The 55,851-nt window shown below is 70.9% G+C and carries 58 protein-coding genes and 1 tRNA gene (2 of these 59 only partly in view); 44 read left to right on the forward strand and 15 right to left on the reverse strand.

Translation table 11 applies throughout. The annotated features are described in order from the left end of the window. The 16 genes from mraY to JI751_RS07990 all read left to right on the forward strand — a co-directional run. Window positions 1–25, forward strand: the end of a protein-coding gene (gene mraY, locus JI751_RS07915; protein WP_201935309.1) for a phospho-N-acetylmuramoyl-pentapeptide-transferase. Its footprint begins 1,088 nt before the window's first position; the window shows 25 of its 1,113 coding nt (coding positions 1,089–1,113); its start codon lies off the left edge, out of view; the stop codon is at window positions 23–25. A 60-nt stretch (window positions 26–85) separates the two neighbouring features. Next, window positions 86–1,549 carry a UDP-N-acetylmuramoyl-L-alanine--D-glutamate ligase gene (gene murD / locus JI751_RS07920; RefSeq protein ID WP_201935310.1) on the forward strand — a complete coding sequence of 488 codons (1,464 nt, stop codon included), beginning with the start codon at window positions 86–88 and terminating at the stop codon, window positions 1,547–1,549. Window positions 1,550–1,582: 33 nt separating this feature from the next. Then, the gene (ftsW, locus tag JI751_RS07925; protein ID WP_201935312.1) at window positions 1,583–2,854 is read left to right on the forward strand and encodes a putative lipid II flippase FtsW; all 1,272 of its coding nucleotides are present in this window, start codon (window positions 1,583–1,585) and stop codon (window positions 2,852–2,854) included. A gap of 11 nt (window positions 2,855–2,865) precedes the next feature. Next, a complete protein-coding gene (gene murG / locus JI751_RS07930; RefSeq protein ID WP_201935314.1) occupies window positions 2,866–3,945 on the forward strand; it encodes an undecaprenyldiphospho-muramoylpentapeptide beta-N-acetylglucosaminyltransferase in 1,080 nt (359 codons plus the stop codon). Then, the gene (murC, locus tag JI751_RS07935; protein ID WP_201935315.1) at window positions 3,942–5,360 is read left to right on the forward strand and encodes a UDP-N-acetylmuramate--L-alanine ligase; all 1,419 of its coding nucleotides are present in this window, start codon (window positions 3,942–3,944) and stop codon (window positions 5,358–5,360) included. Before murG ends, murC begins: the two co-directional genes overlap by 4 nt. Then, window positions 5,361–6,107 (forward strand): cell division protein FtsQ/DivIB, encoded by a 747-nt coding sequence (locus JI751_RS07940; protein WP_201935316.1) that lies wholly within the window; start codon window positions 5,361–5,363, stop codon window positions 6,105–6,107. It begins immediately after the preceding gene. Window positions 6,108–6,420: 313 nt separating this feature from the next. After that, window positions 6,421–7,677 (forward strand): cell division protein FtsZ, encoded by a 1,257-nt coding sequence (gene ftsZ, locus JI751_RS07945; protein ID WP_236665836.1) that lies wholly within the window; start codon window positions 6,421–6,423, stop codon window positions 7,675–7,677. Between the two features lie 4 nt (window positions 7,678–7,681). Continuing rightward, window positions 7,682–8,377, forward strand: coding sequence for a purine nucleoside phosphorylase YfiH/LACC1 family protein (locus JI751_RS07950; protein WP_201935318.1), 696 nt, complete (start codon window positions 7,682–7,684; stop codon window positions 8,375–8,377). Further along, on the forward strand, window positions 8,374–9,075 hold the full coding sequence (locus JI751_RS07955) for a YggS family pyridoxal phosphate-dependent enzyme (RefSeq protein ID WP_201935319.1): 702 nt from the start codon (window positions 8,374–8,376) through the stop codon (window positions 9,073–9,075). The genes JI751_RS07950 and JI751_RS07955 overlap by 4 nt, the downstream gene beginning before the upstream one ends. Window positions 9,076–9,136: 61 nt before the next feature. Next, window positions 9,137–9,622, forward strand: coding sequence for a cell division protein SepF (locus JI751_RS07960; protein ID WP_201935320.1), 486 nt, complete (start codon window positions 9,137–9,139; stop codon window positions 9,620–9,622). Between the two features lie 14 nt (window positions 9,623–9,636). Continuing rightward, the gene (locus tag JI751_RS07965) at window positions 9,637–9,933 is read left to right on the forward strand and encodes a YggT family protein (RefSeq protein WP_201935321.1); all 297 of its coding nucleotides are present in this window, start codon (window positions 9,637–9,639) and stop codon (window positions 9,931–9,933) included. Between the two features lie 136 nt (window positions 9,934–10,069). After that, complete coding sequence (locus tag JI751_RS07970; protein WP_201935323.1) at window positions 10,070–10,810, forward strand: DivIVA domain-containing protein; 741 nt, start codon at window positions 10,070–10,072, stop codon at window positions 10,808–10,810. A 166-nt stretch (window positions 10,811–10,976) separates the two neighbouring features. After that, window positions 10,977–12,047 (forward strand): TraR/DksA family transcriptional regulator, encoded by a 1,071-nt coding sequence (locus JI751_RS20920; protein ID WP_236665837.1) that lies wholly within the window; start codon window positions 10,977–10,979, stop codon window positions 12,045–12,047. A 56-nt stretch (window positions 12,048–12,103) separates the two neighbouring features. Next, complete coding sequence (gene lspA / locus JI751_RS07980; RefSeq protein ID WP_307813996.1) at window positions 12,104–12,601, forward strand: signal peptidase II; 498 nt, start codon at window positions 12,104–12,106, stop codon at window positions 12,599–12,601. A gap of 10 nt (window positions 12,602–12,611) precedes the next feature. Further along, window positions 12,612–13,550 carry an RluA family pseudouridine synthase gene (locus tag JI751_RS07985; RefSeq protein WP_201935328.1) on the forward strand — a complete coding sequence of 313 codons (939 nt, stop codon included), beginning with the start codon at window positions 12,612–12,614 and terminating at the stop codon, window positions 13,548–13,550. Window positions 13,551–13,554: 4 nt separating this feature from the next. Continuing rightward, the gene (locus tag JI751_RS07990) at window positions 13,555–14,265 is read left to right on the forward strand and encodes a GNAT family N-acetyltransferase (protein WP_201935329.1); all 711 of its coding nucleotides are present in this window, start codon (window positions 13,555–13,557) and stop codon (window positions 14,263–14,265) included. A 54-nt stretch (window positions 14,266–14,319) separates the two neighbouring features. Here the strand turns inward: JI751_RS07990 and JI751_RS07995 are convergent, their stop codons facing one another. After that, window positions 14,320–15,462, reverse strand: a complete 1,143-nt coding sequence (locus tag JI751_RS07995; RefSeq protein ID WP_201935330.1) for a ThuA domain-containing protein — start codon at window positions 15,460–15,462, stop codon at window positions 14,320–14,322. Between the two features lie 105 nt (window positions 15,463–15,567). On the opposite strand from JI751_RS07995, the gene JI751_RS08000 reads away from it, so the two are divergent. The 6 genes from JI751_RS08000 to JI751_RS08025 all read left to right on the forward strand — a co-directional run bounded on the left by JI751_RS08000 (window position 15,568) and on the right by JI751_RS08025 (window position 24,351). After that, window positions 15,568–16,725, forward strand: coding sequence for an ROK family transcriptional regulator (locus JI751_RS08000; protein WP_201935331.1), 1,158 nt, complete (start codon window positions 15,568–15,570; stop codon window positions 16,723–16,725). After that, window positions 16,722–17,249 carry a DUF6886 family protein gene (locus tag JI751_RS08005; RefSeq protein ID WP_201935332.1) on the forward strand — a complete coding sequence of 176 codons (528 nt, stop codon included), beginning with the start codon at window positions 16,722–16,724 and terminating at the stop codon, window positions 17,247–17,249. The genes JI751_RS08000 and JI751_RS08005 overlap by 4 nt, the downstream gene beginning before the upstream one ends. 128 nt (window positions 17,250–17,377) lie before the next feature. Continuing rightward, window positions 17,378–18,340, forward strand: coding sequence for a DUF2332 domain-containing protein (locus JI751_RS08010; protein WP_201935333.1), 963 nt, complete (start codon window positions 17,378–17,380; stop codon window positions 18,338–18,340). Window positions 18,341–18,535: 195 nt separating this feature from the next. Then, the gene (gene dnaE, locus JI751_RS08015; RefSeq protein ID WP_201935334.1) at window positions 18,536–22,093 is read left to right on the forward strand and encodes a DNA polymerase III subunit alpha; all 3,558 of its coding nucleotides are present in this window, start codon (window positions 18,536–18,538) and stop codon (window positions 22,091–22,093) included. Further along, window positions 22,090–22,620, forward strand: coding sequence for a hypothetical protein (locus JI751_RS08020; protein WP_201935335.1), 531 nt, complete (start codon window positions 22,090–22,092; stop codon window positions 22,618–22,620). The genes dnaE and JI751_RS08020 overlap by 4 nt, the downstream gene beginning before the upstream one ends. A 69-nt stretch (window positions 22,621–22,689) precedes the next feature. Continuing rightward, window positions 22,690–24,351 (forward strand): DUF3352 domain-containing protein, encoded by a 1,662-nt coding sequence (locus JI751_RS08025; RefSeq protein ID WP_201935336.1) that lies wholly within the window; start codon window positions 22,690–22,692, stop codon window positions 24,349–24,351. Between the two features lie 76 nt (window positions 24,352–24,427). Here JI751_RS08025 and ybaK read toward each other — a convergent pair whose 3' ends face one another. Both ybaK and JI751_RS08035 read right to left on the reverse strand, forming a co-directional pair. Then, window positions 24,428–24,958 carry a Cys-tRNA(Pro) deacylase gene (gene ybaK, locus JI751_RS08030; RefSeq protein ID WP_201935337.1) on the reverse strand — a complete coding sequence of 177 codons (531 nt, stop codon included), beginning with the start codon at window positions 24,956–24,958 and terminating at the stop codon, window positions 24,428–24,430. 13 nt (window positions 24,959–24,971) lie between these two features. Beyond that, complete coding sequence (locus tag JI751_RS08035; RefSeq protein ID WP_201935339.1) at window positions 24,972–25,637, reverse strand: LON peptidase substrate-binding domain-containing protein; 666 nt, start codon at window positions 25,635–25,637, stop codon at window positions 24,972–24,974. 83 nt (window positions 25,638–25,720) lie between these two features. Here JI751_RS08035 and hisD point away from each other — a divergent pair, with 83 nt between their 5' ends. The 5 genes from hisD to JI751_RS08060 are packed head-to-tail and all read left to right on the forward strand — an operon-like array spanning window position 25,721 to window position 30,066. Next, complete coding sequence (gene hisD, locus JI751_RS08040) at window positions 25,721–27,022, forward strand: histidinol dehydrogenase (RefSeq protein WP_201935858.1); 1,302 nt, start codon at window positions 25,721–25,723, stop codon at window positions 27,020–27,022. Then, window positions 27,019–28,164 carry a histidinol-phosphate transaminase gene (locus tag JI751_RS08045; RefSeq protein WP_201935340.1) on the forward strand — a complete coding sequence of 382 codons (1,146 nt, stop codon included), beginning with the start codon at window positions 27,019–27,021 and terminating at the stop codon, window positions 28,162–28,164. Before hisD ends, JI751_RS08045 begins: the two co-directional genes overlap by 4 nt. Beyond that, window positions 28,161–28,769 carry an imidazoleglycerol-phosphate dehydratase HisB gene (gene hisB, locus JI751_RS08050; protein ID WP_201935341.1) on the forward strand — a complete coding sequence of 203 codons (609 nt, stop codon included), beginning with the start codon at window positions 28,161–28,163 and terminating at the stop codon, window positions 28,767–28,769. Before JI751_RS08045 ends, hisB begins: the two co-directional genes overlap by 4 nt. Beyond that, window positions 28,766–29,416, forward strand: coding sequence for an imidazole glycerol phosphate synthase subunit HisH (gene hisH / locus JI751_RS08055; RefSeq protein ID WP_201935342.1), 651 nt, complete (start codon window positions 28,766–28,768; stop codon window positions 29,414–29,416). The genes hisB and hisH overlap by 4 nt, the downstream gene beginning before the upstream one ends. A gap of 35 nt (window positions 29,417–29,451) precedes the next feature. Next, entirely contained in the window at window positions 29,452–30,066 is a 615-nt protein-coding gene (locus JI751_RS08060; protein WP_201935343.1) for a hemerythrin domain-containing protein, read from the forward strand. On the opposite strand, the gene JI751_RS08065 is transcribed toward JI751_RS08060, so the two are convergent. Both JI751_RS08065 and JI751_RS08070 read right to left on the reverse strand, forming a co-directional pair. Then, window positions 30,067–30,321: a hypothetical protein gene (locus tag JI751_RS08065; protein WP_201935344.1), complete on the reverse strand. Its 255-nt coding sequence runs from the start codon at window positions 30,319–30,321 to the stop codon at window positions 30,067–30,069. Between the two features lie 105 nt (window positions 30,322–30,426). Then, on the reverse strand, window positions 30,427–30,957 hold the full coding sequence (locus tag JI751_RS08070) for an SRPBCC family protein (RefSeq protein ID WP_201935346.1): 531 nt from the start codon (window positions 30,955–30,957) through the stop codon (window positions 30,427–30,429). A gap of 92 nt (window positions 30,958–31,049) precedes the next feature. Between JI751_RS08070 and JI751_RS08075 the strand changes: the two genes are divergently transcribed. From JI751_RS08075 to JI751_RS08115, 9 genes are all read left to right on the forward strand, one after another. Continuing rightward, complete coding sequence (locus JI751_RS08075) at window positions 31,050–31,589, forward strand: GNAT family N-acetyltransferase (protein WP_201935347.1); 540 nt, start codon at window positions 31,050–31,052, stop codon at window positions 31,587–31,589. 67 nt (window positions 31,590–31,656) lie between these two features. Then, the gene (gene priA, locus JI751_RS08080; protein ID WP_201935348.1) at window positions 31,657–32,403 is read left to right on the forward strand and encodes a bifunctional 1-(5-phosphoribosyl)-5-((5-phosphoribosylamino)methylideneamino)imidazole-4-carboxamide isomerase/phosphoribosylanthranilate isomerase PriA; all 747 of its coding nucleotides are present in this window, start codon (window positions 31,657–31,659) and stop codon (window positions 32,401–32,403) included. A gap of 3 nt (window positions 32,404–32,406) precedes the next feature. Further along, window positions 32,407–32,853: an NUDIX hydrolase gene (locus tag JI751_RS08085; RefSeq protein ID WP_201935349.1), complete on the forward strand. Its 447-nt coding sequence runs from the start codon at window positions 32,407–32,409 to the stop codon at window positions 32,851–32,853. Continuing rightward, window positions 32,850–33,623 carry an imidazole glycerol phosphate synthase subunit HisF gene (gene hisF / locus JI751_RS08090; RefSeq protein WP_201935350.1) on the forward strand — a complete coding sequence of 258 codons (774 nt, stop codon included), beginning with the start codon at window positions 32,850–32,852 and terminating at the stop codon, window positions 33,621–33,623. The genes JI751_RS08085 and hisF overlap by 4 nt, the downstream gene beginning before the upstream one ends. A 27-nt stretch (window positions 33,624–33,650) precedes the next feature. Then, window positions 33,651–34,565 (forward strand): ABC transporter substrate-binding protein, encoded by a 915-nt coding sequence (locus JI751_RS08095; RefSeq protein ID WP_201935351.1) that lies wholly within the window; start codon window positions 33,651–33,653, stop codon window positions 34,563–34,565. Beyond that, window positions 34,565–35,437, forward strand: coding sequence for an amino acid ABC transporter permease (locus JI751_RS08100; RefSeq protein WP_201935352.1), 873 nt, complete (start codon window positions 34,565–34,567; stop codon window positions 35,435–35,437). Before JI751_RS08095 ends, JI751_RS08100 begins: the two co-directional genes overlap by 1 nt. A gap of 26 nt (window positions 35,438–35,463) precedes the next feature. Then, a complete protein-coding gene (locus tag JI751_RS08105; protein ID WP_372440557.1) occupies window positions 35,464–36,234 on the forward strand; it encodes an amino acid ABC transporter ATP-binding protein in 771 nt (256 codons plus the stop codon). A 134-nt stretch (window positions 36,235–36,368) separates the two neighbouring features. Beyond that, window positions 36,369–38,207, forward strand: coding sequence for an ABC transporter ATP-binding protein (locus JI751_RS08110; RefSeq protein ID WP_307814001.1), 1,839 nt, complete (start codon window positions 36,369–36,371; stop codon window positions 38,205–38,207). Beyond that, window positions 38,204–40,012 (forward strand): ABC transporter ATP-binding protein, encoded by a 1,809-nt coding sequence (locus tag JI751_RS08115; protein WP_201935353.1) that lies wholly within the window; start codon window positions 38,204–38,206, stop codon window positions 40,010–40,012. The genes JI751_RS08110 and JI751_RS08115 overlap by 4 nt, the downstream gene beginning before the upstream one ends. 32 nt (window positions 40,013–40,044) lie before the next feature. Here JI751_RS08115 and JI751_RS08120 read toward each other — a convergent pair whose 3' ends face one another. Next, entirely contained in the window at window positions 40,045–40,479 is a 435-nt protein-coding gene (locus JI751_RS08120) for an SsgA family sporulation/cell division regulator (RefSeq protein ID WP_201935355.1), read from the reverse strand. A gap of 208 nt (window positions 40,480–40,687) precedes the next feature. On the opposite strand from JI751_RS08120, the gene JI751_RS08125 reads away from it, so the two are divergent. Next, window positions 40,688–41,161, forward strand: coding sequence for a PGPGW domain-containing protein (locus JI751_RS08125; protein ID WP_201935357.1), 474 nt, complete (start codon window positions 40,688–40,690; stop codon window positions 41,159–41,161). Window positions 41,162–41,209: 48 nt separating this feature from the next. Further along, window positions 41,210–41,281, forward strand: a tRNA-Val gene (locus tag JI751_RS08130). Between the two features lie 465 nt (window positions 41,282–41,746). Here JI751_RS08130 and JI751_RS21760 read toward each other — a convergent pair. The 5 genes from JI751_RS21760 to JI751_RS08155 form a co-directional block, all read right to left on the reverse strand. Beyond that, on the reverse strand, window positions 41,747–42,307 hold the full coding sequence (locus JI751_RS21760) for a helix-turn-helix domain-containing protein (RefSeq protein WP_307814004.1): 561 nt from the start codon (window positions 42,305–42,307) through the stop codon (window positions 41,747–41,749). Beyond that, on the reverse strand, window positions 42,265–42,873 hold the full coding sequence (locus JI751_RS08140) for a hypothetical protein (protein WP_201935361.1): 609 nt from the start codon (window positions 42,871–42,873) through the stop codon (window positions 42,265–42,267). Before JI751_RS08140 ends, JI751_RS21760 begins: the two co-directional genes overlap by 43 nt. A 179-nt stretch (window positions 42,874–43,052) precedes the next feature. Then, on the reverse strand, window positions 43,053–43,205 hold the full coding sequence (locus JI751_RS08145) for a hypothetical protein (protein ID WP_201935363.1): 153 nt from the start codon (window positions 43,203–43,205) through the stop codon (window positions 43,053–43,055). A gap of 221 nt (window positions 43,206–43,426) precedes the next feature. After that, window positions 43,427–44,443 (reverse strand): SDR family oxidoreductase, encoded by a 1,017-nt coding sequence (locus JI751_RS08150; protein WP_201935365.1) that lies wholly within the window; start codon window positions 44,441–44,443, stop codon window positions 43,427–43,429. Between the two features lie 50 nt (window positions 44,444–44,493). After that, window positions 44,494–46,278 (reverse strand): glycoside hydrolase family 15 protein, encoded by a 1,785-nt coding sequence (locus tag JI751_RS08155; protein ID WP_201935367.1) that lies wholly within the window; start codon window positions 46,276–46,278, stop codon window positions 44,494–44,496. Between the two features lie 436 nt (window positions 46,279–46,714). Between JI751_RS08155 and JI751_RS08160 the strand changes: the two genes are divergently transcribed. The 4 genes from JI751_RS08160 (at window position 46,715) to JI751_RS08175 (ending at window position 49,258) form a co-directional block, all read left to right on the forward strand. Further along, window positions 46,715–47,467, forward strand: coding sequence for a ZIP family metal transporter (locus JI751_RS08160; protein WP_201935369.1), 753 nt, complete (start codon window positions 46,715–46,717; stop codon window positions 47,465–47,467). 122 nt (window positions 47,468–47,589) lie between these two features. Next, window positions 47,590–47,877: a hypothetical protein gene (locus tag JI751_RS08165; RefSeq protein ID WP_201935371.1), complete on the forward strand. Its 288-nt coding sequence runs from the start codon at window positions 47,590–47,592 to the stop codon at window positions 47,875–47,877. Window positions 47,878–48,036: 159 nt separating this feature from the next. After that, window positions 48,037–48,702 carry a hypothetical protein gene (locus tag JI751_RS08170; protein WP_236665839.1) on the forward strand — a complete coding sequence of 222 codons (666 nt, stop codon included), beginning with the start codon at window positions 48,037–48,039 and terminating at the stop codon, window positions 48,700–48,702. A gap of 139 nt (window positions 48,703–48,841) precedes the next feature. Beyond that, window positions 48,842–49,258 (forward strand): hypothetical protein, encoded by a 417-nt coding sequence (locus JI751_RS08175; protein ID WP_201935375.1) that lies wholly within the window; start codon window positions 48,842–48,844, stop codon window positions 49,256–49,258. Between the two features lie 162 nt (window positions 49,259–49,420). On the opposite strand, the gene JI751_RS08180 is transcribed toward JI751_RS08175, so the two are convergent. The 3 genes from JI751_RS08180 to JI751_RS08190 are packed head-to-tail and all read right to left on the reverse strand — an operon-like array spanning window position 49,421 to window position 51,638. Then, a complete protein-coding gene (locus tag JI751_RS08180) occupies window positions 49,421–50,107 on the reverse strand; it encodes a ZIP family metal transporter (RefSeq protein ID WP_201935376.1) in 687 nt (228 codons plus the stop codon). Then, a complete protein-coding gene (locus JI751_RS08185) occupies window positions 50,107–51,168 on the reverse strand; it encodes a glucose 1-dehydrogenase (protein WP_201935377.1) in 1,062 nt (353 codons plus the stop codon). The genes JI751_RS08180 and JI751_RS08185 overlap by 1 nt, the downstream gene beginning before the upstream one ends. Next, window positions 51,165–51,638 carry a MarR family winged helix-turn-helix transcriptional regulator gene (locus tag JI751_RS08190; RefSeq protein WP_201935378.1) on the reverse strand — a complete coding sequence of 158 codons (474 nt, stop codon included), beginning with the start codon at window positions 51,636–51,638 and terminating at the stop codon, window positions 51,165–51,167. The genes JI751_RS08185 and JI751_RS08190 overlap by 4 nt, the downstream gene beginning before the upstream one ends. 146 nt (window positions 51,639–51,784) lie before the next feature. On the opposite strand from JI751_RS08190, the gene JI751_RS08195 reads away from it, so the two are divergent. Then, window positions 51,785–54,301, forward strand: coding sequence for a molybdopterin oxidoreductase family protein (locus tag JI751_RS08195; RefSeq protein WP_307814008.1), 2,517 nt, complete (start codon window positions 51,785–51,787; stop codon window positions 54,299–54,301). Beyond that, a complete protein-coding gene (locus JI751_RS08200) occupies window positions 54,301–54,762 on the forward strand; it encodes a hypothetical protein (protein WP_201935380.1) in 462 nt (153 codons plus the stop codon). Before JI751_RS08195 ends, JI751_RS08200 begins: the two co-directional genes overlap by 1 nt. Window positions 54,763–55,413: 651 nt before the next feature. Here the strand turns inward: JI751_RS08200 and JI751_RS08205 are convergent. Further along, window positions 55,414–55,851, reverse strand: partial view of a tyrosine-type recombinase/integrase gene (locus JI751_RS08205; protein ID WP_201935382.1) — the 3' portion only. The gene runs 663 nt beyond the window's last position; only the last 438 of its 1,101 coding nucleotides appear in the window; its start codon lies beyond the right edge, outside the window — the gene reads right to left on this strand; its stop codon occupies window positions 55,414–55,416.

Raw genomic sequence — 55,851 nt, forward strand, 5'->3', positions numbered from 1 at the left:
CGAATGGGTCGCCGGCGTTGGATGACCACCCCACGACGTCCTTTTCCTCCGCTCCGCTCCTCCGGACGACGCCGCGGGGACCCCGATGACTCCTGATGTTCCGTCCCTGACCCGTACGAGCGACTGGTCGGGCGTCCGCGTCGTCGTGGCGGGCTTCGGCGTCTCCGGCTACGCAGCCGCCGACAACCTGCTGTTCCTCGGGGCGCAGGTGACCGCGCTCGACGAGGCCACCAGCGAGGCGCGGGCGGAGAAGGCCGAGCTGCTCGTGACCCTCGGCGCGACCGTACGCCTCGAGGCCGGGGCCACGTCCGTGCTGCCCGACGACGTCGACCTCGTCGTCACCTCCCCGGGCTGGAAGCCCTCCTCGCCCCTGCTCGCCCAGGCCGCCGAGCGCGGCGTGCCCGTCTGGGGCGAGGTCGAGCTCGCCTGGCGGCTGCGCGATCCCGAGCACGCCGCCCCGTGGCTGGCGGTGACCGGCACCAACGGCAAGACCACGACCGTCCAGATGCTCCAGTCGATCCTGCTCGCCGCCGGGCTCCGGGCAGCCGCGGTCGGCAACGTGGGCCTGCCGATCGTCGAGGCGGTCATGGACCCCGAGCCCTACGACGTGCTGGCCGTCGAGCTCTCCAGCTTCCAGCTCCACTACACGCACTCGATGTCCGCCGAGTCGGCCGCCGTGCTCAACCTCGCCGAGGACCACCTCGACTGGTACGACGGCGTGGACGGCATGCGCGACTACGCGGCCGACAAGGCCCGGATCTTCGAGCGCGTGCAGCGTGCGTGCGTCTACAACCTGGCCGACGCGGCCACCGAGGAGATGGTCCGCGAGGCCGATGTGGTCGAGGGCGCCCGCGCCGTCGGCTTCACCCTCGGCGCGCCGTCCAGCGGCGACGTCGGCATCGTCGAGGACCTGCTCGTGGACCGCGCGTTCATCGAGGACCGCGCGACGAGCGCCGCCGAGCTCTGCACCCTGGACGAGCTCGCCTCGCAGGCACCGCACTTCGTCGCCAACGCCCTCGCCGCCGCCGCGCTGGCTCGCGCCCACGGCGTCAGCCAGCAGGCCGTGCGCGACGGGCTGCGCTCCTTCCGTCCCGACGGCCACCGCATCGCGCTCGTCGCCGAGCACGACGGGATCGCCTGGGTCGACGACTCCAAGGCGACCAACCCGCATGCCGCGCAGTCCTCGCTCGGTGCGTACGACGCCGTGGTGTGGGTCGCCGGTGGGCTGGCCAAGGGTGCCCGCTTCGACGACCTCGTCGTCGCGGCCCGCGACCGGCTCCGGGGCGTCGTGCTGCTGGGCCGCGACCGCCAGGTCGTCGCCGACGCTCTTTCGCGACACGCGCCCGATGTGCCCGTCATCGATGTGGGTGCCGACGAGACTGGTGACCCGATGGAGCGGGTGGTCGACGCTGCTGCCGGACTCGCCAGGTCCGGTGACACGGTGCTGCTGGCACCGGGCTGCGCCTCCATGGACATGTTCGCCGACTACGCCCACCGCGGCGACGAGTTCGCGAACGCCGTACGCCGCAGGATCGCCCGACACGACTGAGACCCAGCCCATCCGAAGAGGGGAGCGCGAGCAGTGACCACCGCGAACCCCGAGGACGTCGGCCCGTCGGGCTGGCGCTCCCTCCGCGACAGGGCGGCCGGACTGCTCGCCCCCTACGTGTCGGGGTGGGGCTCGGTGCGCGGCGCGCTCGACAAGCCCCTCGCCTCCTACTACCTCCTGCTCGGCGCCTCGGCGCTGCTGCTCACCATCGGCGTGATCATGGTCCTCAGCGCGTCGAGCGTGCGGTCCTACGTCATCTACGACGACTCCTACGCCGTGGTGAAGAAGCAGCTGCTCTGGGTCGTGGTCGGCGTGCCCTGCGCCTGGGTCGCGTCACGCCTCCCGATCAAGCACATCCGCCGCCTCGCCTACCCGGGCTTCCTCTTCGCCCTCGTGCTGCTCGGTCTCGTCGCGCGGTTCGGCGTCTACGTCAACGGCAACAAGAACTGGCTGGCGGTCGGGCCGTTCACCGTGCAGCCCGCCGAGATCGCCAAGCTCGCGATCGTGCTGTGGGCCGCCAACATCTACGCCCACAAGGAGCGACGCCTGCGCGAGCTCCACCACCTGCTGGTGCCCGTCGTCCCCGGCCTGTTCGCCGTCATCGGGCTCGTGCTCGTCGGACGCGACCTCGGCACGGCGATGGTGCTCGCCGCGATCCTGCTCGGGATGCTGTGGGTCGTCGGAGCGCCCATGCGGTTGTTCGGGCTCAGCCTCTCGGTCCTCGGCGTCGCCGCCGTGGCCCTGGCAGCGACCGACCCCGAGCGGCTCAACCGCATCACGCACTTCAGCGACCCGTTCAAGGACTACACCGACGCGGGCTGGCAGCCCGCGCACGGTCTCTACGCGCTGTCCAGCGGCGGCTGGTTCGGCCAGGGCATCGGTGCCTCCACCCAGAAGTGGGGCGACCTGCCCGAGGCGCACACCGACTTCATCTTCGCGGTGCTCGGCGAGGAGCTCGGCCTGGTCGGCACCCTGCTGGTGGTGGGCCTCTTCTTCACGATCGCCTACGCCGCCATCCGGGTGGCGCTCAGCACCCAGGACCCGTTCGTCCGCTACGCCACCTTCGGCATCATCGTCTGGCTGCTCGGCCAGATGATGATCAACGTCGGCATGGTCCTCGCCGTGCTGCCCGTCATCGGCATCCCACTGCCGATCGTCTCCTACGGCGGGTCAGCGCTGCTGCCGTCGCTGGTGGCCCTCGGGCTGATCATCGGTTTCGCGCGCCGCGAGCCGGAGGCCGCCGCCGCCCTCGCGGCTCGCCGTCGCAACCGCTCCGCCGGTCTCTCCGCCTCTGCGCATCGGTAGATTCATCCCTGATGCGCGTACTCCTCGCCGGCGGCGGAACCGCCGGCCACACCTCGCCCCTGCTCGCCACGGCCGACGCCCTGCGACGGCTCGACCTCGCGACGGAGATCACCTGCCTCGGCACGCGTGAGGGCCTGGAGGCGCGGCTCGTCCCGGAGGCCGGCCTGCCCCTCGAGTTCGTCCCGCGCGTGCCCCTGCCGCGACGCCCCGGCCCCGACCTGCTGCGTACGCCGACCCGGTTGCGCGCCGCGCGCGCCGCGGCCCTCGAGGTGGTGGACCGCACGCGTCCCGACGTCGTCGTCGGCTTCGGCGGCTACGTCTCCGTGCCGGCCTACCTCGCCGCCCGCAAGCGCGGGGTGCCGATCGTGGTGCACGAGGGCAACGCGATCCCGGGCATCGCCAACAAGCTCGGCGCCCGGATGACGCGCCACGTCGCGACCAGCTTCCCCGACAGCGACCTGCCCCACGCCGCGTGGACCGGACTGCCGATCCGTCGGCTCATCTCCACGATGGACCGGGCTGCCCTGCGCGCCGAGGCGCTGGACGCCTTCGGGCTCCGCGACGACAGGCCCGTGCTGATGGTCACCGGCGGGTCCCAGGGCGCGGCGCGGATCAACGCGGCCGTCTCCGGCGCCGCCGCCGACCTGGCCGCGGCCGGCGTCCAGGTGCTGCACATCGTCGGTCCCCAGCACGAGCTGAGCGTCGCGTCGGGCGATGTGCCCTACGTCGTGCTGCCCTACGTCGATCGCATGGACCTCGCCTACGCCGCCGCAGACGCGGTGCTCTGCCGGGCCGGCAGCAACACCGTCACCGAGGTGTCCGGCGTGGGCCTGCCCGCGATCTACGTCCCACTGCCCATCGGCAACGGCGAGCAGGCTCTCAACGCCCGCCCCGTCGTCGACGCGGGTGGCGGCCTGCTCGTCGCCGACGCCGCCCTCACACCGGAGTGGGTCGCGGCGAGCGTGCCCGGGCTGCTCACCGACGCCGACCGCCTGGTCGCGATGGGTGCGGCGGCGCAGGGCGTGATCCCGCTCGATGCCGACGACAAGCTCGCCCGGATGATCGTGGACGCCGCAGGGACCGCGTCGTGAGGATCCCCGTCCCCGACGAGATCCTCCCGGCCACCGACCTCGGCCGCGTCCACTGCGTCGGCATCGGTGGCGCCGGCATCTCGGCCATCGCGCGCATCATGGCGCGGCGTGGCATCCCCGTCACCGGCAGCGACGACCACGACACCCCGTTCCTCCCGGCCCTGCGCGAGCTCGGGGTGACCTGCCACCTCGGCTACGACGCCGACCACGTGGGAGATGCCGACACCCTCGTCGTCACCACGGCGGCGCGCGACGACAACCCCGAGGTCCTCGAGGCTCGGCGCCGGGGCCTGAGGATCCTGCCGCGCTCGGCCGGCCTCGCCTCGGTGATGGCGGGCTCGCGGGTGCTGGCCGTGGCCGGCACGCACGGCAAGACGACGACCACCGGGCTGCTCACCTCGGCGCTCCTGGCCGCCGGCACCGATCCGTCGTACGCCGTCGGCGGGGTGCTGACCGCGACCGGTCGCAACGCCGACGCGGGCGGCGACGACCTGTTCGTGGCCGAGGCCGACGAGAGCGACGGCGCCTTCCTCCACTACCGACCGCACGCGGCGATCGTCACCAACGTCGAGGCCGACCACCTCGACAACTGGGGCACCGAGGAGGCCTACCACCGCGCCTTCGAGGACTTCGTCGACACGATCGACCCCGCCGGGTTCGTGGTCTGCGTGCTCGACGATCCCGGCGCCGCCACGCTGGCCGCCGGCGCCCGCGCGCAGGGACGCGACGTCGTCACGGTGGGGGAGTCCGCCGAGGTCGACCTCCGCATCCACGACCTCGCGCTCGACGGGTCCACCTCGACCTGCCGGATCACCCGCGCCGGCACCGACCTCGGCGAGCTGCGGCTGCGGATCCCCGGTCGCCACTACGTCCTCGACGCCGTCGCCGCGCTCGCCATGGGCCTCCGGCTCGGCCTCTCGTTCGAGTCGCTCGCCGAGGGGCTCGGCGGCTTCACCGGCACCGGGCGCCGGATGGAGCTCAAGGGCGAGGCGGCCGACGTCCGCGTCTACGACTCCTACGCGCACCACCCCGTCGAGATCCGCGGCGACCTCGAGGCGGCCCGCGCCCTGGCCGGCGAGGGCCGCGTCGTCGCGGCCTTCCAGCCGCACCTGGTCTCGCGCACCCGGATCTTCGGCGAGGCGATGGGCATCGCCCTCGGTGCCGCCGACGAGGTCGTGGTGCTCGACGTCTACGTCGCGCGCGAGGACCCGGACCCGGAGGTCACGGGCCACCTCGTCGCCCGCGCCGTACCCCTGCCGGCCGAGCACGTGACCTACGTCGACGGCCTCGGCGCCGCCGCGCAGGTGCTCGCGGAGCGCTCGCGCCCCGGCGACCTCGTGATCACCCTCGGTGCCGGCGACATCACCACGGTCGGCCCCCAGGTGCTCGCGCTGCTCCAGCCGGGCGGTGCGTGAGTGGACCGCGAGGAGCGCGCCGAACGGCGCACCCGCCGCCGCTTCGCGCGCCGGCAGTGGGCCCGCCGCTGGGTCTCCCTGCGCTACGTGCTGGCGCTGCTGGTGGTCGTCGCGCTGATCGGTACGTCGATCTGGCTGGTGTTCTTCTCCGCGACCCTCCAGGTCAAGCGGGTCGAGGTCGTCGGCAACCAGCTGCTCAGCGACGGCCGGATCCGCGAGCGCGCCGCCGTACCGCTCGGCGAGCAGCTCGCGCTCGTCGACCTCGGTCGCGCCGACGCGCGCGTCGCGTCGCTGGCGGAGGTCAAGTCCGTCGACGTGGTCCGCACCTGGCCCGACGGCGTACGCATCACGGTGGTCGAGCGCACGGCCGTCGCCGTCGTCGAGCTGGCCGGCACGCTGCGCGGCCTCGACGCCGACGGCGTGGTCTTCCGCGAGTACAAGAACGCTCCGCAGGGGATGCCCCGCGTCCAGGCGGGCGGGTCCGCGGGCACCGACGCGCTCAAGGAGGCCGCGACCGTGGTCTCGGCGCTGCCCGAGGACCTCGCGAGCCGCGTCGACCACGTCGAGGTCGAGACCGTCGACCAGATCACGCTGGTGATGCGCGACAAGCGGCAGGTGCTGTGGGGGAGTGCGGAGGAGTCCGAGCTCAAGGCCGAGGTCGTCGACAAGCTGCTGGCCGCCCAGAAGGCGCCGTACTACGACGTCAGCGTCCCCGGCAACCCGACGTACGCCGCCACCGCTCCCTGACCCCGGCCCGTCGAGGGTGGCGGCACACGACAGGCCGTCGGTCCGTTGAGCTGTCGTGTGCCGCCACCCAGGCCAGCGACGTTGTCGTGTGCCGCCACCCAGGGACCGATCGGACCCGGCGCCGAGAAAACTCCCGCCCGCTGGGCGTGTTGCCACCGCTGCTCGGCTGTCGCTGCCTATGGTCTGTCGAAAGGCGAGGTTGACATAACTATAACCCTCAGGCTGACGGTTAAGGTTCCGCCGCCCGAGGGTGTGGCACCGGATCTCGTTCCTTCCCCAGACACCGAGCAGCAGCACTCCCCGAACTCCATTCATGCAGTCCCCTCAAGGAAGGCCCCGTGCCGTGGCAGCAGCGCAGAACTACCTGGCGATCATCAAGGTCGTGGGCATCGGCGGTGGTGGCGTCAACGCCGTCAACCGCATGATCGAGGTCGGCCTCAAGGGCGTCGAGTTCATCGCGATCAACACCGACGCCCAGGCACTCCTCATGAGCGACGCCGACGTCAAGCTCGACATCGGCCGCGAGCTCACCCGCGGGCTCGGCGCCGGCGCCAACCCCGAGGTGGGCGCCAAGGCCGCCGAGGACCACGCCGACGAGATCGAAGAGGTCATCAAGGGCGCCGACATGGTGTTCGTGACGGCCGGCGAGGGCGGCGGCACCGGCACCGGCGGCGCGCCCGTCGTGGCGCGCATCGCGCGCTCGCTGGGCGCCCTGACCATCGGTGTCGTGACGCGACCGTTCGCCTTCGAGGGCCGGCGCCGCGCCAACTCCGCGGAGGAGGGCATCAGCCAGCTCCGCGAGGAGGTCGACACCCTCATCGTGATCCCCAACGACCGGCTGCTGTCGATCACCGACCGCAGCGTGTCGATCCTCGACGCCTTCAAGCAGGCCGACCAGGTGCTGCTGCAGGGTGTCTCCGGCATCACCGACCTGATCACCACGCCCGGTTTGATCAACCTCGACTTCGCCGACGTGAAGTCCGTGATGGCCAACGCCGGTTCCGCCCTCATGGGCATCGGCTCGGCCCGCGGCGAGGACCGCGCGGTGGCCGCGGCCGAGATGGCCGTCTCGAGCCCGCTGCTCGAGGCGAGCATCGAGGGCGCGCACGGCGTGCTGCTCTCGATCGCCGGTGGCTCCGACCTCGGTCTCTTCGAGATCAACGAGGCCGCCGCGCTGGTGTCGCAGGCCGCGCACGCCGAGGCCAACATCATCTTCGGTGCGACGATCGACGACGCGCTCGGTGACGAGGTGCGGGTGACCGTCATCGCCGCCGGCTTCGACGGTGGGATGCCCAAGCGTCGCTCCGACGGCAACGTCCTGCAGCGGACCCAGCCGGCCCAGACCCAGGAGCAGACGCGGGCCGCCGCCCAGCAGCTCGCGACGAAGGCGGCGACCCCGGCGCCGGCGCGGACCGACGGTGCTCCCGCTCCGACCACGTTCGCCCCGTCGGCGCCGTCGGCGCCGTCGGCGCCGTCCGCCGAGGCTCCCGCTCCGGCGGCCCAGCCCCGCCCGGCGCGGCAGGTCCAGTTCGACGACGACGAGCTCGACGTCCCCGACTTCCTGAAGTGAGCTCGTGACGCTGCTCCACCACCACGATCGGATCGAAGGCGACCTCGTCATCGAGGTCGCCTTCACCGACGTGTCCCTCAGCCTCGGCGACGCGGCCGCGGACGACGTACGCGACGAGGCGCTGCGGCAGGTCGCTGAGGCGACCATGGCCACCCCGGTGCTGATGCACCAGGTGCACGGTGCGGACGCCGCCCTGGTCGCCGGCCGGGATGCGGGTGGGCCGGACACCTGCGATGCCCTCTACACCTCGCAACCCGAGGTCGCGCTGCTGGCCCGTGCCGCCGACTGCGTGCCGGTCCTGCTGGCCGATCCGGACACCGGGTGGATCGCCGCCGTCCATTGCGGACGCCCGGGCCTGGCCGCCGGCGTGGTTCCCGCCACGATCGCGGCGGTGCGCGACGCGGGGGGACACCCGAAGGTCGCGTGGATGGGCCCGCACGTGTGCGGTGCGTGCTACGAGGTGCCGGTCCAGCTGCAGGAGCAGGTCGGTGCGATCGTTCCCGCCTCCCGGTCCACGACGTCCTGGGGGACTCCCGCGCTCGACCTCGGTGCCGGCGTACGCGCGCAGCTCGCGGCGGCCGGCATCACCGACGTCCGGGTCGTCGACGTCTGCACGCGCGAGGACCCCAGCTGGCCGTCCTACCGTCGCGACGGCGCGGCCGCCACCCGGTTCGCCGGCGCGATCTGGAGCCATCCGTGAGCGAGCGCCGCGACGAGATCGCCGCCAACCTCGACGCCGTACGCCGTCGCATCGCTGCTGCCTGTGCGGACGCGGGCCGACGCACCGACGACGTGCGGCTCGTCGTCGTCACCAAGTTCTTCCCCGCCTCCGACGTCCGGCTCCTCGCCGACCTCGGCATCACCGACGTCGGCGAGAACCGCCACCAGGAGGCCGAGGCCAAGGCCGCCGAGTGCGCCGACCTCGGGCTGCGGTGGCACTTCATCGGCGGGCTCCAGTCCAACAAGGCCGCGGCCGTGGCGTCGTACGCCGACGTGGTCGAGTCGGTCGACCGCGCCAAGCTCGTCGGCCCGCTGTCCCGCGGCGCCCACTCCCGCGGCCACGACGTCGACGTCCTGCTCCAGGTCAGCCTCGACCCGCCGGGTGCCGATGGTCGGGCCGGGGCCGACCCCGCGGAGCTCGACGAGCTCGCACGCAGGGTCGACGAGGCGGGGATGCTCCGGCTGCGCGGCCTGATGGCCGTCGCGCCGCTGGGTGGAGACCCCGACGACGCCTTCGCGCGGCTCGCGACGATTCACGCCGACCTCCTCGCGCAGCACCCCGACGCGACGGTGCTGTCCGCCGGGATGAGCGGTGACCTCGAGGCGGCGATCCGGCACGGCGCGACACACCTGCGTGTCGGGTCCGCGGTCCTCGGTCCGAGGCCTCGGGACAAGTAATGTCGACAACAGTTATCAGGCGTCCGATCGAGGTCGCCCTGTCTAGCGGAGGAAGACTCTCATGAGCGGCGCGATGAGGAAGATCGGCGAGTACCTCGGCCTGCTCGAGGACACCGGCCACTACGACGACTACGACGGCGACACGGAGACCTCGACCCACGACGCCGTCGACCAGCGTCCGGTCGTGCGCGACCGACGCCCTGCCCCTGTGTCCGACCTCGCCGAGCGCCGTCGACCGGCCTCGGTCCAGACAGGAGTCGTGGCCGAGTTGAGCCGCATCACCACCCTGCACCCCCGCAACTACAACGAGGCCCGTCTCGTCGGTGAGAACTACCGCGACGGCACCCCCGTGATCATGAACCTCAGCGAGATGGACGACAACGACGCCAAGCGCCTCGTCGACTTCGCTGCCGGCCTCATCTTCGCGACCCGCGGATCGATCGAGCGCGTGACCAACAAGGTCTTCCTCCTGTCCCCGCCCAACGTGGCCATCTCCGCCGAGGACAAGGAGCGGATGGCCGAGGACGGGTTCTTCAACCAGAGCTGAGGCAGTCTTCTCCTGTGTACTACTTCGGCCTGACGCTCTACTACATCCTCTTCATCTTCATCGCGTTGCTCTGGATCCGGTTCATCGTGGACTGGGTCCAGGTCTTCGCGCGTCGGTGGGAGCCGCACGGGCCGCTGCTCGTCGCGCTCGAGGGTGTCTACTCCGCGACCGACCCGCCCATCGTCGCGCTGCGCCGGGTCATCCCGCCGCTGCGCATCGGCTCGGTCGCACTCGACCTGAGCTTCCTGCTGGTGATGGTGACGGCTTGGTTGCTGCTCAACGTCGTCCGTACCGTGTTCAGCCTGGGGTGAGGCGTCCCTACGACGCCCGCTCGCACGACCTGCCCGAACCACCCGCCACACGGGTCACTGTGCTGGTGGAGCCGCCGGGCGCTATTGTCTCTGACAGCCAGAGCCACCGTGATATCGAAGAAAGTTTGGTGACGTCATGCCGCTGACGCCTGAGGACGTGAGCAACAAGCGCTTTACGCCTGTCCGGCTCCGCGAGGGCTACGACATGGGTGAGGTCGACCAGTTCCTCGACGAGGTCGAGGCCGAGCTCGCGCGGCTCACCAAGGACAACGACGACCTGCGGGCCAAGCTGTCCGCGGCGCAGTCCGGTGGTGGCTCCTCGGCGCCCGCGCCGGTGTCGTTCGCCGCTCCCGAGCCGGAGCCCGAGCCGGAGCCCGAGCCGGAGCCGGAGCCCGTCGCAGTGGCGGCCCCCGTCCAGCCCGATCCGCCGGTCCGTACGGTCGCCGACGCGTCCAACGCCGCGGCCCGCCTGCTCGAGATCGCCACGCGCAACGCCGACGAGCTCGTCGAGGACGCCAAGAACGAGGCCGACCGCATCGTCGGTGCCGCCCGCACCAAGGCCGAGCGCCTCGAGGGTGAGTCCAAGTCGAAGGCCGACCGCATGGAGGCCGACGCCCGTCAGCGCTCGCAGATGCTCGACTCGGAGACCGCCGAGCGTCGCCAGCAGATGTTCGGCGACCTCGAGAAGGAGCGCGACAAGCTCAACGGCGACGTGGAGACGCTGCGCCAGTTCGAGCGCGAGTACCGCTCGCGTCTGAAGACCTACTTCACCCAGCAGCTGGAGGCCCTCTCGACGGGCAGCGACAGCCAGGCTCCGGTGGACAGCGGTCAGGGTCCGAAGCGCCTGCGCTCGGTCCTGGGCGACGACGAGGGCTGAGCCTCTCGCCACCACCCGCACCACGCTCGACACGAGGACGGTCACCCATCAGGGTGGCCGTTCTCGCATTTCGGCGAGCCGAGGTTGGCCTGCCCCCTACCAGCGGATACCCTCCCTGCGACTGTGTGGCTCGTGCCACACACCGGAGCAGGGGAGGCCCTCGGACATGGCTGGCACCGCGCGCACGTCACTCGCCGGCGCTGCCGCTGCGGCCGCGAAGCGGGTGATCGGCCGGAAGTCGACGGCGAAGTCCCCAGCGAAGGCCCCTGCGGAGAAGCCCGCGCCCGCCACGAAGGCTCCGGCGAAGAAGGCTCTAGCGAAGAAGGCTCCAGCGAAGAAGGCTCCGGCGAAGAAGGCGGCTTCCGCAGCGAAGGCGCCCGCGAAGAAGGCTCCTGCCAAGAAGGCGCCCGCGAAGAAGGCGGCGCCTGCGGCGAAGGCGCCGGCGAAGAAGACGGCGCCCGCCAAGGCCCCGGCGGCGAAGGCTCCGGCCAAGAAGGCTCCGGCCAAGAAGGCTCCGGCCAAGAAGGCTCCGGCCAAGAAGGCGGCCCCCGCCACGAAGGCTCCGGCGAAGAAGGCTTCGGCCGCGAAGGCTCCCGACCCGAAGGCGCCTGCCAAGAAGGCCCCCGCCAAGAAGGCGCCCGCCAAGAAGGCCCCCGCCAAGAAGGCCCCCGCCAGCAAGGCTCCGGCCAAGAAGGCGGCCCCCGCCACGAAGGCTCCGGCGAAGAAGGCTGCAGCCACGAAGACCCCGGCCGCCCAGGCCACCACGACCGTTCCTGCGAAGAAGGCATCCTCCGTGACCAACTCGGCACCCGCGAAGAAGGCAGCACCCCGCAAGGCGACCCCCGCGAAGCTCGTCGTCCTCGAGGGCGAGGACGCCTGGACGCGCAGCGAGCTCAACGAGGTCGTCAAGGAGCTCAACGAGCACCGTGAGCGCCTCAACGTCTCGATCGGGGAGGCCGAGGAGGAGCTGGCGCGGCTGATGCGCGACGCCGGCGACGGTGCCGGGCACGACCAGGCCGACGTCGGGGCGACGAGCTTCGAGCGCGACCACGAGCTCACCGTGCTGGCACGGGAGCGCGAGACGCTCGACCAGCTCGACCGCGCCCTCGCGCACATCGACGACGGCACCTACGGCGTCTGCGACTCCTGCGGCAACCCCATCGGGAAGAATCGGTTGATGGCGGTGCCGCATGCCACACTGTGCATGTCATGCAAGCAGCGCGAGGAGCGTCGCTGAACTCCAGCGACTCGGCCGATCACGGCCCGTCCCGACGGCGCCCCGACGCGCGTCTCGTGTTCGCGGCGATCGCCGTGGTGGCGTACGTCGCCGACCTGGGGTCGAAGCAATGGGCACTGTCCGCGCTGGTCGACGGTGACAAGCCGCTGATCGGTGACTGGTTCACCCTCCACCTGACCTTCAACCCGGGTGCGGCCTTCAGCACGGGCACCGACTTCACCATCGTTTTCACGGCCCTCGCCGTGGTCGCGGTGGTCGTGGTGCTGTGGCTCAGCCGCCGCGTCCGCAGCTCGGTATGGGCGCTCGCGCTCGGCCTGCTGCTGGGCGGTGTCTCGGGCAACCTCACCGACCGCCTGGTGCGCGACCCCGAGCCGCTGCACGGCCACGTCGTCGACTTCCTCATGCTGCCCAACTGGCCGGTCTTCAACATCGCCGACATCTGCATCAACGTCGCGGCCGGGCTGATCATCCTGCAGACCTTCCGGGGTGTGGCGCTCGACGGGAGCCGCGACGCGGACGACCGTTCCGACGCCGCCTCCGCGACGCAGCCGTGAGCGCCCGCCGATGAGCAGCCACACCGACCAGCGCACCGTCTTCGTCCCCGAGGGGCTGGCGGGGGAGCGCGTCGACGCCGCGATGGCGCGGATGTTCGGGTTCTCGCGCACCAAGGCGGCCGACCTGATCTCGCAGGGCCTCGTGCAGGTCGACGGTGCCTCGGTCGGCAAGAGCGACCGGGTCCACGGCGGGGCGATGCTCGACGTGACCATCCCCGCCGAGCGCGACCCGCTCGAGGTCAGGGCGGAGATCGTCGAGGGGATCCGGATCATCCACGACGACGACGCGATCGTGGTGATCGACAAGCCGGTCGGCGTCGCCGTGCACCCCTCGCCGGGCTGGAAGGGGCCGACGGTCGTCGGTCACCTCGCCGGTGCCGGCTACCGGATCTCGACGTCCGGCGCGAAGGAGCGCGAGGGCATCGTCCAGCGCCTCGACGTCGGCACGTCCGGCGTCATGGTGATCGCGAAGTCCGAGCACGCCTACTCGGTCCTCAAGAACGCCTTCCGCCACCGCACGGTCGACAAGACCTACCACGCCCTCGTCCAGGGCCACCCCGACCCGCTCGCCGGCACCGTCGACGCCCCGATCGGGCGCCACCCGGCCCACGACTACAAGTTCGCCGTGATGGCCGACGGCCGCCACAGCATCACCCACTACGAGACGCTCGAGGCCCACCGCTTCGCGAGCCTGCTCGAGATCCACCTCGAGACCGGGCGCACCCACCAGATCCGCGTGCACATGAGCGCCCTCAAGCACCCGTGCGTCGGCGACCTCACCTACGGCGCCGACCCGACCCTCGCCGCTCGCGTCGGCCTCCAGCGCCAGTGGCTGCACGCCATGCGCCTCGGCTTCGAGCACCCGGAGTCGGGAGACCACGTCATCTACGAGTCGACCTACCCCGACGACCTCGCCCACGCGCTCGATGCCATTCGGGATGAACACTGACGAGATGAACGCTGACGGCCTGACGCTGCGCCCGGCCACCTCCGCCGACCTGACCCAGATCGCGGAGGTCCACCTCGCGTCACGCCACGGCGCGGGCACGGCGTTCCCGCCGCCCGTCCACGCTGACGCGGAGGCCTACGCCTGGGTCGCGAGCTGGGACCTGACGGCGTACGACGTCTGGGTGGCCACCGACGGCGAGCAGGTCGCCGGCTACGCCCGGTGCACGCCGACGTGGCTCGACGACCTCTACGTCCGTCCCGAGCACCAGGGTCGCGGTGTGGGCGCAGCCCTCTTCGACGTGGTGACCTCGCTGCGGCCCGACGGCTTCTGCCTCTGGGTCTTCGAGTCCAACCTGCCTGCGCGCGCGTTCTACCGGAGTCGGGGCTGCCTCGAGCTCGAGCGCACCGACGGAGCGGGCAACGAGGAGAAGGCGCCCGACATCCGGGTCGCCTGGCCCGGCCCCGTCCCGCTTGCCTTCCTGCGTGCGCTGATCGACGAGGCCGACCTCGTGCTCGGCGACGTGCTCGCGCGACGTACGGCGCTCACCCGCGCGGTCCAGTCGGTGAAGCCGTCGGGGGAGCGCGATCCCGACCGCGAGGCGGAGATCGCCCGCCGGGTCGCGGCGGTGGCGCCCGAGCTCGGCGAGGAGCGGGTCGCGCGCATCGTCGACGTGATCATCACCGAGTCCCTGGGGTCTCTGGACCCGTCAGGCTGACGTACGACCGGCCACGCCCCTGCGAGCGTGGCCGGTCGGTGGTGCGTCGGTCGGTCAGAACCCGACGAGGCCCCGCTGCCACACGGCGAGGTCGTCGATCTTGGCGACCAGCGTCTTGTCCTGCAGCCCGTGGGCCTTGCCCCGGGCCTGCTCCAGGATGCGCGCGGCCCGGGCGTGGTCGCCCGCGTCGGCTGCCGCCTGCGCGGCCGCGAGGTAGTCAGCCACGTCACCGCTGAGCTTCACCTGGCGGTTGCCCCCGGTGCCGAGGCCGGAGTTGATCTTCTCGACCTCGGGGAAGGTGATGCAGTTGCCGCCGCCCTCGACGACGCCCGCGGTCCACTCGATGCCGCCGAGCAGGTGCCCGAGGAACAGCGGGTCGGCATAGGAGGACTCGACGTGGCCGGCGCCCTCGTACCAGGAGCGACCGCCCTCGAAGTTGTGGCACCAGGCGATCGGGTGGTCAGCACCCATCCGGCCGCTGCCCGGGTTGTAGGTCGACTCGTCCAGCGTGAGCAGCACGTGCACGTCGGGGCGCGGGTTGGCGGTGAAGTTGTACCACTCGTCGAAGCGGATCCATTCCTTCGGCAGCATCGTCGTCGACGGGTGCGTCGGGCTCTCGACGCGCATGGTCGCGGTCTGCTGCTGGGGGTGGTTGCGGAACCGGGCCGAGCCGCCTGTCAGTCGGCTGAACCACGGCACGGCGTGCATCTCGTCGGTCGCCGCGTGGAGGCCGACGAAGCCACCGCCCTGGCGGATGTAGCCCTGGAACGCCGCCAGCTCGGCGTCGTCGAGCGTGCGCGGAAGGGCGGTGTTGCCGCTGTTGGTCCCGTCGACGGGCGAGGCGAACATGATCGTGGCGTACTGCGAGAGCGCCTCGGTGCTGGTGAACGGCGTCGAGGGCAGCGTCAGGGCGGGCTGGCCGGCAGACTTCCCGGGGATCGGCGGGTCCCACACGTCGACGGTGAAGCCGTTCTCCTCGCCGAGCTTGATCACGGCGTTCGTGGTCTCGTCGATGTGCGAGTGGCGGAAGCCGTAGGTCTTGGCGACGACGAGCACCTTGTAGGGCGCCGCCGCCGACGCGGTGGCCGCACCGGCTACGGCGTCGGGCTCGGCGCCGGCGGGGGCGAACGTCGCCCCGCCCAGCAGGAGCGCACCGGCGCCGAGGCCGGTGGCGAGGAGGGTGAGCGGTCTGTTCATGGGAAGCCTTCCGAGAAATTGTTTGGGACCAGAACAAATTGGGGGACGAGTCGCACGTTAGGTGACGTACGTCACTTCGGTCAACGGCTCTGCAAGGATCGTGCGGTGAGCTCCTCGCCCGGATCCGGCAGCCCTGCGGCGCCCGCACGACTGGGCGCCACGACGTCGGCCGTACGCCAGCACAACCTCGCGACGCTCTTGGAGCGGCTGCACCGACGCGGACCGGCGTCGCGCTCCGAGCTCGGCGCCGGCACCGGGATCAGCCGCTCGACCGTCGCCGACCTGGTGCAGGAGCTGGTCGCCCGCGGCCTCGCCTCGGAGGAGGGCAATGCCGCCCGCAGCGGCCCGGGTCGTCCGTCACCCGTCGTGTCCGTCCGGCCCGAGGGTGCGGTCGTCCTCGCCGCGGAGCTCGGCGTGGACTCGATCACCGTTGCCGCGGTCGGGCTGGGCGGCACCCTGCTCGGCGAGGCGCAGGAGGACGTGGGCCGAGCGCGGCGGACGCCCGAGGCGACCCTCGGCCAGGTGGCCCGGGCGCTGCGGTCGCTCGCGGAGCAGGTTGCGCACGGCACCGTCGCCGGTGTGGGCGTCGCCGTGCCCGGCCTGGTGAGGAGGTCCGACGGGTTCGTCCACCTCGCCCCCAACCTCGGCTGGCGTGACGTTGCGGTCGGGGCGCTGCTGGCCGACCAGATGGGCCAGCCCACGACTCCCGTCCTGGTCGCCAACGAGGCGGACCTCGGGGCCCTCGGCGAGCACCGGCGCGGTGCCGGCCAGGGTCACGACAACCTCGTCTTCGTCTCCGGTGGGGTCGGCATCGGGGCGGGACTCATCCTGGGCGGACGACCGATGCTCGGGTCCGCCGGCTACGCGGGCGAGGCGGGCCACATGCTCGTCAATCCGTCCGGTCGTCCGTGCTCCTGCGGCAAGGTCGGCTGTTGGGAGACCGAGGCAGGGGAGGCGACACTCCTCGGTGGAGCGGGCGGGACGATCGACCCTGCGGCCGCGCGGTGGATCGGTGTCGGCGTGGGCAACCTGGTCAACCTGCTCAACCCCGACGTCGTCGTCCTCGGCGGTTGCTACGGACCGATCTTCGACCAGCTCGTCCCGCACGTCACCCAGGGCGTGGCCTCCCGGGCGCTGGGCCAGAGCCGGGCGGTGGCGCAGATCGTGCCCAGTGCACTCGGCCCAGCCGCACAGCTCCACGGCGCCGCCGAGCTCTGCCTGGCCGAGACGCTCGCGAACCCGACCGTCCGTCGCCGAGGATGAGCGGACTGCCGGCACCCGGCGAGGTCCTGCACTTCAGCGAGGACCCGTCGATCCACGCGTTCGTGCCGCACGTGGCCGCCACCGCGCAGCAGCCGGAGGCCTACGTCTGGACCGTCGACGCCCTCAACAGCCCGTGCTACTGGTTCCCGCGGCAGTGCCCGCGCGTGTGCTCGTGGGACGCCTCGGACGAGGACCAGCCGCGCGTCCACGCCGTCGAGGAGCGCTGGCTGTCCACGATGCGCCGGACCCTGCTCTTCGCCTACCGGTTCGACGCGAACGACTTCGCGCCGTTCGGCGAGCGGCCGCACGCCCACGTGGCCACCCGTCCGGTCGAGCCGCTCGGCCCGCCGGTCGCGGTCGGCGACCTGGTCGCACTGCACGAGCAGCACGGCATCGAGCTGCGCGTGCTGCCGGAGCTGGAGCCCTGGTTCACCGAGGTGCGCGAGCGCGGCCTGGAGTTCTCCGGCATCCGGATGGGCAACGCCGGCATCGGCCCGGGCGGGCCCTTCCCGACCCGCCGCTGACCCGGTGTCGCGATCCCCGGTTACCCGGGGAAACTGGAGGTTCCCGTGCGAAGTTTCGCGGGCAAGGCTCCAGTTTCCCCGGGTAACCGGGGAAACCGACCGCGCCCACCACGAGGCAGGATGGCCGCATGCTGCTGTACGACGACGTGATCGAGGAGTACCGCGACTTCGCGACGTACGCCGCCGGCGACTCGCCGTGCTTCGAGGCGTGGGCGCTGGGGGTCGCCGCGGACCCCGAGGTGCTGGCGTGGCTCGGCACGCTGCCGCCGATCAAGCGGCAGCCCAACCTGGTGTTCGCCGCCGCCCGCTGGCACGGCGCACCGGCACCCGGGCCGTACGCCGGCCTGCGCCGCGTGCTGCTCGAGCACGAGGCCGAGGTGCGGGCGACCGTGCTGTCGCGGGCGACCCAGACCAACGAGGCGGGGCGGCTCGCCACCCTCACCCCGGTCCTCGCCCTCGTCGGGGGTCCGCTCGCCCTGATCGAGGTCGGCGCGAGCGCCGGGCTGTGCCTCCACCCGGACCGGTACGACTACGCGTGGCCGCCGCTCGGCGAGCTGCGGGGGAGCGGCGGACCGACCCTGACGGCCACCGCGACCGGATCCCTCCCCGTGCCGGTCCGGCACCCGGAGGTCGCCTGGCGCGGAGGGGTCGACCTCAACCCCCTCGACGTCGCGGACGCGGACGCGATGGCCTGGTTGGAGAACCTGGTCTGGCCCGAGCAGGACGAGCGGCGCGAGCGCCTGCGCGCGGCCGTGGAGGTGGCCCGCCGCGAGCCTCCGCTGCTCCGGCGCGGCGACCTCTTCGACCACCTCCCCGCGCTGCTGGAGCAGGCCGCGCCGCACGGCACGCCCGTGGTGTTCCACTCGGCGGTCATCGCCTACCTCGAGGAGCCCGACCGGCGCCGGTTCCACGACCTGATGAGCGGCCTCGTGGCGGAGGGCCGCTGCCGCTGGATCAGCAACGAGGGTCGCCGTGTCCTGCCCGACGTGACCGGCGACGCGGAGGTCCCGTCGGGACGCTTCGTGACCGCGCTGGACGGGGTCCCGGTGGCCTGGAGCCACGGTCACGGCCACGCCCTCGACTGGCTGTGACGAGGGACGGCCGGGAGGCGAAATGCCGGCGAGTGTCCTGTCGGTGGGGCCGTGCACACTGACGTAGGCTGACTGCTCTTCCCCCTCTCCGACTGCACGACCGGTCCGACGAGTCGAGCAGTCAGCAGTCCCGCCAGCCCGTAGACCAGGGCTGGCACCCGTCAGCGACCCACGAAAGGTGCGGAAGTCTCCTCCATGTCGGCCGTTGCCCCTGACAGCTTCGTGCACCTGCACGTCCACACCGAGTACTCCATGCTCGACGGGGCCTCGTTGCTCGACGGCCTCTTCACCCGCACCAGCGAGCTCGGCATGCCGGCGATCGCGATGACCGACCACGGCAACCTCCACGGCGCCTACGACTTCTACAGCAAGGCCCGGCGCCACGGGGTGAAGCCGATCATCGGCATCGAGGCCTACATCACCCCCGGCACGCAGCGCGGCGAGCGTCGCCGGGTGCGCTGGGGGCAGGGCGACCTCGCCGAGGAGGGTGGCAACGACGTCGCGGGCGGCGGCGCCTACACCCACATGACGATGTGGGCCGAGAGCACCGAGGGCATGCGCAACCTCTTCCGGCTCTCGTCGCGCTCCAGCATGGAGGGCTACTTCTACAAGCCCCGCATGGACAAGGAGATCCTCGCCGAGCACAGCGAGGGCATCATCGTCAGCACCGGCTGCCCCAGCGGCGCGATCCAGACGCGGCTGCGCCTCGGCCAGTACGACGAGGCGGTGCGGGAGGCCGGCGAGCTCCAGGACATGTTCGGGCGCGACAGCGTGTTCCTCGAGCTGATGGACCACGGGATCGACATCGAGAAGCGGGTCCGCGACGACCTGCTGCGCCTCGGCAAGCAGATGGGCATCCCGCCGATCGCCACCAATGACTCCCATTACAACAACCCGGAGGACGCCGCCGCCCACGACGCCCTGATCTGCGTCGCCTCCGGCAAGCGGCTCTCCGACACCAACCGCCTCAAGTTCGACGGCGGCGGCTACTACATCAAGTCGGCTGCCGAGATGCGCGAGCTCTGGGCCGACCGCTTCGGCATGCCCGAGGCCTGCGACAACACCCTCGCCATCGCCGAGCGGTGCGAGGTCGAGTTCACCGAGTCCACCGGTGGCTACATGGCCCGCGCCGACGTCCCGGCGGGCGAGACCGAGGACTCGTGGTTCCGCAAGGAGGTCTGGCGCGGCATCGAGGCCCGCTACCCCGGCGAGCGGCTCGACCAGGAGGTGCGCGACCGGGTCGAGATGGAGCTGGCGATCATCTCCCAGAAGGGCTATTGCGGCTACTACCTCGTGGTCGCCGACTTCATCAACTGGGCCAAGGACAACGGCATCCGCGTCGGTCCCGGCCGCGGGTCGGGTGCCGGCTCCATCGCGGCCTACGCGCTGCGCATCACCGACCTGTGCCCCCTCGAGCACGGCCTGTTCTTCGAGCGGTTCCTCAACCCCGAGCGCCCCTCGATGCCCGACTTCGACATCGACTTCGACGACGCCCGTCGTGGTGAGGTCATCAACTACGTCAGCGACAAGTACGGCGCCGAGCGCGTCGCGCAGATCGCGACGTTCGGCCGGCTCAAGGCGAAGGCCGCGATCAAGGACGCCGCCCGCGTGCTCGACCACGGCTTCGCGATCGGCGACCGGATCACCAAGGCCTACCCGGCCGACGTGATGGGCAAGGGTGTCGCGCTCAAGGACATCTTCAACCCCGACCACAAGCGCTACCGCGACGGCGGCGAGTTCCGTGCGCTGCACGAGCAGGACCCCGACGTCCGCACGATCTACGAGACAGCGGTCGGCCTCGAGGGCCAGATCCGCAACTGGGGCGTGCACGCGGCCGGCGTGATCATGTCGAGCGAGCCGCTGATCGACATCGTCCCGATCATGTCCCGTCCGCAGGACGGAGCGGTGATCACCCAGTTCGACTACCCGATGTGCGAGTCGCTCGGGCTGGTCAAGATGGACTTCCTCGGTCTGTCCAACCTCCGCATCCTCGACGACGCGATCGCCAACATCAAGGTCAACCGTGACGAGACGGTCGTCCTGGAGGAGCTCGGGTTCGACGACCGGGCGACCTACGAGCTGATGGGACGCGGCGACACGCTGGGCGTCTTCCAGCTCGACGGCTCGGGCATGCGCTCCCTGCTCCGCTCGCTGCAGCCCGACGCGTTCGCCGACATCACCGCGGTCTCCGCGCTCTACCGACCGGGCCCGATGGGCGCCGACTCGCACAACAAGTACGCCCGCCGCAAGAACGGTCGCGAGCCGATCGAGCCGATCCACCCGGCTCTCGCCGAGGCGCTCGAGCCGGTGCTCGGGGAGACCTACGGCCTGATCGTCTACCAGGAGCAGGTGATGGCCATCGCCCAGGTGCTGGCCGGCTTCACCCTGGGTGCCGCCGACAACCTGCGTCGCGCGATGGGCAAGAAGAAGAAGGAGGAGCTCGACAAGCAGTACGCCGGCTTCCAGGCCGGCATGCTCGAGCGCAGCTTCCCGCAGGTCGCGATCGACAAGCTGTGGGAGATCCTGCTCCCGTTCTCCGACTACGCCTTCAACAAGTCGCACTCCGCCGCCTACGGCGTCATCACCTACTGGACCGCCTACCTCAAGGCCAACTACCGGACCGAGTACATGGCCGCCCTCCTGACGTCGGTGAAGGACGACAAGGACAAGATGGCGATCTACCTCAACGAGTGCCGCCGGATGAAGATCCAGGTGCTGCCGCCGGACGTCAACGAGTCCCACGCCGACTTCACCCCGGTGGGCAACGACATCCGCTTCGGCCTCACCGCCGTGCGCAACGTCGGCCACAACGTCGTCGCCGGCATCGTCGCGGCACGCGAGGAGAAGGGCCGCTACGTCGACTTCAACGACTTCATGGAGAAGGTCCCCGCGCTGGTCTGCAACAAGCGCGTCGTGGAGTCGCTGATCAAGGCCGGCGCCTTCGACGACATGAAGCACCGGCGCCGCGCCCTCGCCGCCGTGCACGAGACGGCCGTCGACCAGTTCGTCGACCTCAAGAAGAACGAGGCGATCGGCCAGGACTCGCTCTTCGGCGGCCTCAGCGAGGACGACGCCGGCTTCGGCGTGAGCGTGACGATCCCCGACATCGACGACTGGGACAAGATGACCCTGCTCGGGCACGAGCGGGAGATGCTCGGCCTCTACGTCTCCGACCACCCGTTGCTCGGCCTCGAGCACGTGCTGTCCCAGGGCACCGACTGCACGATCGGCCAGCTGCTGCTCGACGAGGAGCGTGCCCACGGCTCGACCTTGACGGTCAGCGGCCTGGTCACCTCGGTGCAGCGCAAGATCACCAAGCGGGGTGACCCGTGGGCGACGATCACGCTCGAGGACCTCGACGGCGCCATCGAGGTGCTGCTGTTCCCGAGCGCCTACACCCTGGCCTCGACGCTCCTGGTCGAGGACGCGATCGTCCGGATCAAGGGCCAGCTGTCCCGCGACAAGGAACAGCCCGAGCTGCGCGCCCAGGAGGTCACGGCACCCGACCTGACGCACGGGCCCACGGGCCCCGTCGTGATCAGCCTGCCGTCCACGCGCTGCACGCCGCCGGTCGTGGCCCAGCTGCGCGACGTCCTCGGCACCCACCCGGGCATGACCGAGGTGCAGCTGCGGCTGCTGACCCGCAGCTCCACCAAGGTGCTGCGCCTCGACGACAACCTGCGCGTCACCCCGAGCCCGGCGCTCTTCGCCGACCTCAAGCAGCTGCTGGGTCCCGGATGCCTGACCGGATGAGCGGATCCCGGTCCGTGCTCACGCACCTGGCGCTGACGGTGGTGGGCTTCCTGGTCGCCGGCGCCGCGGGTGGGCTGCTGTGGGAGCGGCTGTCCGACCCCACGGCAGGCCTGACCTACGACAACCAGTGGTACCTCGAGCCCGCCGGTCCCGACGTCGCCTTCCAGTCCGTCGCGCTCTTCGTGGTGATCGCCTTCCCGCTCGGCGTCGTCCTCGCGTCCGTGGCCGCGCTGTGGCGCGACGGCGAGATGGCCACCGTCCTCACCGTGCTCGTCGCCGCCGCGGCCGCCGGCCTCGTGATGTACGCCGTCGGCACCTCGCTCGGTCCGCCCGACCCGCAGGTCCTGGCCGCGGGCAGCCCCGACTACACACCTCTTCCGGGCGGCCTCGGCCTGACCGCCCCCGACCGCGGCCGTACACCCTGGATGTCGACCGCCCTGGCCGCCTTCCCGGCGGGTGCGATGACTGGTCTGGTCGGGATGTTTCTCTTCGGCACACAGGGGTTGGCGCGGCGCTCGCGTGGGTAGGCTGAGCGCGACCACAAGTGGGCCGTCCCGAGCCGTTCGGGACACGTGCAGCGGGGGAGCAGAACTGTCATGACCACCACACCGGGGAGCCCGGAGTACCTCGACGGATCGAGCGACGGACCGACCGGTCCGCAGGGTCCGGAAGGGTCCGCCCACGCGGGCGACCACGGCAACGACAACCGCAAGCGCCTGATCGCCCTCGGCGCGATCGTGGCCGGCGGTGCCGTCGTTGCCGGCGGCGCCTGGGCCGCCACCAGCTTCTTCGCGACGGGCGCGCAGCCGGCCGAGGCCCTTCCCGACTCGACGATCGCCTACATGAGCGTCGACCTCGACCCGAGCGGCGGCCAGAAGATCGAGGCCATCAAGATGCTCAGGAAGTTCCCGGCCTTCACCGACAAGGTCAACCTCGACACCGACGACGACCTGCGCGAGCGGTTCTTCGAGGAGGTCACGAAGTCAGGTGAGTGCCAGGACCTCGACTACGCCGCCGACGTCAAGCCGTGGCTCGGCTCGCGCGCGGCCATGGCTGCCGTCGACCTCGGCGAGGACGAGCCGGCGCCGGTCGGGGTGGTCCAGGTCACCGATGCCGGGAAGGCCGAAGACGGCATGGCGACCCTCGTCGAGAAGTGCGGCGGCGCCGAGGACACGGGCGACGGTGCCGGTGGCTGGGTCGTCGACGGTGACTGGATGGTCATCGCCGAGACCGAGGAGATCGCCCAGCAGGTCGTCGACGCGACCGACGGCGGCACGCTCTCCGGCGACGCGGCCTTCGGCCAGTGGACCGGGGAGGCGGGCGACGACGGCTTCATGACGATGTACGTCGCCAAGGCCGCTGCTCAGTACCTCAACGACGCCGCTGGCATGGGCGCCATGCTCGGCGGCATGCCGATGGACGGCAGCGAGATGGGCGACGAGCAGGTGCCCGAGGAGCTCCAGCAGCTGATCGACAAGTTCGACGGCGCGGCTGCCACCGTGCGCTTCGACGACGGTGCCGTCGAGGTCGAGTACGCCATGTCCAACTACCAGGAGGACATGACGAAGTTCCTCGACTCCGAGACCGGCGTCGACATGGTCGGCAGCCTGCCGGAGGACACCGTCGCTGCGATGGGCTTCAGCCTGGAGAAGGGCTGGGCCGACGCCCTCTACGACTACCTGAAGAAGAGCCTGCCCAGTGAGGCCGACACCTTCGACGAGCAGCTCGCGCAGTTCGAGGACGAGACCGGGCTGGCGTTTCCCGAGGACGTCGAGACCCTGCTGGGCGAGGGTGTGACCGTCTCGCTGGGCAGCGGCATCGACCCCGACGCGATCACCAACGGCGGACCGGGCGAGGTCCCCGCCGGCATCCGCATCAAGGGCGACGCCGACGAGATCCAGTCGGTGCTCGACAAGATCAGCGAGCTCGCCGGTCCCGAGGCCGCGGAGTTCCTCCAGGTGTCCGAGGGCGACGGCTACGCCGTGCTCGCGCTCCAGGACGACTACCGCAGCAAGCTCGAGAGCGGTGGCGACCTCGCCGGTAGCGACGGCTACGCGAAGGTCGTCGACAGCGGCGACGCCCAGACGGTGATCTACGTGAACTTCGACGTCGACGACGACTGGCTGGTCCGGCTCTCCGACGAGATGGGCGGCGGCGCCGAGGTCAGCGACAACCTCGCCCCGCTCTCCGCGTTCGGTGTCACCGGCTGGGTCGACGGCGACGTCGTCCACGGCCAGCTCAAGCTGACGACCAACTGATCGAGCGGCGTGAGGGGGATCCCGGACGCCCGGAATCCTCCTCGCACACCGCCGGTGCTTGTGTCGTACGCCCGCGCTAGCGCCCGATGGGGGCGGTCGCCGCTCCGGTGACCGCCACCAGGTCGGTCGGGGCGAGCTCGAGGTCGAAGCCGCGCCGCCCGCCCGACACCAGGATCGTCGCGTGCTCCAGCGCGCTCGCGTCGAGGACGGTCCGGTGCGGGCGTTTCTGCCCGACGGGCGAGATGCCGCCGGCGACGTAGCCGGTGGCCCGCTCTGCGGCGGCGACCTCGGCCATCACCGCCTTGCTCCCCCCGAGCGCCCGTGCCAGGGCCTTCAGGTCGAGCTGTCCGGTCACCGGGACGATGCCGACGACCAGCGTGCCGTCGAGGGAGGCCAGCAAGGTCTTGAACACCCGCGCCGGGTCCACGCCGAGCGCCTCGGCCGCCTCGGTGCCGTACCCTTCGTGACGGGCGCTGGGCGCCCTCCTCAGGGACCGATCAGTCATCAAGGAATCGTGCTCGTAGGACCGCACCTCGTAGGCGATGCCGGCGGCGGTCAGCGCGACGGTGGCCGGCGTGCCGCCGACCGCGCGGCTCTTCTTCGCCATCCTCGTGACCGGGTCAGTTCGGCGACCAGGCCGTGCGGGCGACCTGGGTGGCGGGGAGCGAGGGGATCACGTTGATCGCGCGGAGCTCCTCGGTCAGCAGCCGGGTGACCAGCATGAGGCGCTCGGTGGCGTCGGTGGCCTCCAGCAGCGACTGGCGCTCGGCCATCGGGAGCGGGGTCAGGGCCGACAGGGTCCAGGCGAGGTAGTCGGGGTCGCGGGGGAGGGTGCCGCTGAACGGGTCGCCCTGGAGCTCGGTCATCGCGGCCCGGAAGGCCGTGAAGGTGGCCCGCGCCTTGTCGAGCACCTCGGTCGGCACCTCGACCTCCGGCTCGGGCAGCACCGCGACGACGCCGTGCGGGAAGTCGGAGCCGCGCTGCATCTCCTCGAGCATCAGCCGCTCGCGCGCGACCGCCACGATGTCGAAGGTGCCGTCGTCGCGCCGCTCGACCTCGGTGAGCTGGAGCACGCACCCGACGCGGTAGACCGACTGGGCGCCGTGCTCGCCGACCTCGTAGCCCTCGCGGATCGCGACGGTGCCGAAGACCCGCTCGGCCGGGTCGGCGACCTCCATCAGGTGCCGGACGAGCATCCGGTAGCGGTCCTCGAAGACGTGGAGCGGCACGCTCATGCCCGGGAACACCACGGTGCTCAGCGGGAACATCGGCAGCTGGTCACTCACGTGACCTACCTAACCACCCGCGTCCACGGTGCACCCACGACTCGGGAACGACCCGCCGGGGAACCTAGACTCGCCCCATGTCCATGATCCGCCGCATCGACCTGCGGGGCGCCGATCCGGCGTCCGTCGACTACCGCGCGAGCGTGCCTCGCGCCGAGTTCGACGTCGAGGCCGCGACGCATCAGGTGCAGCCGATCATCGACGCCGTCCGGACCCGCGGGGTCGAGGCGATCGTCGAGCTGTCGGCCCGCTTCGACGGCGTGGACCGTGACGAGATCACCGTGCCGCGGGAGGCGCTCCAGACCGCGCTGGCCGAGCTCGACCCGGCCGTGCGCGCGGCGCTCGAGGAGTCCGTACGCCGCCTGCGCGCCACGTGCGAGGCCGAGCTCGAGCGCGACGTGACCAGCGAGGTGGCGCCCGGTGCGGTCGTCACCCACCGCAAGGTGCCGATCGACCGCGTCGGCCTCTACGTCCCCGGCGGCCTCGCGCCGCTGGTCAGCAGCGTCGTGATGAACGTCGTCCCCGCGCAGGTGGCGGGAGTCCGCTCGATCGCGCTGGCGAGCCCGCCGCAGAAGAACCGCGAGGGTCTTCCCGAGCCGACGATCATGGCGGCGTGCGCGCTGCTCGGCGTCGACGAGGTGTACGCCGTCGGCGGCGCGCAGGCGATCGCGATGTTCGCCCACGGTGCCGGCCCGTGCCGGCCGGTCGACCTCGTGACCGGGCCCGGCAACATCTACGTCGCCGCCGCCAAGCGGCTGGTGCGCGGTATGGTCGGCATCGACTCCGAGGCCGGCACGACCGAGATCGCGATCCTCGCGGACGACTCGGCCGATCCGGCGTTCGTCGCGGCCGACCTGATCAGCCAGGCCGAGCACGACCCGATGGCCGCCTCGGTGCTGGTGACCGACTCGCTCGCGCTGGCCGACGCCACCGAGGCCGAGCTCGACAAGCAGGTCTTCGCGACCCGCCACACCGAGCGGATCCGTACGGCACTCGGCGGCTCGCAGTCCGCGATCGTGCTCGTCGACGACATCGACCAGGGCGTGCAGGTCGTCGACGCCTACGCCGCCGAGCACCTCGAGATCCAGACCCGTGACGCGGCGGCAGTCGCTGCCCGCATCCGCAACGCCGGAGCGATCTTCGTCGGGCCGTGGGCGCCGGTGTCGCTCGGCGACTACGCCGCCGGCTCCAACCACGTGCTGCCCACCGCCGGCTGCGCCTGCCACTCCAGCGGCCTCTCGGTGCGTGCGTTCACCCGGTCGATGCACGTCGTCGACTACTCGCAGGCCGCGCTCGCCGAGGTCGCCGACCACGTGGTCACGCTGGCCGAGGCCGAGGACCTGCCGGGTCACGGCCAGGCCGTCTCCGTCCGGTTCGACCAGTGAGCAGGCCGTTCCCCCCGCTGCGTGACGAGCTGCGGGGGATCGAGCCCTACGGCGCGCCGCAGATGTCGCACGAGCAGGCGCCGGTGCAGCTCAACGTCAACGAGAACCCCTACGCGCCCTCCGACGCGCTGGCGGCCTCGCTCGCGACCGCGATCTCGACCGTCGCCGCCGACCTCAACCGCTACCCGGACCGTGAGTTCGTCGCGCTCCGCGAGGAGCTCGCGGGCTACCTCAACACCTCGGGCGGCAGCGGCATCACGCCACGCATGGTGTGGGCGGCCAACGGGTCCAACGAGGTGATGCAGCAGCTGCTCCAGGCCTTCGGCGGCCCGGGGCGGACGGCGCTCAGCTTCGCGCCGACGTACTCGATGTATCCGGAGTACGCCCGCAACACCCTCACCGAGTGGACCGTCGGTCACCGCGAGGAGGACTTCGGGCTCGACCTCGAGCGGGCCCGGGCGCTCATCGAGGACGTGCGCCCCGCCCTCGTGCTCCTGCCCAGCCCCAACAACCCGACCGGCACGGCCCTGCCGCCCGAGGCGGTGTCGATGCTCTGCGAGGCGGTCGGTGACGGCGGGCTGCTCGTGGTCGACGAGGCCTACGGCGAGTTCCGCCGCTCGGGCACGCCGAGCGCCCTGGAGCTGCTGCCGCACCACCGCAACCTCGTGGTCACCCGCACGATGAGCAAGGCCTTCGCGCTCGCCGGCGCGCGGCTCGGCTACCTGGCCGCGGACCCGGCGATCTGCGACGCGCTGCGGATCGTGCGGCTTCCCTACCACCTCTCCGCCACGACGCAGGCGACCGCGAGCGTCGCGCTGTCGTACGTCGACGAGCTGCTGGCGCACGTCGACGACCTGCGGGTCGAGCGCGACGCCACGGTGACCTGGTTGCGCGGGCAGGGCCTCGACGTGGCCGACTCCGACGCCAACTTCGTCCTGTTCGGCCGGTTCGCCGACCGGCACGCGGTCTGGCAGGGTCTGGTCGACCGTGGCGTGCTGATCCGCGAGACCGGGCCGGACGGCTGGCTGCGCGTCTCGATCGGCACCGCGGATGAGATGGCAGCGTTCCGCTCGGCGCTCACCGAGACAATGACCCAGACCCAGCAGGCCGAGCAGACCCAGCAGATGGAGGAGTCGCGATGACTCGCGTGGCGAAGATCGAGCGCACGACCAAGGAGTCCCAGGTCACGGTCGAGGTCGACCTCGACGGCACCGGGCGCTCCGACGTGTCCACGGGCGTCGGGTTCTACGACCACATGCTCGACGCCTTCGCGCGCCACTCGCTCGTCGACCTCGTCGTACACACCAGCGGCGACACCCACATCGACGCCCACCACTCCGTCGAGGACACTGCGATCGTCCTCGGCCAGGCGCTGCGCGAGGCGCTGGGCGACAAGTCCGGCATCCGTCGCTTCGGCGACGCCACCGTGCCCCTCGACGAGGCGCTCGTCCAGGCGGTCGTCGACGTCTCGGGCCGCCCCTACTGCGTGCACACCGGCGAGCCCGAGGGCCAGGTCTACGCCGCGATCGGTGGCTCCGGCGTGCTCTACGCCGGCTCGCTCACCCAGCACGTCTTCGAGTCGATCGCCCAGCACGGCCACTTCGGGCTGCACGTCCGCGTGCTCGCCGGCCGCGACCCGCACCACATCGTCGAGGCGCAGTTCAAGGCGTTCGCCCGGGCGTTCCGCGACGCCGCCGCCATCGACCCGCGCGAGACGGGCGTGCCCTCCACCAAGGGCTCCCTGTGACCGGTGCGTCGGGTCCGGACGTCGTCGTCCTCGACTACGGCTCGGGCAACCTGCGGTCCGTCGTGCGCGCCGTCGAGCGTGCCGGGGCGTCGGTCACCCTGACCTCCGACTTCGACACCGCGCTCGCGGCCGACGGGCTCGTCGTGCCGGGTGTGGGGGCGTACGCCGCCTGCATGCAGGGGTTGCGTGCGATCAAGGGCGAGCGCATCATCGGCCGGCGCCTCGCGGGCGGGCGACCGGTGCTCGGCATCTGCGTCGGCATGCAGATCCTGTTCGCCGGAGGCGTCGAGCACGGCGTGGAGACCGACGGGTGCGACGAGTGGCCCGGCCTCGTGACGCGCCTCGAGGCCGACGTGGTGCCGCACATGGGCTGGAACACCGTCGAGGTGCCGGAAGGCACGCGGCTCTTCGCCGGCATCGAGGACGAGCGGTTCTACTTCGTGCACTCCTACGCCGCGCGGACGTGGGACCTCGTCACCAACGACCGCACCCGGGCACCGCTCGTCACCTGGGCCGAGCACGGCGGCGACCGCTTCGTCGCGGCCGTGGAGAACGGACCGCTGACCGCGACCCAGTTCCACCCCGAGAAGTCCGGTGACGCTGGTGCAGACCTGTTGCGCAACTGGGTCGCCAGCATCCGCGCCTGAGGGTTAATTTCTCGTCCATGACGGGGACGATGAGCATGAACCAGATCATCCACGCGGCCGTGCGCCGCGACGTGGCCCGGACCGGGCAGGCGCTGCGCGGCATGCGCGACGGGGACGGTGACCGAGCACGACAGATCCAGACGGCCTGGGGCAACCTGGTCCGCGAGCTGACGCACCACCACGAGGCCGAGGACGAGCTGCTGTGGCCGTTCCTCCAGTCGCGCGGCGTGGCGCTGTCGCTCCTCGAGGAGATGGAGGCCGAGCACGTCGCGATGAAGTCGGCCCTCTCGTCGGTGAGCGCGAGCCTCGCGTCGCTCGTCGCGGCGCCGACCGCGGCCAACGCCAGTGCCGCGGCCGACGCGGTCGATCGGGCCGAGGTCGTCATCAACGGCCACCTCGAGCACGAGGAGCGCGACGTCGAGGCACCGATGGGCGACCTCGAGAGCGACCCGGAGTTCAAGGAGCTGGCCAAGAAGCTGCGCCCCGCGAGCATGGTCGACGCCGCCAACGCGCTCGCCTGGATGGACGACGGCGCGGGGGAGCGGGAGCGTACGGCGCTCCGGTCCACCATCCCCGGCCCGGTCGTCGCGGTGCTGACCAAGGTCGTCGCCCGCCGTTACAACCGCGAGGTCGCCCCGGTCTGGCGCTGATCAGTTCGCGATCGCTCCGAGGTGGCCCTCGCCGACCGGCACCAGGCTCGCGTCGACCCGGCCACGGACCGACCGGGCGGTGATCATGCTCAGCACGGGCGCCACGACGGCACTCGCGGCCACGCGCGACCCGCAGGGCTCGCACGCGTGGTGGCTGGACACCGCACGCCCCGGACCGTGCTCCACCACGCTCCGGTGCACCGTGGTCCGACTGCAGGCGTCGCACGTGGCGACGTGGTGGATGGTCGTCTTCATGCCGTCGAGCATCCTGCCGGGGCGTGGGGTCGGGGCGGGATCGTCGTAGAACCACCCGATGTGATGGTGACGTGGGTCACGACATGGCCCGAAGGTGCGCGGACTTTACCGACGACCATGCTCCGACCGGCCGACCCCGTGCTCATCGGCCTCGGCCAGCCGCTTCAGGTTGAGCAGCTGCTTGCGGGCCATGACCAGGTCGCCGACCGAGACAGCAGGGGCGAGCCAGCGGCTGCCGCCCATGACGACCTTGAGCAGGAGGCGCGTCGTCCCGTCGTCCTGCCGCAGGACGACGTACGACATGTGCGCTCCCATGATCCGCGCCGTCAGCTCGCGACCGGGGTCCACCGCCACGACGCGGCCCTGGTCGCGTCCGAGCGCTCGGGTGAAGGGGTCGCCCTTGACCGGCTCCGGCACGTCCCGCAGCTCGCGTGGCGACCTCCGGCCGAGGTTGTCGACGAGGTCGTAGGAGTACGGCGCGATCCGCACCTGGCGCACCCGCGCCCACACCGTCGCGGCGTCGGCGTGGACCGTCACACCGCGCCACGCCTCGAGCGCAGGACGGCGCACGACGTCGTCGCAGCCGTAGCGCCGCGCCACCTCCGCTTCGCTCACACCCCACCGGTCGCCGATCACGGTTCCACGCTACTGACCGCGCAGACGCGCAGGCAGTGGTCCCGCCCCGACATCCGCGCCACGCCCACCCGTCGACTCCTATGCTGCGCGTCATGGCGAGCGACGACGCTCCGGCTTACGAGGTCCGGCCCGCACGGGTGGGGGACGAGGACGGCATCTGCGCCGTCTGTCGTGCCGGGTTCGCGGAGTCGTCGGCCGGTCTGCTGTCGCCGGCCACCGTCGAGCGACGCTCGGAGGAGTACTACAACCCGGCGCGGGTGCGCCACGAGATCCTCACCGGCGGTGTCGACCACCGGTGGCAGGGGTACGTCGTGGCGGTCTCGCGTCCCGGGGACGTGCTCGGCGCTGCGGGTGGTGGCATCACGGACGGGACCGTCGGCCACCTCTACGTCCTCTACCTCGACCCGGCGCTCCGGGGGCGTGGCATCGGCACGGCCCTCCTCGACGTCGTCACCGACCAGCAGCGTGAGACAGGCGTGGTCGAGCAGTGGGTGTCGGTGACGGAGGGGAACGACCTCGGCATCCCCTTCTACCTCGCGCGCGGCTTCGTCGTCCGCGACCGGGTCGTCTACGGGACGACCGGGGAGGGGACCCCCGAGGCGTGTTCGCTGCGGATGAGCCGCCCGGTCTGACGACCCCGCCGTCTCGCCGAGCCACCGTGCGTACGACCGTGGATTCCGTCGCTCCTAGGATCGGGGCATGCCCAGCACTCCCGAGCAGCCCTACCTCGAGCTCCTGCCCGCCGTCGACATCAAGGGCGGACAGGCCGTCCAGCTGGTGCAGGGCGTCGACGGCTCGGAGAAGCGGTTCGGCGACCCGATCGAGGCGGCGCTGCGCTGGCAGGAGGCGGGCGCGGAGTGGATCCACCTCGTGGACCTCGACGCCGCCTTCGGGCACGGGCACAACCGCGAGCTCCAGGCCCGGATCGTCGGCACGCTCGACATCCGGGTCGAGATGAGCGGCGGGATCCGCGACGACGAGTCGCTGGAGGCGGCGATGGCCACGGGCTGTCGCCGGGTCAACATCGGCACCGCCGCGCTCGAGCAGCCGGAGTGGTGCGCGCGGGCGATCGCGACGTACGGCGACCGGGTGGCCGTCGGCCTCGACGTGCGGGGCACGACGCTCGCGGCGCGCGGCTGGACCCGCGAGGGCGGCGACCTCTACGAGACGCTGGCCCGCCTCGACTCCGAGGGCTGTGCACGCTACGTCGTCACCGACGTCAACAAGGACGGGATGCTCCAGGGCCCCAACCTCCAGCTCCTGCGCGACGTCTGCGCGGCCACCGACAAGCCGGTGGTCGCCAGCGGGGGAGTGACCACGCTCGACGACATCCGCGCGCTGATGGGCCTCGTCGGCGAGGGCGTCGAGGGCGCCATCGCGGGCACCGCGCTCTACGAGGGCCGGTTCACGCTCGAGGACGCCCTCGCCCTGACCAGGGGCGCCTGAGGCATGGAGTTCTGGGAGTACCGCACCCGGCTGGCGGCCTACGTCCTGATGGTCGACGACCAGGACCGCGCGTTGCTCGCCTGGTGGAACGGCGAGGGGCACAGCGACCCCGAGTGGTCGCTGCCCGGCGGCGGGATCGACTACGACGAGTCGATCATGGCCGGCGTGGTGCGCGAGGTCTTCGAGGAGACCGGCTACCACGTCGAGCCGGGCGCGCTGCTGGCCGAGCACCACTTCACGGCTCAGGGGCGGAGCTTCGACGGCCCGTTCAAGTCGCAGCGGTTCGTCTTCGAGGCGACCATCACCGGTGGTGAGCTCGGGACCACCGAGGTCGACGGCTCGACCGACTACGCGCGGTGGGTGCCCCTGGTCGAGCTCGAGGGACAGCCGCGCTCGGAGATCGTCGACATCGCCCTCGCCGCCCGCGAGAAGAAGGTGGCCAGCCGATGACCCTCGCGATCCGCGTGATCCCGTGCCTCGACGTCGACGGCGGCCGCGTCGTCAAGGGCGTGAACTTCCAGGGGCTCCGCGACGCCGGTGACCCCGTCGAGCTCGCCCGGCTCTACGACGCCGAGGGCGCCGACGAGCTCACCTTCCTCGACATCTCCGCCTCCCACGAGGGCCGTGCCACCACGATGGAGGTGGTCAGCCGCTGCGCGGAGGAGGTCTTCGTCCCGCTCACCGTGGGAGGCGGCGTCAGCAGCGTCGACGACGTCGACCGGCTCCTGCGCGCCGGGGCGGACAAGGTCGCGGTCAACACTGCCGCGATCCACCGGCCCGAGCTGGTCGCGGAGATCGCCGACCGGTTCGGCAACCAGGTGCTGGTGCTGAGCGTGGACGCACGTCGCGCCACGTCGGCGGAGCAGCGCACCGCGAGCGGTTTCGAGGTCACCACCCACGGCGGCCGCAAGAGCGCCGGTCTCGACGCGATCGAGTGGGCCGTCCGGGCCGCCGAGCTGGGAGCAGGGGAGATCCTGCTCAACGCGATGGACGCCGACGGCACGACCGACGGCTTCGACCTCGAGCTGATCCGGGCCGTGCGCCGCGAGGTGAGCATCCCGGTCATCGCGAGCGGGGGAGCGGGCGCGGTCGAGCACTTCCCGCCGGCCGTCGAGGCAGGCGCCGATGCCGTGCTCGCGGCGACCGTCTTCCACTTCGGGACGCTCAGCATCGCCGACGTCAAGGCCGGTCTGTCCACGGCGGGTCATCCGGTCCGCTGACGCGGCGCGGAGTCGTACGATTCCGGCATGCTGAAGACCTCCGGGCGCGCAGCGTCGCGCCGCCTCGCCCTCGCCGCCCTCGCGACCGTCACCTTCGCCGCCACCGCGTGCGCCCCGACCGACGAGGCCGACACCGGGAGCGACGCGAGCGACTCGTCGTCCGAGTCGACGTCGGAGACCCCGGCCGCTGACGCGTGCACGCCCGACACGCTGGAGACCGTCGCCGACGGCACCCTCACGATCGCCACCGACGACCCGGCCTACGAGCCGTGGTTCGTCGACAACGACCCGACCAACGGCCAGGGCTACGAGTCCGCCGTGGCGTACGCCATCGCCGAGCAGCTCGGCTACACCCAGGACCAGGTCGCCTGGGTGAAGGTGCCGTTCAACAAGGTCGTCCAGCCCGGCCCGAAGGACTTCGACTTCGACGTCAACCAGGTCTCGATCACCGAGGCTCGCCGCAAGGCCGTCGACTTCTCCTCCGGCTACTACGACGTCGTGCAGACCGTCATCACCAACAAGGGCAGCGCGATCGACGGCGTGACCGCGATCGCCGACCTCGCCGACGCCAAGCTCGGCGCCCAGGTCGGCACGACGAGCTACACCGCGATCACCGACCAGATCCAGCCCTCGCAGGAGCCGGCGGTCTTCGACACCAACGACCAGGCCGTGCAGGCGCTCAAGAACGGCCAGATCGACGGCATCGTCGTCGACCTGCCGACGGCGTACTTCATGACCGCGGTCCAGCTCGACGACGGCCTGATCGTCGGCCAGCTGCCCCTGCCCGACGGCGAGCCCGAGCAGTTCGGCGCCGTCCTCGGCAAGGACAGCCCGCTCACCGACTGCATCTCCGGTGCGGTCGACGCGCTGCGCGACGACGGCATCCTCGACCAGATCAGCCAGGAGTGGCTGGCCCAGCAGGGCGCTCCCGAGCTGTCCTGATGCCACCTGAGGCCGGCCAGGTGGACACCGCCTGGCAGCCGTCGGACGTCCAGCGCGACCGCGACGAGTGGCGGCGACGTCGCACGCTCCGCAGCGCGGCGATTGCCGCCGGCAGCACGCTGCTGCTGCTCGGCGCCATCGGGGGCGCGGTGGTCAGCTCGCCGGGATGGGAGCGGGTCCAGGAGACCTACTTCAGCTGGGACAAGGCGGTCTCGTCGTTCCCGGCGGTGCTCGACGGGCTCTGGCTCAACATCCGCGTGATGGTGGTGTGCTGGATCCTGATCCTGCTGCTCAGCCTCACCGTCGCGGTGGTGCGCACCCTGCGTGGCCCGGTCGCGTTCCCGCTGCGCCTGCTCGGGACGGCGTACGTCGACGTGTTCCGCGGCCTGCCGCTGCTCCTGGTGATCTTCCTGCTCGGCTTCGGTGGGCCGGCGCTGAGCCTCCAGGGGCTGCCGACCTCGCCGCTCTTCTGGGGTGGGACGGCACTCGTGCTGTCCTACTCGGCCTACGTCGCCGAGGTGTTCCGGGCCGGCATCGAGTCGGTGCACCCGAGCCAGCGGCTGGCCGGCCGCTCGCTCGGCCTGTCCTACGGGCAGACGTTGCGCCACGTCGTGCTGCCGCAGGCGTGGCGCCGGGTGATCCCGCCGCTGATGAACGACCTCGTCTCGCTCCAGAAGGACTCCGGCCTGATCGCGGTGCTGGGGGTCAGCGACGCGATCCGCAAGGCGCAGATCGAGACGGCGCTCGACTTCAACTACACGCCGTACGTCGTGGCGGGCGTGCTGTTCTGCTGCCTCACGATCCCGATGGCACGGCTCACCGACCGCTACGCCCGCAAGAAGGGCTACCACGGCGCCGGAGGCACGCTGTGAACACCCCACGACGTTCTTCTCCTCCGCTGCGCTCCTCCGAACAACGCCGCGGGGACCCCGTTCCCACCGAACTCCTGCGCCTCGACGGCGTCCGCAAGTCGTTCGGCGACAACGTCGTCCTCAGCGACGTCGACCTCACCGTCGAGCCCGGCCAGTGCGTGGTGCTGATCGGTGCCTCGGGCTCCGGCAAGTCGACCCTGCTGCGGTGCGTCAACCTGCTCGAGGTCGTCGACGACGGGGTGATCACCTTCGACGGTCGCGACATCACCGACCCACGCGTCGACGGCGACGAGATCCGCTCGCGGATGGGGATGGTCTTCCAGGCCTACAACCTCTTCCCGCACCTCGACGTCATCGGCAACGTCACCCTCGCGCTGCGGCTGGTGCACGGCGTGAAGGCCGACGAGGCGCGCTCGCGCGGCCTCGCGATGCTGGAGCGCGTCGGTCTCGCGGAGAAGGCGACCGCCCGTCCCGACGACCTCTCCGGGGGCCAGCAGCAGCGCGTCGCGATCGCCCGGGCGCTCGTGGCCAACCCGCGGCTGATGCTGCTCGACGAGGTCACCAGCGCCCTCGACCCCGAGCTCGTCGGCGAGGTCCTCGACCTGCTCACCGAGCTCAAGGGCGAGGGCGTGACGATGCTGCTCAACACCCACGAGATGGGCTTCGCCCGCGACGTCGCCGACCGGGTGTGCTTCCTCCACGACGGCCGTATCCACGAGCAGGGCACGCCGGACCAGGTCATCGGCGACCCGCAGCAGGAGCGCACCCGCGCCTTCCTCTCGCGCATCCGCTACTGAGCGTTGGGATTCGTCCGCTGTCGGTGCGGAGGAATAGCCTGACCGGGCTCCTTGGTTGCGCACAGCAACTGACGGGCGTGACGGGCGTGACGTGCCCATGACGATGTCTGGCGACGAGGAGGCGGGCGACACCGGTGGCCGAGGATGCGGAGCTGCGAGGCACGACGACTCTCGACGGGTTCCGCGTCCTGTGGGTGGGCGTCAAGCGTGAGCCGACGGTCTTCACCGTCGCCACGCTCGGAGCGGTGCTGTTCGGCGTCCTCACCGTCGCCGACGCGTGGGTGCTCGGCTGGTCGACCCAGCACGTCCTGATCCCCGCCTTCGAGAACGGCGAGATCGGCACGGACCTGCTCGTGTGGGTGTTCGTCCTGTTCATGAGCGTCGCGATCCTGCGCGCCATCGGCATCGTCGCGCGGCGCCTCGGCGGCGGCATCATGTACTACCGGATGCAGTCCCACACGCGGCGCGGCGTCACCCGGCAGTACCTCGCGCTCCCGATGGAGTGGCACCAGCGTCACCCCACGGGCCAGCTCCTGTCCAACGCGTACTCCGACGTCGAGGCGGCGTGGTCGCCGATCATGCCGCTGCCGATGGCGCTCGGCACCGTCGTGATGATGGTGGTCGCGGTCTTCCAGATGTTCGTCGCCGACGTCGTCATGGCCATCGTCGGGCTGCTGGTCTTCCCGGCCGTCGTCATGGCCAACCTGCTCTACCAGCGCTACGCCTCCCCGCTGATGACGCGGGCCCAGGGCCTGCGCGCCGAGGTCAGCGAGATCGCGCACGAGTCCTTCGACGGCGCGATGGTCGTCAAGACCCTCGGTCGCGAGACTGAGGAGACCGACCGCTTCCGGGCGAAGGCCCACGAGCTGCGCGACGTCAACATCCGCGCCGGCCGGATCCGCGCGATCTTCGACCCCGCGCTCGCCAGCCTGCCGGGCCTCGGCGTCCTCGTCGTGCTCGCCGTCGGGGTCTCGCGCGTCACCAGCGGCGCGACCAGCGCCGGCGACGTCGTCACGGTCGCCTACCTCCTCACGATCGTCTCCTTCCCGATCCGGGCCATCGGCTGGCTGCTCGGCGAGTTCCCGCGCTCGGTCGTCGGCTACCGCCGCGCCAAGGCCGTGCTCGACGCGAGCGGCGCCATGCCCTACGGCCCCGACGAGCTGCCCCGCACCGACGCCGGCGTCCTGCTGCAGGTCGAGGACCTCCACTACTCCTACGACGCCTCGACGCCGCTGCTGCAGGGCATCGACCTCGAGGTCCGGCCGGGTCGGACGGTCGCCCTCGTCGGCGCGACCGCGTCGGGCAAGAGCACGCTCACCAGCCTGCTGAGCCGGCTCGTCGACCCAGATGCGGGCGGGATCCGCATCGACGGCCGCGACCTGCGCACGCTGCGCAAGGGCGAGCTGCCGCGCGACGTCGCCCTCGTGCCCCAGACGGCGTTCATGTTCGACGACACGGTCCGCGGCAACGTCACCCTCGGTGCCGACGTCCCCGACGAGGAGGTGTGGAGCGCGCTGCGCACCTCGCAGGCCGACGGGTTCGTCGCCGCCCTGCCCGACGGCCTCGACACCAAGCTGGGAGAGCGGGGCACCTCGTTGTCCGGCGGCCAGCGCCAGCGGCTGTCGCTCGCCCGGGCGCTCGTGCGCCGCCCGCGCCTGCTCATCCTCGACGACGCCACCTCGGCGGTCGACCCGGAGGTGGAGGCCCGGATCCTCGCCTCGCTGCGCGACGACGTCCATGGTGCAGCCGCCTCGCTGCTCGTCGTGGCCTACCGCAAGGCCACGATCTCGCTGGCCGACGAGGTCGCCCACCTCGAGGACGGCCGGATCGTCGGGCGCGGCACGCACGCCGAGCTGCTGGAGTCGAGCCCGGCCTACGCCCACCTCGTCAACGCCTACGAGACCGACCCCGAGGCCCACTCCGAGGCCCATCCCGAGACCGCGTCGGCCGATTCCGGGAGGGACAACGCATGAGCGCCACCACGCCCACCGCCGGCACCACGATGGACACCGGTGAGGAGATCGGCGCCTTCGCCACGATCCGCCTCGGGATGAAGTACTCGCCCGAGCTGCGCGAGGGCCTCGGCCTCACCCTGGTCTTCGCGGTCATCGCCTCGTGCGGGCAGATCGTCGTCCCCATCGCCGTGCAGCAGACCCTCGACCGTGGCCTCAACGCGCCCGGAGGCCCCCGGTTCGACTACGTCGCCTGGATGGGCGTGCTGGCGGCCGTGGCGATCGCCCTCACCAGCTGGGCGTCCTACGCCATGACCAGCAGGCTCTTCACCACCTCCGAGCGCGGCCTCGCCACCCTCCGCACCCGGGCGTTCCGCCACGTCCACGACCTGCCGCTGCTCACCCAGAACACCGAGCGCCGCGGCGCCCTGGTCTCCCGCGTCACCACCGACGTCGACCAGGTCAGCCAGTTCCTCGTCTTCGGCGGCCTGATCTTCGTCGTCAGCATCGGGCAGATGCTGGTGGCGACCGTGCTCATGCTCGTCTACAGCTGGGAGCTGGCCGCGGTCGTGTGGCTCGCCTTCCTGCCGCTCTTCCTGTCGATCCGCTGGTTCCAGAAGAAGCTGTCGGCCGCCTACACCGTCGTACGCCACCAGGTGGGCGTCCTGCTCGGCGCCATCTCCGAGCCCGTCGTCGGCGCGGCCGTGGTCCGCTCCTACGGGGTCGAGGACCGCACGCAGGCGCGGATCGACACCGCGATCCAGGACTGGCAGAACGCCTACACGCACGCGCAGACCTACACCGTCACGTCGTTCTCGCTCGGCGGCCTGTCGGCGGGGCTGGCCAACGCCGGAGTGATCATCATCGGTGTGCTGCTCGGCTTCACCGGTGACATGACCCCGGGCAAGGTCCTGGCGTTCGCGTTCCTGGTGACCCTCTTCGTCGGCCCGGTCCAGATGGGCACGCAGATCCTCACGGACGCGCAGAACGCCATCTCGAGCTGGCGCCGGGTCATCGGCATCCTCGAGACACCCGCGGACCTCATCGACCCGGGACCCGACGGCGAGACGCTGCCGCGCGGACCGATCGACGTCCGGTTCGCCGACGTCACCTTCTCCTACCCCGGCGGCCCGCCGGTGCTCCGTGAGGTCGACCTCGCGATCGAGGCCGGCACGCGGGTCGCCATCGTCGGCGAGACCGGCTCGGGCAAGTCGACCTTCGCCAAGCTGCTCACCCGGCTGATGGACCCCGTCGACGGGGCCGTGCTCCTCGACGGCGTCGACGTGCGCCGCATCGAGGCCACGTCGCTGCGCCGCAGCGTGGTGCTGGTGCCGCAGGAGGGGTTCCTCTTCGACGACACCGTCGCGGCCAACGTGCGCTACGGCCGCCTCGAGGCGACCGAGGCCGAGATCCGCGAGTCGGCGCTCGAGCTCGGCATCGACGACTGGCTCGCGGGCCTGCCGCGCGGCCTGCACACGCAGGTCGGCCAGCGCGGCGAGTCGCTGTCCGCGGGGGAGCGGCAGCTGGTGGCGCTGCTCCGCGCCCACCTCGCCGATCCCGACCTGCTGGTGCTCGACGAGGCCACCAGTGCGGTCGACCCCGCGCTGGAGATGCAGATCGGCCGGGCGCTCGAGCGGCTCATGCAGTCGCGGACGTCGGTCACGATCGCGCACCGGCTCTCGACGGCCGAGGGGGCCGACGAGGTCATCGTCGTCGACAAGGGCCGGGTCGTGCAGCGCGGGCCGCACTCGGTCCTGGTGACCCAGGAGGGCAGCGTCTACGCGGGACTGCACGCGAGCTGGATCGCCCAGCACTCGCAGGTGTAGCCAGGCTCAGCGGGTCGTGCGGGAGGTCTCCCTCAGGAGGCGAGGACCTGGTTGATCAGCATGTCCACGTCGAAGTAGTCCGACTCGGTGCCCGGCGCGACCACGGCGGCGGAGCGGGCGAGGAAGTCCTGGACGTCGGCAGCGCTGGCGTGCAGCACGAGGTGGCCGTCGGGGGAGCTGAGCTCGATGCTGACCATCGCGCGTCCGGTGAGGCTGAGGGCGGGCGACACGTGCACGTCGCCGTCGCCGGCGGGGCCCGCGACGCCGCGCATGAGCAGGTCGCGACCGAAGGTCCACACGAGGTCGCCCTCGGGCGTCACGAACGTCATGGCGACGGCGAACGGGTCGGTGCTGCGGTATCCGAGGACCGTCGCGATCTCGTGGCGGATGCCCCGCTCGTCCGTGCACTCCACGGTGATGTCGCACGTCACATCGGCCAGCGTGTGACCGCTACCAGACATGTTCATCGCTGCTCCTTGAGAAAGGTGTCCGGACGGGGGTTACCGGGACTCGGTGCTCATGAGACGGCATCCGCACCGCCTTGTGATGCGAAACCGTCAAAAATGACCCGAACCGGTCCAGACCTGTTCTTGATGATCACTCATGACGAACTGGGGGAAACGTTAGCGTTTCCTTGGACCGCGCGGGGCTGGGGTGGCCGGGTAGGTTTCTCCCATGACTGGAGCGAAGCGCATCGGCCTCGAGGTGGCCGGTTGGGCCCTCCTCGTCATCGGCATTGTTGCCATCCCGCTCCCGGGTCCGGGGCTGCTGGGGGTGTTCGCCGGACTGCTCCTGCTCTCGCAGCAGTACGACTGGGCGGAGAAGCGCGTCGAGCCGGTCAAGATGAAGGCACTGCTCGGCGCGGCCCAGGGCGTCGAGAGCTGGCCCAAGATCATCCTGTCGGTGGTCGCCGCCCTCCTCCTCGCAGGTGCCGGGGTGTTCTGGATCGTCGGTCCGGAGCAGCCGTCGTGGTGGCCGCTGCCCGACCTCCTGTGGCTGCCGGGCGGCATCTGGACCGGGATCACCCAGATCGCCTCCGCGATCTTCGCCCTCGGCTTCATCGTCTACAGCTACCGCCGCTACCACGGCAACGACGAAGAGATCCAGGAGCTCAAGGACCGGGTCGAGGCGCTCAGCCAGAAGGACTGACCCGGATTCCCGGGCGACTCCCACCATGGGATATCGTTCCCGCGTCCCGGGCGATTGGCGCAGTGGTAGCGCGCTTCGTTCACACCGAAGAGGTCACTGGTTCGAACCCAGTATCGCCCACCCGAGACACCCAGAGCCGCGCTACAGGTAGCGCGGCTCTGTTGTTCGCACCGAAGAGGTCACTGGTTCGAACCCAGTATCGCCCACCCGAGTAGTTGCAGGTCAGAGGCCGGTATCCGTCAGGAGGCCGGCCTCTCGTGCAACATACGTGCAACAAGCCGTTGCGCTGGGCGTTCCACAGGCAAGCTCCCAGCGCCCCCAGCGTCCCGCCCCATGCTCTGCGCTGATGACGGTCCCTTGGCGCGTTGCGCTGCCACGCACACAGAAGGAAGGGTCAACGACGACACCGATGCGTCAACCGATGGCGCGGCCCGAGCGTGAACTGCGGCCCGAACGCGCCCTAGCGTCATCATCGACGGCGCCCAGCGATCTTGTAGAGGTAGTCGACCGACAGCGCACGCGGTACCGCAAGGCGTGACCTGGCCGGCGCCGAGGGCTTCCGGCGACGGTAACGGAGCGGCTCGTTCAGGCTCGAGCGGAAGGGATCTGCCGCGGAGCGGCCTCGAGGTCGTCGAGCTTGATTCGGATGGCGCGGTTGCCGCAGCGGTAAGCCGGGAGGGTGCCCGCCGCAATCCAACGGCGGATGGTTTTCACTGACACAGACATGGCTTCTGCTGCCTCCGCCAGGCTGAGGTAGACAGGAACGGCGCGACGCTCAGACATAGCGGCGCCCCCAAGCCAGAGCGAGATCGTTGTTGCTGAGCGCAGAGAAGGGTTGCATCGGATGCCTCGTCTTTCCAGCGGCGGCCGCTTAGTGGATGCGGGATAGAGGCAACGCGGCGGTGAGACGGACGGACGTTCGTGTGCGCGTATGTCGTTGTATGGCAATCCCGGTCGATGCGGAAGCGTGGTCAGAGCGCACAGACACGGCGTGACGCCCGCTTTCGGGGGCGAACGTGAACAGGAGACGCCCTCGCCGTAGGGCTTTGCGCCGTTAGCGTTTTGGCTTGACACGGCGTGGCCTGCGGTCAGCTCTCTAGTGTCTATTTCGGCGGCGACGGGGACAGGTACGCAGCAAGCGCGCATGCGACGGCGAGGCAGCCGCAGGTGACCTCCACCAGCTGCAGACCAAGGTGGTCGTGCTCGGCGAGCGTGCCGCCAAGGACCAGTCCTAGTCCCGAGATGAGGATGACGGCGGCTGCGATGCGGTGCCGACCGGGGACCACAGCGACCCGCAGTCCGCAGAGGCCGAGCAGGATGGCCCACACTGTGTCGCGGAAGCTGTTGCTAGCGCCAGTGGCGTTGTGGGCCACCAGGTTCCACTGGGAGACGACAAGGGTTGCTGTGATGAGCATGCACATCCAACCTGCGACGGGAGCCCAGTGAGCCTTCGCAGGATGATGGGCAGCGTCCTCCAGACGGCGGGTGCGTTGGTTGGATGCGGCTGCGTCGGCATGGGCCCGGTCCGTGTTGACCATCTCGCCGGGAGCGACCCCTGGGTGCACCACGCCGGCGCGGACTTGCCGAAGCTCTCGACGCGGAGAGAAGCCTGAGACGGCGTCGTAAAGCACGCCACCGTGGACGCTGCAGCCCACGCCTACGAGCAGTAGCGCCGTGCCCGTCACGGACACCGGGCCGGACAGCAGCACCACGCCGACACTCAGAACGGCGGCACCACTGAGAGCTCCGACCAGTCCGCCCCAGACCCAGCGGGGTCGGACCAGGTGTCGTGCCGGCCTGCCACCCGGTGTCGCGTCATCGGGCGTCGCACCATGGGATCTTGCCGCGTTGGCGGTCATGTCGGCGCCGCGTTGCAGGTGCCGCGGTGTCGTCATCGCCGGACCTCCTGCAGGTCGAGCGCGGAGAACCCCAGAGCCGTGACGGCGCTGACGAGTGCGAGGCGTCGGTGCTTGGCTGAGGCCACCGCCAGGGCGAGCATGGTGGCGGCGTGCGTCACCTCGATGGCGACGTCCAGCTCTCGCACGCACGGTCGACGTTCGCACGAAGCCGGAGGCCGACGCTGAGACCGAGAGGCCGCGATGCCCATGACCGACTGTGCGATGAAGCGGGCTCCCAGGATGCGGATCGCCGTGCGCTCGTGCTGCTGCGTCCGTCCTCCGCTGAGTCGCAGTGCCACCTCCGGACGGGTCAGGGTGCCCAGGCCGAGACCGAGCCGGACAACGTCGACCGGACGTGGTGTCATGGTCATGCCGTCCTCCTTGCGCGTACAGCGAGCCCGCCGGCCAGCGACAGAGCAGTTACGCCGAGGGCGCGGCGGTGTTGCGAGGCCCACTGCTGCGGCGAGTGCGCGATGGCGCGGTCGTCGAAGACTCCGTGGGCGCCATGGTCGTGACCGTCCTCGCCGTCGACCGGCTCCCACAGGTTGGCCTTCTGATCGTCCGGGCGGGGCGTGTCTGTCTGCTGCGACGACACGCCGGTGCGCGCGAGGTAGCGGTCCAATAGTCCGCCTGCGACCCGGTTGGCCACGATGGTGGCGGCCGTGGTGGCGCCCACCCAGTACGCCCGCCGTTGAGGGTGTGCCGCGGCGTAGAGGACGGCGCGAGCAGCAACCTCCGGTTGGTAGAACGGCGGGACTGGTTGGGCCTGCATGGGCAGTCGGGATGACACCCACCTGAATTGGGGGGTGTTGACGCCCGGCATGGCGACCGAGGTGACTTGGACGTTGCTGTGCTCGTGGCGCAGCTCGGTGAGCAGTGACTCGTGGAACCCCCACATGGCGTGCTTGGCGCCGCAGTAGGGGGACTGGAGGGGGATGCCGCGGTGGGCCAGGGCGGAGCCGACCTGGACGATCACCCCGCGGTCGCGGGGCAGCATCCTGGTGAGTGCGGCGCGGGTGCCGTTGACGAAGCCGAGGTAGGTGACCTCGGTGACGCGAAGAAACTCTTCGGGGTCGATGTCGACGAAGCGTGCGAACACCGAGGTGAACGCGTCGTTGACCCACACGTCGATGGGGCCGAGCTCAGCCTCGATCCGGTCTGCGGCTTGCTCGAGGGCGTGGTGGTCGGCTGTGTCCACCGTGATGGTCAACGGGTCGCCGCCGAGGTCGCGGACCTCCCGGGCCGCTGCCTGCAGGCCGGTGCTGCCGCGCGCGAGCAGCGCCACGTGGTCGCCTTCGCGGGCGAACAGGCGGGCGCTGGCTCGGCCGATGCCACCGGATGCTCCGGTGATGACGACGATGCGTGGGCTCTTCTTGAGTTCCATGTGCTCCTCCTGGCGGGAGTCGTGTGTGGGTTCCTTGCGGGGCGGGCCGCTCACCTGGCGCGGGTCTGAAAGCCGTGCGAGCTCACACCGGCCTCACCCAGGCGGTGGGCGGTCTCGATCAGTTGGGCGTGTACGAAGGCCTGGGGCAGGTTGCCGCGCAGCTGGCGTTGGACGACGTCGTACTCCTCGGCCAGTAGGCCCGGAGGGCCCATGGCGGCGCGGTTGCGCTCGAACCAGCGCAGCGCGTCCTCGCGTCGACCCAGGTTGAGCAGTGCGAGCGAGAGCCAGAACCCGCACAGGACGAATGCACCCTCACTCTCGTGCAGTGGGCGGTGGTCGTCGTGGCGGAACCGGTAGACGAAACCGTCATCGGTCAGGTCCTCCAGTACCGCCCGGATGGTTGCGAGGTTGCGGGGGTCGTTGGGGACGACTGCGCCTCGGATGCCGGGCAGGAGCAGCGCGGCGTCGACGGAGTCGTCGAGAGGTGAACGTTGCCACCGTCCGGAGGTGTGCCGGCAGTCCTGGTCCACTGAGGTGATCAGGCCGTCGGCGTGTCGGCGCCACGTAGCAGCGGCGTCGCCGTGGCTGCCCAGAGTCGGCGCATCTGCGGCGGCTCGCAGGCCGGCGGCGCACATGAGCCTCGAGTGGGCCCACCGGCGGTCGTCGATCTCCCAGATCCCGGCGTCGGGGTCCTGGTCACGTTTGCGGATGGCCTCGACGAGCGTGGTGACGGCGCGGCGGCCGTCGTCGTGCAGCCGGCCGCAACCGTCCGCGGCGCTAAGGAGCAGCAGCGCTTCACCGAGTGCGTCGAGCTGGAACTGATGGTTGACCCAGTTGCCGGCCCGCACCGGGGCCCCCGGGTATCCCGGAAGCGTAACGTCGTGCTCGTCCGGGACCCGACCTCCCGTCACCGTGTATGCGGGCCGCAGGTCCGGGCCGTCCGCGAGTACGCGCTCGGACACGAACTCAACAGCGCTGTCGAGCAGCGTGTGGTCACCGATGACGGCTGCTGCTCGCCCGGCGTAGCACTGGTCGCGGATCCAGGCGTAGCGGTAGTCGTAGTTGCGCCCCTGGGCGGCGCGCTCGGGCAGCGAGGTGGTGGCGGCCGCAACCATCGCACCGGTGCTGGAGGTGAGGCCGCGCAGGACGGCATAGGAATGACTGGATGCTCCCGGAGTCGCAGAAGCGCTCATGTCGGGAGTCGCTTCGTGCCACGCGCGCAGGGTGCGGTCCCACAGCTCGTGCGGGTCGGGCAACTGCCGGGGGAGCTCGTCACGCGAGATCTCCAGCACCAGGTCGCGGGACTCGCCAGCGGGTACCACCAGATCGAGGACGAGTCGCCCGTCCTCCAGGCGGGCGTGCTCGGTGGAACCGGTCCATCGGTAGGCGAGCTCGCCGGAGTGACCGTGCCAGTGACCGTCCTCGCTGCGAGCCACCGTCATCGTCCGGGCGCCGAAGTCCGCCCGCAGATCCAGCCCGACGTGGACGTGGGCGACACCCAGCGTTGCCTCGATCCGCCGCAGCAGCACGACCCGGTGCGGGTCGCCGGGAAACGCGAGCGCCTCGCGGCACTCGGTCACCGCGTTGGTCGAGACCCATCGGCTGCGCCAGATCAACGTCTCAGGCTCGTAGTAGCCGCCCCACACGAACCGGTCGTCCGCAGGGCTCACGCCGTACCCGCCGTGGCCGCCCAGCAGGCTCGAGAACACCGCGTCGTCGTGCCAGCTCGGTGAGCACATGAACGCGATGTCCCCGCGTGGTCCCACCAGGGCGCCACGCTCGCCGTCGGCGATGAGCGCGTACTGACGCAGCACCTGCGGGACCGGGCGGATCACCTCACCAGTCGCTCGTCGCGTCATCGACCCACGACCACTGTCCGCCGATCCACTGTTGCTACGGTCATGCGGCCCTCCCGTTCAATGCGCAATGGCATGTATGCTGTTACGCAACGAAAGCACGATGAGGGGAGGGACACAAGGTGCGACCTCATCCGCCGCGGCGGACCCGAGGCATAGCGCCGGTGTCGATGCCGGACGACCCCACTACCCCACTACCTCTCGGTCTCGCCGCAGTTCCCGCCCACGCCGCCTGCCCGCCCCGCGCGACTCCCGGCAGCTGTCGCATCACGCCCAGTCCTCCCGGCGAGCCGACACCCCCAGCAAACGAGCAAGCCAACGAGCAAGCCAGCGAGAACCGCAACGACCAAGGAGACCGCCATGCTGGACGAACCTTCCCTGAGCACCGCACTCGTCCTGCGACCTTCCTGCTGACATGCCGATCTGGGCGCAAGCGGGACTGTGGGGCTCCGTCGCGGGGGGTGCGCTGGTCGTTGGCGCCCTCGTCGCCTGGCTGACCGCCGTGCCTCAGCGCGTCGTGGCCTCGGTGATGGCTTTCGGTGCTGGTGTGCTCATCTCCGCCCTCGCGTTCGACCTGGTCGACGAGGCGGAACGAAGCGGAGGCCTGCTGGCGACCGTGGTCGGCTTCCTGGCTGGCGCCGTCGCCTACCTGCTGTCCAACCTCGTCCTGGCCAGGCGAGGCGCACGGCACCGCAAGCGCTCCGGCACCCAGCAACCGAGCGAGCAGGACCACGACGGCAGCGGCTCCGCCATCGCCATCGGTGCACTGCTCGACGGCATCCCCGAGTCAGTCGTCCTCGGGCTCTCCCTGCTCGGCGGTAACGGCGTCGGCATCCCCGTGCTCGCGGCGATCTTCATCTCCAACCTCCCCGAGGGGCTCTCGAGCGCGGCCGGCATGAAACGCAGCGGCCGGTCAGCGCGCTACGTGTTCGGTGTCTGGGTCGGTGTCGCCCTCGCCAGCGGCGTCGCTGGGCTCTTGGGCTGCCTCCTCCTGCAAGGTGCCTCAGCGCAGGTGGTTGCCGTCATCACCGCCCTGGCGGCCGGCGCCATCTTGACGATGGTCGCCGACACCATGATTCCGGAGGCGTTCGAGCGCACCCACCTCTACGCCGGTCTGTTCGCCACCGCGGGCTTCCTGACCGCGTTCACGATCGGCCGCGCCGGATGACGCGCCCCGCAGCACGCCAAGGAGCCCGACTCCGGCTCCACCGACCACAACCCCGCAAGCCCCTACGTCTCAGCCAGCTAACACACGAAGGAAGTCCACCAACCGAGGAAAGGATGCGACCGATGTTCACCCTCACCCACCAAGCACACGAAGCGGTGCGGCAGATTTCGAGCTCGGGAACCACCGCGGAGGTCCCGGGCCTGCGCATCAGCCGCCGCAGCGACCGTCCCACCTTCGCCGTGAGGCGCGCCGCCGCCCCCCAAGAGATGGACCGGGTCGTCGAGCACGATGGTGCTCGCGTCTTCCTCGCACCCATCGCCGCCCTGCGCTTCGCTGACAGCGTGCTCGACGTCCGCACCGACCAGACCGGTCGACTCGAGTTCATTGTCCGCGACCACGATGATGACTGACTCCAACCGGGCCCGCCGGACCCGTGACGAACCGCGAGTGGGGCCACGTCGAGGCCCAACGGCAAGGGGCACCGTAGAGCGCAGCGCGTTGCCCTCGGTCGAGCTGAACCGGCCGCAGCGGGACCGGTTCATCAGTTGTCACCGAATGGTTACGACGTCGTGACCTTCACGCTCGGCCGGTGGCCTCGTGGGCAATTCGGCGCGGTCGCTGTGACCGGAAACAGTGCCGGCGAACGTTCGGAACAACGTCTGTCTCACCGGCGTCTTGGTAGTGGTGGAGACATGCCTCACGCCGAGATGAACGACCGCACACAGATGGACGAACCGGGCCTACAGCGTCCCCACCGCCACCGCCACGGCCACCGCCACCGCTACCGCTACCGCCACACCGGTCCACGACATCGGCTGGCGGTGGTGATGCTGGTCGTGTGCGTGGCCCTCGCCGGCCTGTTGTCCTCCTGCAGCCAGGAGGGTGTGAGCGGCGCGGCGCCCTTGAGCGAGCGGGCCGAGAACGACGTCCCCCTCAACCCTCCGACGTTGCGGTTCCACGTGTCCAAGGACGGCCGGGTCGAGGCCTCACCCGACCGGGAGGCCGAAGCCGGCGAAGTCGTCGCCATCGTCCTCGAGAACGAGAGCGACTCCCGCTACGAGCTGCGCCTGATGGACCCCGACGGAAAGGACGTGTTCACCGTCGAAGCACCGGCGGGCGAGCGCGGAGATGGTCGCGCAATGCCTCGCGTCGTCGGAACCCACGTCGTCAAGATCTACCCGGCAGACACCCCGCAAGCTGCGGAGCAGTTCCTCGTTGAGGTGTCGAAAGCCTAGGAGGGCTCAGGTGCGAACCACCCGAACCACTCGAGCCGCCGACCGGCGACCTTTCGAGAGAGCACGCATGCGCGGGGTTCAACGAGCACGGTGGTTCGGGGGACTCCTCTTGGCACCGGCGCTGTTGTCCGGGTGCTCGGTGGCGGCCCCGGTCGAAGCGAAGTCCTACCAGCCCTCGATCGGCAGCAACGCCCGTACCGAGCAGGTCGACGCCCTGGGCGTGGCCATCGTGGTCGACGGCGACAGGAACGGACGAGTCGTCGGCACGTTGCTCAACACCGAGAACCGGCGACACGCGCTGACCGGTGCCACCGTCAAAAGCGATGGGGTGCCGCTGAGATCCGCGCTGCTCGCCGACGTGGTCCTCCTGCCACCGGGTGAAGTCGTGCACCTGGCCCACGAGGCGCCGGTGTCCGTGCCCGCCGACCACCTGTCGGTGGGGTCGTTCGTCGAGCTGACGCTGGACGTCACCGACGGTGAACTCGTCCAGATGCTCGTCCCGGTCGAGGCGAAGAGGGGCCCGTACGCAGACGTGGACGTGGTCGCCGTCCCGTAGCGGCCCCCTCAGGTGAGCTTTCCCTTTGAGGGGACGCACCCCCGGCAACTATCGCTGAGGTCTGCCGAGGTCTGCCGAGGCCTGCAGTGTGCCTTCGTTCGACGCATCCGCCGCCGCCGATGGACGCGTCGCCCCGCGCTTGCACAGAGGCCGCCTTCGGTGTCACAGGCTCAGCAGGAAGCCGGTGACGAAGCCTGCAGCGCTGGCCAGGGCGATGGCCGGGCCACCGTCACCGAACGCCTCGGGGGCGAGCGTGTCGATGACGGAGGCAAGTACCGCACCGCCCGCGAAAGCAAGCGGATACGCCAGCGTCGAAGGGTCCGCGCCGACGAACAGGTACCGGCCAGCGAACACGGCCCCACCAAGCAGCACGGTCGCGGCGCCCCACACTCCGATGACGAACCTTGGACTGCGGTCGCGGTCCAGCATGCTCCGCGCGCCGGCCAGGGCCTCCGGGAAGTTGCTGACGAACACCGCGACGAGCAGCGCCACGCTGGCTGTGCTGTTGAGTGAGACCCCAAGCGCCGTATTTTCCGGGATGCCGTCGAGCGTGACCCCGGCCAGCAGAGCCAGCCCGGCGGCGCTGCCCGACGTACGACGGTCGAGCCACGTGTCCGCGACCACGAAGACCAGCGCACCCGCCGCGAAGGACAGCCCGGCCCGCCACGCGCCGCCGCCCTCGTAGGCCGGCTCGAACAACTCGAAGGACGCCGACACGATCAGCGCGCCGGCCGCGAAGGCGAGGACGGAGGCCACCAGTCGCTGCGGCGGCTGCCACCGCACCCCGACGATGGCACCCGCGAGCAACGGTAGTGAGGCGCCGGCGGCGTACCCGACGGTCGTCCACATCAAACGACTCCGTCCTCGAGGGTGACGACGACCTTCACGTCCTCGCCCGGCCGGTCGAACGCGGAGGCCGCCTCGTCGAGCGGGACGGTCGTGGTGATGAGCCGGCGCAGCCAGTCCCGGTCGGCGGCGGCGAGCGCCTCGGCGGCGACTTGGTAATGGCGCAGGTTGGCGTTGACGGACCCAACGACGGCGTCGTTCTCCAGCACGAGGCTGCGGTTGAGGGCGCCCGCGTCCACGGTCAGGTCCCGTCCGCGCGGCGACACCCCGGTGAGGCAGACGATGCCGTAGGACCCGGTGCCGGCGATTGCGTCGAAGACGACAGATCCGGCCCCGGTGGTCTCGATGACCACGTCGGGTCGTGCCCGGTCGACGACCCGGTCGACGCTCGTGTGGTGGTAGGTCGCCCCGAGGTCGCGTACCAGGTCGGGCTTGACCCCGTCGTCGACCCTGTCGAGGACGTGCACGTCGAGTCCGCGTTGCACCCCGATCATGGCTGCTAGGAGCCCGATGGGTCCCGCGCCGGTGACGAGCACCGTGCGGGGGTCGAACCACGCTCGCCCACCGACGCGGTCCACCTGCTCCCACGCCTTGGCCACCACGCTGGTGGGCTCGGTGAGGACCCCCGCGAGGCCCAGGCCGGCGTCCACACGCACGGCATACCGCTCGGGGACGGTCCACCACTCGCTGCCGAAGCCGGGCAGCTCCTTGATCCCGCGTTCGGTGTAGCGACCGTTGCGGCACATGTCCCACTCGTCGACCGCGCACGCCCCGCACGGCTCCGGGTCCGGACGGCGCACCACCCCGACGACGAGGTCACCGGTGCTGAACGAGCTTCCCGAAGGCACCTGCTCGACGCGACCGAGAGATTCGTGGCCAAGGATCAGGCGTTCGCCGGGGAAGGGAGGCCAGCCGTAGTCACCGCGAACGATCTCCTTGTCGGTGCCGCACACACCGACCGCGAGCCCGCGCACCAGCAGTTCACCGGCGGCTGGCTCGGAGTCGGGTACGTCCTCCACCCGCAGCGACCCCGGTGTTCCGGGTTGGACGGTCAGGGCCCTCATCGTTCCTCCTCATCGGTGCCCGCTGGCACGGCTTCGGCCTCGTGGGCTGCGGCATTGAAGGCATGCAGTACCTGCACAGCGGGGCGCCAACTGGTGGAAGGCATGGCAGCTACGACGGCCCGCAGCTCGCGCAAACGATGCTCGCTGACCGCGTCCAGGACGCGCCGCCCCTCAGCAGTGGCCTCGACGACCGAGGCCCGGCCGTCCGCCGGGTCGGTGACCCGCCGCACGAGGCCCTGATCAACCAGGCGGGCCACCAGCCGGCTGGCGTTCGACTGGTTCACGCCCAGGTCGTCGGCCAGGGTACCGATGCGTCGCGGACCGTCGGCGGAGACCAGCACGAGGAGCCGGTGCTGGGGGACCGTCAACGGGACCGGGGCCGCCGCCACGGACCGCAACGACATCCCCAGCAGCGCTCGGCTGGCGGTCATGAACGCCACGGCGGCGGCTTCTGCGTCGGTCATCTTCATGGCTCCGTTCTGCTCCGTGCCTCATCGGCCCGTGTCCGCTGTGGGTAACCCCCGCGGGGGTGGACCGGCCTTGTCGGGCCGTGCCACACTCGCAGTCTATGCGCTATGGCATGCAAAGTGTTTGGGGTGTCGAAGGAGGAATGGACGTGAGCGACCGGATCGCCGACATCTACGGAGCTCGTACGCCGCACACGAAGGGCACGGTGTGGCCTGCGCGAGTGGACCAGTTCCTCGACCCGGGGGTCGATGAGGGAAGTGTCGACTCCTGGGTGCAGTCGGCCTGCCTGCTGTGCAGCAACGGCTGCGGCGTCGACATCGCGGTCAAGGACGGCCGCATGGTCGGGGTCCGAGGCCGCGCGACCGACGTGGTCAACCACGGCCGCCTCGGCCCGAAGGGCCTCTACGGGTCCACCCGATGGGCGAACTCCAGCGACCGGCTGACCCGACCGCTGGTGCGCGAGGGCGGGCGGCTCGTCGAGACCGACTGGGAGACCGCCATGGGACGCATCGTGGACCGGTCGAAGTCCCTCCTCGACGCCAAGGGGCCCCTGAGCCACGGCTTCTACACCTCGGGGCAGCTGTTCCTCGAGGAGTACTACGCCCTCGCCGTCATCGGCAAGGCCGGGATCGGCACGCCCCACATGGACGGCAACACCCGGCTGTGCACCGCCACCAGTGCCGCGGCGTTCAAGGAGTCCTTCGGCGCCGACGGCCAGCCCGGCTCCTACACCGACATCGAGCACTGCGACGCGGTCTTCCTCTACGGCCACAACATGCCCGAGACCCAGACCGTCCTCTGGGCACGCATCCTCGACCGCACGCGCGGCGACGACCCGGCGAGGATCGTGTGCGTCGACCCACGACGCACCCTGGTCGCCATGGAGGCCGAGCGCACCGGCGGCGTGCACCTCGCGCCGCGCGTGGGCACCAACCTCGCGTTGATGAACGGCCTGACCCACGAGCTCCTCGTGAACGGATGGGTCGACCAGGATTGGGTGGCCGCGCACACGCTCGGCCTCGACGACCTCCGGTCCACGGTCGAGCCCTACACCCCCGAGCACGTCGCCGACATCTGCGGTGTGGACCCCGAAGACGTGCGCCGCGCGGCGCGGATCTTCGGCGAGAGCGAGGCCGTGCTCTCGACCGTCCTGCAGGGCTTCTACCAGTCGCACCAGGCCACGGCCGCCTCCGTCGCCGTACACAACCTGCACCTGCTGCGCGGGATGATCGGCCGTCCTGGCGCCGGCATCCTGCAGATGAACGGCCAGCCCACCGCCCAGAACAATCGCGAGTGCGGCGCCGACGGCGACCTACCGGGCTTCCGCAACTGGGACAACCCCCACCACGTGCAGCAGCTCGCCGACGCCTGGGACGTCGACGTCATGACCATCCCGCACTGGGCACCGCCCACCCACGCGATGCAGATCTTCTCCTACGCCGAGACCGGCTCCATCGAGCTCCTGTGGATCTCGGCGACGAACCCGGCGGTGTCGATGCCCGAGTCGGCGCGGATCCGTCGCATCCTCGAAGGCGACCAGTGCTTCGTCGTGGTGCAGGACCTCTTCCTCACTGAGACCGCGGAGCTCGCCGACGTCGTACTGCCCGCCGCCGGGTGGGGTGAGAAGACCGGCTGCTTCACCAACGTCAACCGGACCGTCCACCTGTCCGAGAAGGCCGTCGACCCGCCCGGGGAGGCCAAGAGCGACCTCGACATCTTCTTGATGTACGCCGACCGCATGGGCTTCACCAACCGGTCCGGTGAGCCGCTGCTCGGCTGGCGAACAGCCGAGGAGGCCTTCGACGCGTGGGCGGCCATCACCGCCGGCCGGCCGGTCGACTACACCGGCCTGTCCTACGACAAGCTCCGCGGCCCCACGGGCATCCCGTGGCCGGTCAACAAGGAGCACCCCGACGGCACCGACCGGCTCTACGCCGACGCCGTCTTCCCGACCGACACCGACTACTGCGAGACCTACGGCCACGACCTCATCACCGGCGGCACCGTGACCGAACAAGAACACCGCGCCATGCGCCCCGCCGGACGGGCCTTCCTCAAGGGCGCGCCGTACACCCCACCACACGAGGAGCCGTCCGACGACTTCCCGCTGCGGTACACCACCGGTCGCACCGTCTACCAGTTCCACACCCGCACCAAGACCGGCCGCTCCGCCGACCTCAACCGGGCGGCACCGGACGCGTGGGTCGAGATCTCCCCAACCGACGCAGATGCTCGCGGCATCGCCGAAGGCGACTGGGTACGCGTGAAATCCCCCCGCGGTGCCATCGAAGTCCGCGCCAGGGTCGGTGACGTCATGGACGGCGCGGTGTTCGCACCGTTCCACTACGGCCACTGGGAGCCGGCCGCCGCCGCCGGGGGAGGACACGACGACGCCAACCACCGGCTCGCTAACGAGCTCACCATGACCGTCTGGGATCCAGTGTCGAAGCAACCGACCTTCAAGACCGCCGCGTGCCAGGTGACCCGCTTGCGCGCAAGCGACGGCCCCGCTCCTGCCCCCACCACGGGCGCATCCGCACCAGCCGAGCGTGACCTGGCGCCCCGACGCCGTCCGCGCCCCACCCAAGGCGGTGGGCCGACCACCAGCACCACGCTTACCGAAACCCCGACCTACCCGCTCGACCCCGCTCAGGAGGACAGCTGATGCCACACTTGGCGACCTACATCGGGCTGGCCGACCACAGCGAACAGACCCTCGCCGACTCGTTCCGCACCGTCGCCGAGGGCCACGCCCGGGCGGCCGACGTGTTCCACACCTGCCGCCTCCTCGCAGGCTGGTCCGACGAACACCGCACGGCACTGGCACCCATCATCGAGCGCTACGGTGAAGCCGACGTCGACGAACCCGAACGCCTCCACGCCGCCGGCCTCGCCGAGAGCCGAGACGGTGACATCGGGTTGTTGCGCGACCTGCAAGACCTCCACGTCCTCGCAACCCTCGTGCAGACGACCTGGACCGTCATCGCCCAAGGAGCACAAGGGCTGCGCGACCACGAGCTGCTTGACGTCGCCACCAGCTCCAACGCGCACACTGCACGCCAACTGACCTGGCTCAACACCCGACTGAAGGCCGCCGCCCCACAGGCACTCATCGTCGCCCCATGAGTTGCCACCGTGCCTGGCCGCCCATTCGGCGGACTCCCAGGAGTATCTGAAGCGTCACGGGTCTAATGCCGCTCCCGATTGAGGCTAGGGGATTAGCGTCTTGCCGAAGAAGTGTCGGTCCATAGTAGGGGTCACCGTCGAGGGGCGGGCCCTATCGCGTGTTGGCAGGGGAGCAACTTGGAGCAGGGGATATGTGGCACCTGGCATCGCGTAAGCGGGTGCACGAGCGCAGTCGGGTGCTCCGGTGGCAGGCCCGCGTTCGAATCCCGGGGGAATACGGGGGGAAGTTGTGCCCGCCGGCCCCGCTCACGCGCTCACCGACAGCGACCGCGACTAGTGCGGGCTTGGTAACAACGAGATGGTCAAAACAAGTAACCGCAGGTCAAGGCCGGAGTTCGGTGTGGTATGCGGCGTTGCGCTTGGGTGCCCCAGGCAAGAGTCGAACTTGCGACCTTTCGCTTAGGATGCGGCTGCTCTATCCACCGCCACGGTTCAGACATCCGCTGCGACTGACTAAGGGTCAGGGCGTCAGCATGTGCATAGGTGGCAGGTGCGCACCGTCGCCAGAGGGGCATCTGATGGCAACGGCACACATCGCGGCCGAGTCCATGACCCCTGATAGCCCGCCAGGCGGCCGGAGGCCGGAGGCCGTCAGAGGCGTTTGAGGGCCATGTCTGAGAGAGCTTCTGCTATGACCTTGTCCCGGTTCTTCGCGGCGTGTTGGTACCGCAACGCGGCGCCGGCGGTCGAGTGTCCGAGACGTGCCATGAGCTCGGCGAGCGTGGCGCCAGTGCTGGCGGCAAGTACGGCGCCGGTGTGGCGAAGGTCGTGGAAGCGGAGGTCGGGTCGGCCGGCCTCGGCGCGCGCCTTGTAGAACACCTTGTAGAGCGTGGCGGGGGCCAGGTGCTTGGTGGGGTCGCCTGCCGCGGGAAACAGCAGACCTTCTCGGCCTCCCGTGATGTTGCTGGCTAAGTGGCTCTTGACCGTGGGTATCAGGTGCGGAGGGATGGCGACGTCACGAGTGCCTGCGTCGGACTTCGGCGTGCCAACGACGAACTCCCCGTCGACCCGCACCACCGCGCGACGTAC

Origin of the sequence: Nocardioides baculatus (genome assembly GCF_016735675.1) — a bacterium.
Taxonomy (GTDB): domain Bacteria; phylum Actinomycetota; class Actinomycetes; order Propionibacteriales; family Nocardioidaceae; genus Nocardioides; species Nocardioides baculatus.

What these genes read in the sequence shown, in the direction of transcription:
- murD (WP_201935310.1), top strand. Translation starts at nt 86, where the DNA reads ATGACTCCTGATGTTCCGTCCCTGACCCGTACGAGCGACTGGTCGGGC.
- murG (WP_201935314.1), top strand. Translation starts at nt 2,866, where the DNA reads ATGCGCGTACTCCTCGCCGGCGGCGGAACCGCCGGCCACACCTCGCCC.
- ftsZ (WP_236665836.1), top strand. Translation starts at nt 6,421, where the DNA reads ATGCAGTCCCCTCAAGGAAGGCCCCGTGCCGTGGCAGCAGCGCAGAAC.
- JI751_RS07960 (WP_201935320.1), top strand. Translation starts at nt 9,137, where the DNA reads ATGAGCGGCGCGATGAGGAAGATCGGCGAGTACCTCGGCCTGCTCGAG.
- JI751_RS07970 (WP_201935323.1), top strand. Translation starts at nt 10,070, where the DNA reads ATGCCGCTGACGCCTGAGGACGTGAGCAACAAGCGCTTTACGCCTGTC.
- JI751_RS20920 (WP_236665837.1), top strand. Translation starts at nt 10,977, where the DNA reads ATGGCTGGCACCGCGCGCACGTCACTCGCCGGCGCTGCCGCTGCGGCC.
- JI751_RS07985 (WP_201935328.1), top strand. Translation starts at nt 12,612, where the DNA reads ATGAGCAGCCACACCGACCAGCGCACCGTCTTCGTCCCCGAGGGGCTG.
- JI751_RS07990 (WP_201935329.1), top strand. Translation starts at nt 13,555, where the DNA reads ATGAACGCTGACGGCCTGACGCTGCGCCCGGCCACCTCCGCCGACCTG.
- JI751_RS07995 (WP_201935330.1), bottom strand. Translation starts at nt 15,462, where the DNA reads ATGAACAGACCGCTCACCCTCCTCGCCACCGGCCTCGGCGCCGGTGCG.
- JI751_RS08005 (WP_201935332.1), top strand. Translation starts at nt 16,722, where the DNA reads ATGAGCGGACTGCCGGCACCCGGCGAGGTCCTGCACTTCAGCGAGGAC.
- JI751_RS08010 (WP_201935333.1), top strand. Translation starts at nt 17,378, where the DNA reads ATGCTGCTGTACGACGACGTGATCGAGGAGTACCGCGACTTCGCGACG.
- dnaE (WP_201935334.1), top strand. Translation starts at nt 18,536, where the DNA reads ATGTCGGCCGTTGCCCCTGACAGCTTCGTGCACCTGCACGTCCACACC.
- JI751_RS08020 (WP_201935335.1), top strand. Translation starts at nt 22,090, where the DNA reads ATGAGCGGATCCCGGTCCGTGCTCACGCACCTGGCGCTGACGGTGGTG.
- JI751_RS08025 (WP_201935336.1), top strand. Translation starts at nt 22,690, where the DNA reads ATGACCACCACACCGGGGAGCCCGGAGTACCTCGACGGATCGAGCGAC.
- ybaK (WP_201935337.1), bottom strand. Translation starts at nt 24,958, where the DNA reads ATGGCGAAGAAGAGCCGCGCGGTCGGCGGCACGCCGGCCACCGTCGCG.
- hisD (WP_201935858.1), top strand. Translation starts at nt 25,721, where the DNA reads ATGATCCGCCGCATCGACCTGCGGGGCGCCGATCCGGCGTCCGTCGAC.
- hisB (WP_201935341.1), top strand. Translation starts at nt 28,161, where the DNA reads ATGACTCGCGTGGCGAAGATCGAGCGCACGACCAAGGAGTCCCAGGTC.
- JI751_RS08060 (WP_201935343.1), top strand. Translation starts at nt 29,452, where the DNA reads ATGAACCAGATCATCCACGCGGCCGTGCGCCGCGACGTGGCCCGGACC.
- JI751_RS08065 (WP_201935344.1), bottom strand. Translation starts at nt 30,321, where the DNA reads ATGAAGACGACCATCCACCACGTCGCCACGTGCGACGCCTGCAGTCGG.
- JI751_RS08075 (WP_201935347.1), top strand. Translation starts at nt 31,050, where the DNA reads ATGGCGAGCGACGACGCTCCGGCTTACGAGGTCCGGCCCGCACGGGTG.
- priA (WP_201935348.1), top strand. Translation starts at nt 31,657, where the DNA reads ATGCCCAGCACTCCCGAGCAGCCCTACCTCGAGCTCCTGCCCGCCGTC.
- JI751_RS08085 (WP_201935349.1), top strand. Translation starts at nt 32,407, where the DNA reads ATGGAGTTCTGGGAGTACCGCACCCGGCTGGCGGCCTACGTCCTGATG.
- hisF (WP_201935350.1), top strand. Translation starts at nt 32,850, where the DNA reads ATGACCCTCGCGATCCGCGTGATCCCGTGCCTCGACGTCGACGGCGGC.
- JI751_RS08095 (WP_201935351.1), top strand. Translation starts at nt 33,651, where the DNA reads ATGCTGAAGACCTCCGGGCGCGCAGCGTCGCGCCGCCTCGCCCTCGCC.
- JI751_RS08100 (WP_201935352.1), top strand. Translation starts at nt 34,565, where the DNA reads ATGCCACCTGAGGCCGGCCAGGTGGACACCGCCTGGCAGCCGTCGGAC.
- JI751_RS08115 (WP_201935353.1), top strand. Translation starts at nt 38,204, where the DNA reads ATGAGCGCCACCACGCCCACCGCCGGCACCACGATGGACACCGGTGAG.
- JI751_RS08120 (WP_201935355.1), bottom strand. Translation starts at nt 40,479, where the DNA reads ATGAACATGTCTGGTAGCGGTCACACGCTGGCCGATGTGACGTGCGAC.
- JI751_RS08125 (WP_201935357.1), top strand. Translation starts at nt 40,688, where the DNA reads ATGACTGGAGCGAAGCGCATCGGCCTCGAGGTGGCCGGTTGGGCCCTC.
- JI751_RS21760 (WP_307814004.1), bottom strand. Translation starts at nt 42,307, where the DNA reads ATGCGCGCTTGCTGCGTACCTGTCCCCGTCGCCGCCGAAATAGACACT.
- JI751_RS08150 (WP_201935365.1), bottom strand. Translation starts at nt 44,443, where the DNA reads ATGGAACTCAAGAAGAGCCCACGCATCGTCGTCATCACCGGAGCATCC.
- JI751_RS08160 (WP_201935369.1), top strand. Translation starts at nt 46,715, where the DNA reads ATGCCGATCTGGGCGCAAGCGGGACTGTGGGGCTCCGTCGCGGGGGGT.
- JI751_RS08165 (WP_201935371.1), top strand. Translation starts at nt 47,590, where the DNA reads ATGTTCACCCTCACCCACCAAGCACACGAAGCGGTGCGGCAGATTTCG.
- JI751_RS08180 (WP_201935376.1), bottom strand. Translation starts at nt 50,107, where the DNA reads ATGTGGACGACCGTCGGGTACGCCGCCGGCGCCTCACTACCGTTGCTC.
- JI751_RS08185 (WP_201935377.1), bottom strand. Translation starts at nt 51,168, where the DNA reads ATGAGGGCCCTGACCGTCCAACCCGGAACACCGGGGTCGCTGCGGGTG.
- JI751_RS08190 (WP_201935378.1), bottom strand. Translation starts at nt 51,638, where the DNA reads ATGAAGATGACCGACGCAGAAGCCGCCGCCGTGGCGTTCATGACCGCC.
- JI751_RS08200 (WP_201935380.1), top strand. Translation starts at nt 54,301, where the DNA reads ATGCCACACTTGGCGACCTACATCGGGCTGGCCGACCACAGCGAACAG.